Source organism: Wenzhouxiangella sp. YN1 (assembly GCF_056324145.1).
The window spans coordinates 1-49,995 of record NZ_JBJNIO010000075.1; the positions used below are offsets into that span (position 1 = coordinate 1).

A 49,995-nucleotide genomic window follows, 5' to 3' on the forward strand; every position below is an offset into this window, starting at 1 on the left:
GATGGAGATCGCCGGCGACAGGCCCTCGATATGGTCGATATCGGGCTTTTCCATCATCGACAGGAACTGCCGTGCGTAGGCCGAAAGCGACTCGACATAGCGCCGCTGGCCTTCCGCATAGATGGTGTCGAAGGCCAGCGATGACTTGCCCGAACCCGACAGCCCCGTGAACACGATCAGCTTGTCACGGGGCAGCTCGACGTCGACGTTGGCCAGGTTGTGCGTGCGTGCGCCGCGGACGCTGATCGATTTCATTTTCGAGTGCCGCATGAATTCGGGACAAGCCCGTTAATATAGCCCGCCGGCCGTGATTGTGGCAAAGGCCCCGGCGATGAGAGTATGTGAAGACAGCAGGGGGCGCGAACCGTTCGTTCCGATCGGCTTGCACACGACCATTTGCGCCGGGCCGCGCGCTGCGCCCCGGACGCGTTCACACGCATCTGCGAAGGGAGAACAAGCATGCAATCCAGTCTGTTTCGGCGGTGGAAGGGCCGGCTTTTCACGGGCATCGTGCCGGCCGCGGCGCTCGCGGCCTGCGGCGCGGCCTGGGCGGTGGCCGTGCCCCCGATTCCCATTCAGCTCGCCGGCGGGTCCGGCGCCGAGATCGAAATTGTCTCCAGCGCGCCCGACCAGATCACCGGCGGTGACGTGCGCATCGCGCTCGATCCACCCGCCGGCCACCTCAGCAGCCTGTTCATGGCCAACGGCAAGCTGGTCGCATCCACCGCATTTCGTGACCAGGGGGGGCTCGAGTATCTTCTCGACGGGCTACCGGAAGGGGAGAGCACCCTCAAGGCCTGGCACTTTCGTTTCCACGAAGGTCTTTTCTTCCTGCAGCCCGGCGGTCAGGTTGAAGTGGTCAACCACCCGATCACCGGCCCGCTGTTGTCCGGTCCGCAGCAGCACCCCTTCGTATGCTCCGTGGCTGACCAGTTCGGCATCCAGCCGAAGGTCGACAGCGGCAGTCCGCCCGGATTCCGCGTTTACGGCGATGACGGATCGGTCATAGGCTACAGCCGCAACTGCTCCATCGATTCGTTCATCACCTGGCACTACCGCACCACCGGTGACAAGTGGGCGGACTGGCCGGCTGACGGCAGTCGTCCCGACGACCTGGCCACCACTGTGACCATTGACGGCGAAGAAGTGGATTTCGTCATTCGCGTCGAACGCGGCACCATCAACCGCTTCATCTACAGCTACGCGATGCTGGCCGACCCGGATCTCATCGGCACCGGCGCGGCCGACCACGACACCAGCCGCTGGAACGGGCGCCTGCTCTATCACTTCCAGGGCGGCGTCGGCATCGGGCACACCCAGGGCCGCTGGTCATCCAGTCGCGCCATGAAGGCCAAGGTGCTCGGCCTGGGCCACGCCATTGCCTACTCGACCGGCACGCGCACCGGCGAGCACTACAATTTGCAGGTCGGCGGTGAAACCGCGCTGATGACCAAGGAAGGCTTCATCAAGCGCTACGGCGTGCCGACCTATACCGTCGGCCTGGGCGCCTCCGGCGGCGCCATCCAGCAGTATGTCTACGGCCAGAATCACCCCGACCTGATCGATGCGGCCATCCCCGAGCGTTCCTACCCCGACATGGTCACTCAGACCATCCACGTCGGTGACTGCGAGCTGCTCGAGCACTACATGGACGCCACCGATGGCGACAACCCCTTCTGGCAAACCACGAAGAATCGCAGTCTGCTGGTCGGCTTCAACGCCGTTGACTGGATGGGCAACCCGTTCGAGGAGGCCCAGCTGGCCATGGGCTTCAGCGCCGCGCCCGGCATGACCGAATGCGTGCCGGCCTGGCGCGGGCTCTCGCCGCTGGCTCTGAACCCGCATTACGGCGCCGTCGACAACGCTGAGCACTACGAGCCGCTGTCGGCCATCATGGACATCGAATGGACGCACATGGACGACCTGCGCAACATCTACGGCGTCGACGAGAATGGCTACGCCCGCCGCGCCGTCGATAACGTCGGCGTGCAGTACGGCCTGCGCGCCTTCGTCGCGGGTGACATCGACGCCGAGCAGTTCCTGCACCTCAATGCCCGCATCGGCGGCTGGAAGCCCGCCGAAGACATGGTGCAGGAGGGCTTTCCCTTCCTCGGTGATGCCACCCCGGAAAACTTCGACCCCTGGAGCCGCCGCAACATCATGCTCGGCGACGGCAGCGCGCCAGCGCCGCGCCACAGCGGTGACCGGGAGGCGATTGCGGCGCTGTACGAGTCCGGCGAGGTCTTCCATGGCCAGATCGACATTCCCGTGCTCGACATCCGCGACTGGCTCGAGCCGGTGCTGGACATGCACAACTCCAACCAGAGCTTCGCCACCCGCCAGCGCATCATCAACCACATGGGCAACGCCAACCACCAGGTCATCTGGTTTGCCGGCATCGGCGACGAGCCGCCCTATCAGATCGGGCAGTTCGATCTCGAGCGCACCGCGCTGGAAGTGATGGATGACTGGATGGCCAACATCCGCGCCAACCCGGGCAGCTCCGTTGTCGACAATCGCCCCGAAGAGGCCGTCGACGCCTGTTTCCGCTACGACGGTGAGGTGATCGCCGCCGGGGAAGATGTGTGGAATGGCATCCTCGACAGCGGCGCCAGGGGCGCCTGCGCGCAGGCGTTTCCGACCTACACGACCTCGCGCATCGAGGCCGGCGCCCCGATCACCGGCGCGGTATTCAAATGCCAGCTAAAGCCCGTCAGCCGGGCGCTCAACGACGGCACCTACGGCGAGCGGCAGTTTGATTCTGACCAGATCGCCCGCCTCGAGCAGATCCATCCGCAGGGCGTGTGCGACTACAGTCTGCCCGACGCAGGCCGCCCGGCAGATCTGTAGCTGTAGAAGCGCCACCAGCCGGCGGGCGGTCATCGCCCGCCGGCATTGACTCGCACGGCGTCGTTGGGTAGAATTCCCGCTCTTTACTGGCGAGCTTTTGCGGAGATTCATCCATGTACGCGGTATTTTCAACCGGCGGCAAGCAGTACCGGGCCACTGAAGGCGACGTGCTGCGCGTCGAAAAACTGGACGCCGAGCAGGGCGCCAGCGTCGAGATCGACCAGGTTCTGATGGTTGGCGAAGGCGACGATGTGCGCATCGGCAGCCCCACTGTCGAGGGCGGCAAGGTCACCGCCGAGGTGGTGAACCACGGCCGCGGCGACAAGGTTCGCATCATCAAGTTCAAGCGCCGCAAGCATCACATGAAGCAGATGGGTCACCGTCAGCACTACACCGAAATCAAGATCACAGGAATCGAGGGCTAAGCAATGGCTCATAAAAAGGCAGGCGGCTCGACACGCAACGGCCGCGATTCAAATCCGCAATATCTGGGCGTCAAGCGTTACGGCGGCGAAGCCGTTCTGGCCGGCAACATTCTGGTCCGCCAGCGCGGTACCGCTTTTCATGCCGGCGCCAACGTCGGCGTGGGCCGCGACCACACCCTTTTCGCCCTGACCGACGGCAAGGTCAAGTTCGAACGCCGCGGCAAGCCCGTGCGCCGGCACGTCTCGATCGAACCGATCGAGTAGGCGCCACAGGCAACGACAATACCCGCATTCTGCCCCAGCCGGATGCCGAAAAAGCCCTGCCTTCGAGCGGGGCTTTTTCGTATTCGGGGGCGCTATTCAAAATTCCTGGAACGCAAAGACGCGAAACAGCTCAAGAGACAAAACCTGGTCACCACGGAAAGCATGGAAGACACGGAAAGTGAAACAAGGCGAGGCGGAGGAATGCGTGCCGGGCTGATGATTCTGGTTTGATGCTTTCCGTGGTTCCATTGTTTTCTCTTACTCCGCGTCTTTGCGTCGTAAAGGTTTCATTCTCCCCGCGGCTGTTCCCGGCAAGCCGGCACCAAGCGGGTAAAATGCAGTCATGAAATTTGTTGATGAAGCTACGATTCGCGTCGCCGCCGGTAACGGCGGCAATGGTTGTGTCAGTTTTCGGCGCGAGAAATTCATTCCCAGAGGCGGGCCCGACGGCGGCGATGGCGGCGATGGTGGCCAGGTCTGGCTGGCCGGCGATTCCGGGCTCAACACTCTGGCCGACTTCCGTCACGCCCGCCAGTTCAAGGCAGACAACGGCCGACCCGGCGCCGGTCGCCAGCGTACCGGCAAGTCGGCTGACGACATCGTTGTGCACGTGCCGCTGGGCACCATTGTCACCGCTACCGAGACCGGCGAGCTGATCGGCGAGATACTCGAGCACGGTCAGCGCATGCTCGTTGCACGCGGCGGCAGCGGCGGTCGCGGCAACATCAACTTCAAGTCTTCCACCAATCGCGCGCCGCGGCAGTCGACGCCCGGCACGCCGGGCGAAACGCGCGAGCTGCATCTGGAGCTCAAGGTGCTCGCCGACGTCGGTCTGCTCGGTTTTCCCAATGCCGGCAAGTCAACGCTGGTCAGCGCGGTGTCCGCGGCTCGGCCCAGGGTAGCCGACTATCCCTTCACCACGCTGCACCCCAATCTGGGCGTGGTCCGCCTCGAAGCGGGGCGCTCGTTTGTCATCGCCGACATCCCCGGCCTGATCGAAGGTGCCGCCGAAGGCGCTGGCCTGGGGATTCAATTCCTGAAGCATCTGCAGCGCACCGGCCTGTTGCTGCATCTGGTCGAGATTGTCCCGGCCGATGGCAGTAACCCCGCCGATCAGGTACGCGCGCTCGAACGCGAGCTCGAGCAGTTCAATCAACACCTGGCCGGGCGCGAGCGCTGGCTGGTATTGACCAAGATCGATCAGCTCGACGACGAGCTGGCACGCGATGCCGCTGCTGAGATCATCGAGCAGCTCGATTGGCGCGCACCCTGGTATGCGATCTCGGCGGTGGCTCACAAGGGGCTGGACAAACTGACCGGCGACGTGATGAACTACCTTGAGCAAGGCGGCGGGACCACCCAGGCTGCTGCAGAAAACCCGGCCGACTGAGCCCACAATCCTGTTGGCGCCGCTGGGCTCGCTCCGCTCGGCCGCGGTCTTTCCGCCTGCAGCGTCTTAATCAACCGGAGAAGCGTAATGCTAAGGATTCCAACGGCAGTTCTCACCCTTTTCTGGCTCTTCCCGGCGGGCGCCGCGGTCGAATCGGTCACCGTCTTTCCCGACCGCGCGACGGTCACGCGTGTCTTCGAAGTCGAGGTCAGGGCCGGCAGCGGCGAGCTGACCCGCTCCGACCTGCCCACCGGCCTGTCGCGCGACAGCCTGCGAATATCCGCCACGGGGCCGGAAGGCCTGCGCCTGGGTGCCTACCAGCTCGAGACGGTGCGCGGCAGCGAGCGCGTCAGCGAGCGCGCCCGCGAGCTCGAGCAGCGCCTCGAGAAGCTGCGCGAGGAAATGCACGCGGTCGACGACGACATCCAGGCGCGCGAAATGCAGCTCAGCCTGCTGCGCTCGCTGGCCAACGGGGCGGGGCAGAGCGACGGCAAGCTCTCGCTCGACGGCTGGAGCAAGGCGCTGGAGACGGTGGGCAGCGGCGCCGAGGCCGTGCTTTCGGCGCGCCGCAAGCTGCAGCACCAGCGACGTGATCTGAATGCACAAATCAAGCGTCTGGAACAGGAGCTCGCCGATCTCGGCCAGCGCCAGCGCGATACCCTCGCACTCAGCCTGGCCTGGGAGGCTACTGCATCCGGCACGGCCGAATTCACCGTCGAGTACACCGTCGGCGGTGCCTATTGGCGGCCGGTTTACGAGTGGCGCCTGGACACTGAAGGCCACAAGCTGCAGATCATCCAGCTTGCCGAGGTGCGCCAGCGCACCGGCGAAGACTGGTCCGACGCCGAGCTTCGGCTGTCGCTGTCGCGCCCGTCGGCCGGCGGGCGCCTGCCCGAGGTCTCGCCGTGGTGGGTGGATGTGGAACAGCCGCTCGAAGAGCAGGCCCGTGATTCAGCGGGGTTTGCCGGCGATACCCTGCAGCGCAGCGCGATGGTGGCAGCAGAAGCCGCGCCGGCAAAGTCCGCGGCCGGCTGGGATACCGCCGCGCTGGTCGGCAACGAATACACCCAGGCCTATCGCGTGCCCGGCCGCGCCAGCGTGGCCTCCGACAACCAGCCGCATCGCTTCCGCCTGGACGAGCACGCCGTTGACGTGGCCCTGAGCGCGCGCACGGTGCCGCGCTACCAGCCCACCGCCTGGCTCTACGCCGAAGGTGACTGGGAAGGCGAGCTCGCGCTGCCGCCCGGCTCGGTCACGCTCTACCAGGACGACACCCTGGTCGGTCAGACACGCTTCGAGGGCGTGGCGCCCGGCGGAGAGCTGGCCTCGAGCTTCGGCGTCGACGACCGCATCACGGTCGAATACGAACTGGTGCGCGACGATCGTTCAACCGAGGGCATGCTGCGCAAGTCGACCGTGCTCACCCGCGCACACGAGATTTCAGTGAGCAACGGCCATTCACGCCCGATCGAGCTGACCGTCTTCGACGCCATGCCGGTCTCGCGCGACGATCGCATCGAAGTTTCCCTTACCGACTCGAGCACACAACCCGACCGCCGCAAGGTCGACGACCGCCCCGGCGTACTCGCCTGGGACCGCGAACTGGCGGGCGGAGAGGAATTGAAGCTCACCGTCGGCTATCGTCTCAGCTTCCCGGAAGACCTGCCGGGTATACAAGGGTGGTGATAGCCGGGTGACGCGAGTCCGGAGTGATATCATGTGCTATCAGTGGTGATGAATGGATGGTGCCCAAATGGGCAGCTTGAGCGTCAGACGATTGGATCGGGAAACACTGGAGCTGCTCCGGATGCGAGCAGCTCGCAATGGTGTTTCGATGGAGGAGGAGGTTCGGCGGATCATTCGCCATGCCGTGGCTCCGCCCCGGCGTCTGGGCGATCTGGCGCTCGAGTTCTTTGGCGAGTCGCACGGCGCGACGATCGAGTTGCCCGATCGCGCTCCCCATGAGCCGATCGATCTGGATTCGTGATTCTGCTCGACACCAACGTCCTGTCAGAGCTCATGAAGCCCCGGCCGAATGTCGGTGTGGTCGCTTGGCTCAATGAGTCGGAATCCACACGACTGTGGCTGAGCACCATCACGATAGCCGAGATCGAGTATGGGATTTGTGCCTTGCCGAAGGGCGCTCGTGGTCGGATGCTGAGATACCGATTCGAGAGGTTCGTAAAGGCTGTATTCACCGGGTGAGTGCTGAAGTTCGACTATTCTGCGGCAACGATTTACGGCGAAATAATGGCCCATCGGAGAGCGAGCGGTCGGCCAATGAGCACGGCGGACGGCCAGATTGCGTCAATTGCGCTGAGCCGAAACCTTGAGTTGGCAACCCGCAATATACGGGATTTCGAGGGGTGCGGGCTGGATCTGGCCAATCCCTTCAAGTGATCACCCCAGTGTGGGCAAAGAGCAATTGCGGGGAAAAAAGCAAGTGCAGGCAAAGAAAAAGCCGCGCTGTCAGGCGCGGCTTTTTCGTGTTCGGCTTGTGCCCGAAAGGCTCAGGCCATGTCGCGAACGTGCTGATTGAGCCGCGACTTGTGGCGGGCGGCCTTGTTGGCGTGCATGACGCCTTTCGAAACGGAGCGGTCGATGGCCGGCACGGCGGCCTTGTAGGCCTGCTCGGCCGCGGCCTTGTCGCCCGACTCGATGGCGCGCAGCACCTTCTTGATCTGGGTGCGCACGTGCGATTTCTGCGAGGCATTGAGCTGGCGATGCTTCTCGGCCTGGCGGGCGCGCTTGCGGGCAGATACGCTATTGGCCACGTTGGAGTCTCCTGAAAAAAATCGGTCATTGGAAAACAAGCAGGCAATTATCGGATGAATGGGGTCAGGAGTCAAGAAGCCATGTGCGATGCATATGCAGGCTGCCGCGTCGGGCCATGCGACGCGCTGGCAGCAGTGGGTGACTGAGCGCGATGAGCCTTCTCAAGAGCATCTTCTCGTTCAGCTCGATGACGCTGATCTCGCGGATTCTGGGCTTTGCCCGTGACGTCGTGTTCGCGCGCTGGTTCGGGGCCGGGCCGGCGATGGACGCTTTCGTCTTTGCCTTCAAGATTCCCAACTTCCTGCGCCGGCTGTTTGCCGAGGGCTCGTTTTCGCTGGCCTTCGTGCCGGTGCTCAACGAATACCGCGAAAAACACGACCACGCCCGCCTCAAGTCGCTGATCGACGCCACGGCCGGCAGCCTGATGGCGGTACTGCTGGTAGTCACCGCGCTGGGCGTGTTCGCGGCCGGCGGGGTGGTCACGCTGTTCGCGCCCGGCTTTCTCGACGACCCCGAAAAGTTCCGGTTGGCCACCGACCTGCTGCGGGTGACCTTCCCCTATCTGCTGTTCATCGCGCTCACGGCGCTGGCCGGCGGCATTCTCAACACCCTGGGTCGTTTTGCGCTGCCGGCGCTCACGCCGGCGCTGCTCAATGTGGCGCTGATTACCGCGGCGGTGGCCTTCAGCCCGCTGTTCGAGCAGCCCATCAAGGCGCTCGCCTGGGGCGTGCTCGCCGCCGGCGTACTCCAGCTGGCCGTGCAGCTTCCGCTGCTGGCCCGTCACGATGTGCTGCCGCTGCCAAGGCCCGACTTTCGCCATCCGGGAGTCAGGCGCATCATGAAGCTGATGGTGCCGACCCTGTTCGGCTCTTCCGTGGCGCAGGTCAGCCTGCTGTTCGACGTGTTCTTCGCCTCGCTGCTGGCCTCGGGCTCGCTGGCCTGGCTGTACTACGGCGATCGGCTGATGGAGTTTCCGCTGGGCATGTTCGGCGTGGCGCTGTCGGTGGTGATCCTGCCCACGCTCTCGTCGCTGCACGCGCGCAACGGGCGCGCGGAATATCGCGCCGTGCTCGACTGGGCCGTCACTCTGGGGCTGATCATCGCGCTGCCGGCGGCGGTGGGCCTGGCGATGGTGGCCGAGCCCCTGATCATCACGCTCTTTCACCACGGCGCCTTCACCGATCAGGACGCGTTGATGGCGGCGCGCGCGCTGCTGGCCTACAGCCTGGGCCTGCCGGCCTTCATCGGCGTCAAGGTTCTGGCGCCGGCCTACTTTTCGCGTCAGGACACCAGAACGCCGGTCAAGATCGCCGTCATTGCCCTGATCGCCAACATGGGGCTGAACGTGTTGTTCGTGATCGCGATTGCCTGGTGGCTGGCCGGTGGCAGCGATGCGGGCGGCTTCTGGGTCATGCTGGCCAATCATCCCGGGGCGCACGCCGGGCTGGCGCTGGCTTCCAGCGCGTCGGGCTGGATCAACGCCACGCTGCTGTGGCGTGGTCTGCGCCACCAGTCGCTCACGCCGCGGCTGCCATGGCGCCGGGTAGGGCAGGCGGTTGCCGGCTGCCTGGTCATGGCGGCGGTGCTGCTGGCCCTCCAGCCCGACGTCGGGCGCTGGCTTGCGGCCACAACGGCGTGGCGCGCCGGCATGATCGCGCTGGTGATTGGCGCGGGCGCGGCAGCCTATGCACTGGTGCTTATCGCCACCGGCCTGCGCCCGCGCCACCTTGCCCGCCCGGCTCATGGCAAAAGCACCCCGAGCTGATCGCCTGCGCACCGCCGGCCGGACACGCTGCGGCACTTGCAGAGCGACAGGCTCAAAACGGGTACAATCCATGGCTTGCCATGCGACTCGTCAGACACTTCAATCCCGACCGCGACAGATGGCCCGCCACCTCGGTGGCCGTGGGCAATTTCGACGGTCTCCACCGCGGCCATCAGGCGCTGATCGAGGCTGCCCGCAGCGGCGCCGGCAAACTGACGCCGGCGCTGATGTGTTTCGAGCCGCTGCCGGCCACCTTCTTCAAGCCGGACTCGCCGCAGCCGCGCCTGCTCAACGTGCGCGACAAGATTCGTCTCACGCGCGATTACGGGCTGGATCTGATGTTCATGCTGCGCTTCAACGCGGGCTTTGCCCGTCAGAGCCCGGAGCGTTTCGTGCGCGATGTGCTGGTGCGCGGTGCGCGTGCCGAACGTGTCGTTGTCGGCGCGGACTTCAATTTTGGCTCGCGGGCGGCCGGTGACGTTGCCATGCTCAGAAAGCTGGGTCGGCGCTACGGCTTCGAGGTCGAACAGGTCGAGGCGGTTGTCGACGGCCAAGAGCGTATTTCATCGACGCGCATCCGCACCGCGTTGTTCGAGGGCAAGCTCGGCGAGGCCGAGCGCCTGCTGGGCCGGCCCTGTCGCATATCCGGCCGGGTGCTGCGCGGCCGCCGTCTGGGCCGTAGCCTGGGGTTCCCAACGGTCAATATCCGGCCGCCGAACCCGCCGGCGCTATCGGGCATCCTGGCCGCCCGCGTTTCGGGCGCCGGCCTGGTTGCGCATCCCGGTGTCGCCAGCCTGGGCCGCCGCCCGGTGCTCGGCGGCACTGACTGGGTGCTCGAAGTGCACCTGTTCGATTACGATGGCGATCTGTACGGCAAGCACCTTGAAGTCGAGTTCGTCGAGTTCATTCGCACCGAAGAGCATTTTGACGACCTCGAGGCGCTGACCAAGCAGATGGAGAAGGATGCTGACAAAGCGCGAGAAGTGCTGCTGCATGAATGAACAAGCACCAAACGCCAATTTTCAAACAAGGACCTGATGACCGAGCTTCCAATGATCAAGACAACCCCGGCCAAGCTGAGGGGTTTCGATCATTGGGAGTTGAGCATTGAGGTTTGTTGGTAAATTGGAATTTGGTAATCGAAAATTTCCTGAAACTGAACCCAGAGCCCTTGAAAACGCCCGTGGACTACAAAAAAACCATCAACCTCCCCAAGACCGCCTTTCCGATGAAGGCTTCGCTTGCCCAGCGCGAGCCCGGCATGCTCGAGCAGTGGTATGCCGACGAGCTCTACGCGCGTCTGCAGGAGGCCACCGCAGACCGTGAGACCTTCGTGCTGCACGACGGCCCGCCGTATGCCAACGGCGACATTCACATCGGGCATGCGGTCAACAAGATTCTCAAGGATTTCGTGGTGCGCTCGGCGCTGCTTGCCGGCTACCGCGCGCCCTACGTGCCGGGCTGGGACTGCCACGGCCTGCCGATCGAGGTGCAGGTCGAAAAGAAGGTCGGCAAGGTCGGTCAGAAGGTCGATGCTGCCACCTTTCGCCAGAAGTGCCGCGAATATGCCGATAAGCAGATCGCCAACCAGCGCGAGGACTTCAAGCGCCTGGGTGGGCTGGGTGACTGGGCCAACCCCTACGCCAGCCGCGACTTCAGCTACGAAGCCGACATGCTGCGCGCGCTGGCGAAGATCGTCGAGCGCGGCCATCTCAAGCGCGGCGTCAAGCCGGTGCACTGGTGCTTCGACTGCGGCTCGGCCCTGGCCGAGGCCGAGATCGAATACCAGGACAAGACCTCGATTGCCATCGACGTGCTGTTTCCTGCGGTTGATCCGGAAAAGCTCGCCAGCCTGTTCGGTGTCACCGGCCTGGCCGACGATGCCGGTATCGCCATCTGGACGACCACGCCCTGGACCATTCCCGCCAACCAGGCGGTCTGTCTGAACGCCGAGCTCGACTACGACCTGGTGCGCGGCATGCGCGACGGCGTCAAACGCGATCTGGTGGTCGCCAGCGAGCTGCGCGAGGCGGTGTGCGAGCGCATCGGCCTGGACAAGGTCGAGGTGCTGGGCACCATTCGCGGCGACCAGCTCGAGCATTTGCGCCTGCGCCACCCCTTCAACGACTACGAGGTGCCGGCCATCCTCGGCGAGCACGTCACTACCGAAACCGGTACCGGCGCGGTTCACACCGCCCCCGGCCACGGTCAGGAAGACTTCGACGTCGGCCAGGAATACGATCTGCCGGTGGTCAACCCCATCGACGGGCGCGGCGTGTTCGTCGACGAGACCCCGGTGGTTGGCGGCCAGCACGTGTGGAAGGCCAACGCCATGCTGGTCGAGCACATGCGCACCAACGGCACGCTGCTCTCGGCCGAGGACTTCGACCACAGCTACCCGCACTGCTGGCGCCACAAAACGCCCACGGCCTTTCGCACCACGCCGCAGTGGTTCATCGCCATGGATCAGGCCGGCCTGCGCGAACAGGCCCTGCGCGAAGTCGACAAGGTGCGCTGGGTGCCCGACTGGGGGCAGGCGCGCATCCGCGGCATGATCGAGACCCGGCCGGACTGGTGCATTTCGCGCCAGCGCACCTGGGGCGTGCCGCTGGGCTTTTTCATCGACCGCGACAGCCAGCAGCCGCACCCTGATACCCCCGAGCTGCTGCACAAATTTGCCGACATCGTCGAATCCGACGGCGTCGACGCCTGGTACGCCGACGACATTGCCGAGCGCCTGGGCGTCGACGGCGAGCAGTACGAGCCGGTGCCCGACATCCTCGACGTGTGGTTCGACTCGGGCGTGACCCATCACTGCGTGCTCGACAAGCGCGCCGAGCTTACGCGCCCGGCCGACATCTACCTGGAAGGCTCCGATCAGCATCGCGGCTGGTTCCAGTCCTCGCTTTTGACCTCGGTGGCCATGCACGGTGTCGCGCCATACAAACAGGTGCTCACCCACGGCTTCACCGTCGACGCCGAAGGCCGGAAGATGTCGAAGTCGCAGGGCAACGTCGTCGCCCCGCAGCAGGTCATGAAAACGCTCGGCGCCGACATCCTGCGCCTGTGGGTGGCCGCGGCCGATTACCGCCAGGAAATGAGCGTCTCCGACGAGATCCTCAAGCGCGTGGCCGACGCCTACCGGCGCATCCGCAACACTGCCCGCTTTTTGCTGGGCAACCTGCACGATTTTGACCCGACCACCGACGCCCGGGCACTCGACGAGCTGCTGCCGCTCGATCGCCATGCCGTCGACATGGCCGCGCGGCTGCAGGACGAGGTCACCGACGCCTATCGCAACTACCGCTATCTCAACATCTACCAGGGCGTGCATCACTTCTGCTCGGTCGACATGGGCGCCTTCTATCTCGACATCATCAAGGATCGCCTCTACACCCTGCCCGAAGACCACCCGGCGCGGCGCTCGGCGCAGACGGCCATGCACCATATCCTCGAAGCCCTGGTGCGCTGGCTCGCCCCGATCTGCTGCTTCACCGCGGAGGAGATCTGGAAGGAGATGTCCGGCAAAAATACAGAGTCGGTCATGCTGGCCACCTGGTACGACGGCCTGACGAGCGGCGAAGACAGTGTTCGTGACACCATTGAGCGCCTGCGCAAGGTGCGCGAGGTGGTCGGCCCCTGGCTCGAGCAGCTTCGGCGCGACAAGACCATCGGCGCCTCACTGGCGGCAGAAATCACGCTGGAAGCCTCCGGAAAGCTGGCTGAATCGCTCGCCTCCGTCGGCGACGAGCTGCGCTTTTTCTTCATCTCGTCCGACGTGCATCTCGCGCCGGTGGCCGAGCCGATGGAAACCGCCGACATCGACGGCGACACCCTCAAGCTCAGCGTCAAGCCGACTGAGCACGCCAAATGCGTGCGCTGCTGGCACCATCGCGACAGCGTTGGTAGCAATCCCGACCATCCGGAAATCTGCGCGCGCTGCGTGGTAAACGTTGAAGGGCCGGGCGAGACTCGGCACTGGGGTTAGCGCATGTTGCCGATGCGTCCCTGGCGCTACGGCCTGTGGCTGGGCATGGCCGCATTGATCGTGCTGCTTGATCTCTACACCAAGCAGCTCGCCATGCAGCATCTCGAGCTCTACCGCCCCAATGCGGTGTTCTCGTGGCTCAACCTCACCCTGGCTCACAACACCGGCGCGGCGTTTTCTTTCCTGGCCGGCGGCAGCGGCTGGCAGCGCTGGTTTTTGTCCGGCGTGGCCGTCGTGATCGTTGGTGTGCTGCTGGTCTGGCTATGGCGCCTGCCGCATCGCGCCCGCCTGCTGCCTGCGGCGCTGGCTTTGATCATCGGTGGGGCCATCGGCAACCTGATCGACCGCATCCGCTTTGGCTACGTCGTCGACTTCATCGACGTCTACTACGCCGACTGGCACTGGCCCGCCTTCAACCTCGCCGACTCCGCCATCGTCGTCGGCGTCATCCTGCTGCTGCTGGACAGCCTTCTTCCAAGTCGCGTTCAACACCACCACGCTTGAGCCTGGCTTGTGCCGGAGGTTGCAATGGCTTCGCAGGATGCGTGCAGCGAAGCCCAACGCATCAGCGCCGGCTCGGGCGCCCACACCCCCCGCGACGGCACGCCCGCACATTCCGTGATGACACGCCCGCAGCCCCGAACCAGAAAGCCGGTAGCCCCCGACTCGATCCGGGGCCTCTTTGAACGCAGGCGCTCTCGGCAGGAAGATCCCGGCTCAGGGCCGGGAGTACGGCGGCCAACCAGGCAGCTCAGAGCCCGTCGCCTCGGCAAACCCCGAACCCCCGGACCAGCAAATCCCAAACCCCCGGACCAGCAAACCCCGAACCCCCGGACTCGATCCGGGGCCTCTCTGAGCGCAGGCACCCTCGGCAGGAAGATCCCGGCTCGGAGGCCGGGAATGCGATGCTGTGGGCGATGCAACATGCGCCGGGGTTGCGCGCGCGTCCACGATAAAAAAACCCCGGCACGGCGGCCGGGGTTTCGAAGGGGTGGGGACTGTCTCCAGCGCCTTACTCTTCGCCGAAGAAAAAGCCGAACAGCTGCAGCAGGCTCAGAAACAGGTTGTAGAGCGACACGAACAGCGTGACCGTCGCCATGATGTAGTTGGTCTCGCCGCCTCTGACGATCTGCTGGGTCTGGTAGAGAATCAGGCCGCACATCAGGAGCGCAAACATGCCGCTCACGGCCAGGCTCAGCGCCGGCATATTGAAGAACACGGCAATCAGGCTGGCCACGAAGGCCACCAGAATGCCGGCAAACAGCATCGGCCCGATGAACCCGAAGTCCTTCTTGGTCACCATCGCAAAGCCCGACAGGCCGACAAAGGCCACGCCGGTGGCGCCCATGGCGGCAATGACCAGCTGGTCGCCGTTGCTGAACATGGTCGTGTAGGCGCTGATGATCGGGCCGATGGTCAGGCCCATGAAGCCGGTCAGCGCAAAAGTGGTCAGAATGCCCCAGGCCGAGTTGCGCAGCGCCTGGGTGGCGAACAGCAGGCCGAAATAGCCCACCAGCGTGATCACCAGCCCCGGGTGCGGCCAGTTATTGGCCATCGAAAGCCAGGCCACGCCGGCACTGAACAGCAGCGTCAGTGACAGCAGGTTCCAGGTGTTGCGCAGCACGCGGCGCGCATTGTCGTCCATCGCGGTCGAGCGACCGCGGCTGATGGTATGTGCACGAAGGTTCTCGCTCATTGTGGGCGTTGATCCTTGAGGTTGAATGATGAGTTGCGAATAGTCAGACCGCAATTCTAGCAGGAAGGTTTCAGGCCCGCCTTGATTCTATTCAGTCGCGGTATCATGCCGGGAGACCAATCACCGGGCCTTTTGCATGACCTCCACTCGCTGCCGCTGGGTCGCTGATGCGATCCGGGCCATTGATGCCGACTTCAACCGCTCTGCCGACACCCACCTGATCCGTGCAGACATGCCGGCGGCCTGGCAGGGCTGGCAGATCTATCTGAAAGACGAGTCGATTCACCCGACAGGCAGTCTCAAGCACCGCCTGGCGCGCTCGCTGTTTCTCTACGGCCTGTCCAACGGCTGGATCGGGCCCGACACGCCCATCGTCGAAGCCAGCAGTGGCTCCACGGCGGTGTCAGAGGCTTACTTTGCGCGCCTGCTCGGCCTGCGCTTCATTGCCGTGATGCCGCGGGATACCTCGTGCAAGAAAATTTCAAAGATTGCCTTCTATGGCGGCGAGTCGCATCTGGTTGAACCGGGAGAAATCTATTCGGAATCCGAGCGCCTGGCGCGTGAGCTGGGAGGCCACTACATGGACCAGTTCACATACGCCGAGCGCGCCACCGACTGGCGTGGCAACAACAACATTGCCGAATCGCTGTTTGCGCAGATGGCGCTGGAGCCGCAGCCTCATCCGCGCTGGGTGGTGGTTTCGGCCGGCACCGGCGGCACGGCGGCCACTATCGGCCGCTACATGCGCTATCGCTGCTTTGCCGGCTGCCCCACCCAGATGTGTGTGGTCGATCCGGAGAACTCGGTCTTCGCCGACTATTTTGAGAGCCGCGACGCGAGCCTGACCACTGACCAGGCCTCGCGCATCGAGGGCATCGGCCGGCCACGGGTCGAGCCGAGCTTCATACCGTCGCTGGTCGATCGTATGGAGCGTATTCCCGATGCGGCCTCGATGGCCGCAGTTCGCTTTCTGGAGCACTGGCTGGGCCGGCGCTGCGGTGGTTCGACCGGAACCAGCCTGATCGGCGTCGTACGCCTGCTCGCCGAAATGCGCCAGCGCGACGAAAAGGGCAGCGTGGTCACCCTGCTGTGCGACGGCGGTAACCGCTACGCTGACACGTACTTTGACGACGACTGGCTCGCCGCCGAGGGGCTCGATATCGATCCCTGGATGGCGGCGCTGGAGCGCTGGGCCGAAAGCGGGCAGTGGGAGGAGCCGTGAAAGTCGTCCGTCGCGGATGTAACCGCAACCTACGCAGGCCGCCGACGAGCCCCGCACACACCGGGCAACGTAGGTCGGCGTTACATCGCCGACGGACAACGCGGCGGGCCTGACCACGCGTGGCTGACGTCGGGGCGCTCCGGTACCTCGTCCGTCGCGGATGTAACCGCAACCTACGCAGGCCGACGACGAACCGCCCACGCACCGGGCAACGTAGGTCGGCGTTACATCGCCGACGGACAACGCGGCGGGCCTGGCCACGCGTGGCTGACGTCGGGGCGCTCCGGTACCTCGTCCGTTGCGGGTGTAACCGCAACCTACGCAGGCCGCCGACGAGCCCCGCCCACGCACCGGGCAACGTAGGTCGGCGTTACATCGCCGACGGGCGACGTGGCGTGCCTGGCCACGCGTGGCGGCTCTAACCGGGCCCCACAACCCGCACAACGCGACAGCGGGCTTTTGCGCGGGCTCGAAGGGCGCTATAATGGCGGGCTTGTTCCGACTGCCTGGTCGCGGGCGGTCGGTCATTCAACCCTTGGAAAGAGACGAATCGTCATGGCGAAACAATACAAGATTCCGGCAGAAATGCGTACGGACGTGGGGAAAGGTGCGAGCCGCCGCCTGCGCCGCGCGGGTCGGGTGCCGGCCGTGGTTTACGGCGGTGATCGCGACGCGGTCAGCATCACCATCGACCACAACTACCTGATGCATGAATCCGATGAGCAGGCCTTTCATTCCTCCGTGCTCGAGCTGCGAGTGGGCGAGAAAAGGCAAAAGGTCGTTCTTCGTGATCTGCAGCGTCATCCGTTCAAGCCCGTACTGATCCACGCCGATTTCCTGCGCATCTCTGACGATCAGGAAATTCGCATGCAGGTGCCGCTGCACTTCATCAACGAGGAAATTTCGCCGGCCGAAAAGGAGGCCGGTGTGGTCATTTCCTATCAGGTCATGGATGTGGAAGTCGAATCGCTGCCTGGCGACCTGCCGGAGTATCTGGAGGTTGATCTGGCCAAGCTCGAGCCCGGCGAGAGCATCATGCTCAGCGACATCGAGCTGCCTGAAGGCGTGATACTGCCGATGCTCCACTATGAAGGTGAGGAGCACGACTACTCCATCGTTACCGCGCTCTACATCCGCGCCAGCCAGGGCACGGGCGAAATGGCTGCTGAAGCCGATGCCGCCCTTGACGAAGGCGCTGAAGTCGAAACCGTGGGCGAAGAAGCCGCCGCTGCCGAAGACGCCGAAGGCGAAGACGAAGGCGACGACGACAAGCAGGACTGAGCGCGCCGTTGACCGACCGCTGGCTGATTGTCGGCCTGGGTAACCCGGGCAGCAGATACGAGAGAACCCGGCACAACGCCGGGTTCTGGCTCATTGACGAGCTCGATCGACGAGAGTCGCTGGGCCTCAAACCCAACCGTAAGCTGCACGGCGACGCCGCCAAGGCGCCCTTTGCCGGTGCAGACTGCGTGTTTCTTCGCCCCGGTACCTTCATGAACGAATCGGGCCAGGCGATTCGCGCCGCAACCGACTACTTCAACGTGGCACCCGAGCAGGTGGTGGTGGCATATGACGACCTCGACCTGCCGCCGGGCACCGTCAAGCTCAAGCTTGGCGGCGGACACGGCGGGCACAACGGGTTAAGAAGCACCTTCAGCCACCTGGGCAGCCAGAATTTCTGGCGCGTGCGCATCGGCATCGGCCACCCCGGCTTCAAGGAGGCGGTGACGCCGTGGGTGCTCAGCCGGGCCGGGGCCGAAGATGAAAAGGCCATCCTCGACGCCGTTCAACGCGCCGTGGACGCTTTGCCGCACCTGCTCGAAGGTGATTCCGGCGAGGCGATGAAGAGGCTGCACACCAAGCCATAAGCACCCTGCAGCACCGGATTTGATCGGGAGCCTCTCTGGCGCCGGCACCATAGCCAGGAGGATCCCGGCTCCGAGGCCGGGAATACCATAGCCAACAAGCTCGGGCAATCGAGGAAAACACCCGTAGCATGCGTGAAGGCGAAGCCGTAACGTATCAACAAACCAACCAACCGAGAGAAGCGAGAACAACCCATGGGTTTCAAATGCGGCATCGTCGGCCTGCCCAACGTGGGCAAGTCGACGCTTTTCAACTGCCTGACCAAGGCCGGCATCCAGGCCGAGAACTACCCGTTCTGCACCATCGAGCCCAACGTCGGCATGGTGCCCGTGCCCGATCCACGCCTGGATGAACTGGCGGCGGCGGCCCGGCCCGAGCGCACGCTGCCGACGATGATGCAATTTGTCGACATTGCCGGCCTGGTCTCCGGGGCCTCGCGTGGAGAAGGTCTGGGCAACAAGTTCCTGGCCCACATCCGCGAAACCGACGCCATCGCTCACATCGTGCGCTGCTTCGAAGACGACGACGTCACCCACGTCTCGGGCCGCGTTGACCCGGTCTCCGACATCGAAACCATCGATACCGAGCTGTGCCTGGCCGACCTGGAAGTGGCCGAACGCGCGCTCGACAAGATCAGCCGCCAGGCCAAATCCGGCGACAAGGAAGCCATCCGCCAGGCTGCGTTGCTCGAGCGCGTCGTTGCCCACCTGGGCGAGGGCCAGCCGTTGCGCACCCTCGAAATGGACGACGAAGAGCGCGTCGCCCTCAGAACCTGGCAGTTCATCACCCGCAAGCCGGTGCTCTACGTAGCCAACGTTGACGACAGCGGCGCGCACGACAATGCCCACGTGCGTGCCGTGCGTGACTACGCGGCCGGCGAACAGGCCGAAGTCGTGGTGCTGTGCGCCGCCATGGAGGCCGAGCTGGCCGAGCTCGACGACGAAGAACAGGCCGAGTTCCTCGCCGACCTGGGCGAAGACGAACCCGGCCTGCACCGCCTCATCCGCGCCGGCTATGCACTGCTGGATCTGCTTACCTTCTTCACCGTCGGGCCGAAGGAAGTGCGTGCCTGGACCGTGCGCAAGGGCTCCACCGCCCCGCAAGCAGCCGGACGCATCCACACCGACTTCGAAAAGGGCTTTATCCGCGCTGAGGTCACCGCCTACGACGATTTCATTGCCTGCAAGGGTGAAGCCGGCGCCAAGGCCGCCGGCAAATTGCGGCTCGAAGGCAAGGACTACATCGTCAATGAAGGCGACGTCATGCACTTCCGCTTCAACGTCTGATTGCCACCTCGACCGTCGGCGATGTAACGCCGACCTACTCATGTCGCTGCCCGGACGGCGCCGGATAGGCGCCGCGTAGGTCGCGGTTACATCCGCGACGGACGAGGCTCCGGATCGGTACCGGGGTCAGCGACGTGTGTCCAGTCCCGCCACGTCGTCCGTCGGGGACGTAGCCCCGACCTACCCATGTCGTTGCCCGGACGGCGCCGGATAGGCGCCGCGTAGGTCGCGGTTACATCCGCGACGGACGAGGCTCCGGATCGGTGCCGGGGTCAGCGACGTGTGTCCAGTCCCGCCACGTCGTCCGTCGGGGACGTAGCCCCGACCTACTCATGTCGTTGCCCGGACGGCGCCGGATAGGCGCCGCGTAGGTCGCGGTTACATCCGCGACGGACGACATTCGTCGTTTCCGCGCACACGTGAGCCATGTGTGTCGCGATCGTCCGGGTTGTCCGTCGGCGATGTAACGCCGACCTACGGCATTGCGCGATGCGTGGGGGGGGTCGGCAGCCTGCGCAGGTCGCGGTTACATCCGCGACGGACGAGGTTTCAGCCAGGCACGGCCAACCCGCCAACTGGTCACAGATACAACCAGTAATCCACCATCCGCTCCCCCCAGATCAGCGCAATCCACCCGGCGGCGGCGAGATACGGGCCGAAGGCGATTGGCACTTCCTTGCCGCGGCGGGTGGCGATCATGATGGCAATGCCCGAGACCGCGCCCACCAAAGAGGCCAGCAGAATCACCACCGGCAGCACCTGCCAGCCCATCCACGCGCCCAGCGCGGCGAGCAGCTTGAAGTCGCCGTAGCCCATGCCCTCCTTGCCGGTGACGAGCTTGAACAGGTGGAACACCGACCACAGCGCCAGGTAGCCGGCAATGGCGCCGATCAGCGCACCCTCGACGCTGGCAAACAGCCCCAGCCACAGGTTCAGCGCCAGGCCCAGCCACAGCAGGGGCAGGGTGATCTGGTCGGGCAGCAGCTGGTGGTCGAAATCGATTCCCGTGGCCGCGATCAGCGCCCAGGTCAACACCAGCGCGGCCGCGCCCTCGGGCGTGGCGCCAAAATGAATGATTACGGCCGCCGACAGAGCCGCTGTGACCAGCTCGACCAAGGGGTAACGAAAAGAAATCGGCTCGCGGCAGCTTCGGCACTTTCGCCCCAGCACCAGCCAGCTCACCATCGGAATATTGTCGTACCAGGCAATCGTTGCCTTGCAACGCGGGCAGTGCGAGCGCCTGGCTACCAGCCCCGGCGGCGCCGCTTCCGGTTCGTCGATCTCCAGCAGTTCCCGGCACTGACAGCGCCAGTCGTGAAACAAACGCGCCGGCAGCCGCAGAATCACCACGTTGAGAAAACTGCCCACCAGCAGCCCGAGAACAAAAACGGCGGTCCCGAGAACCGCCGGCGGCAGTGCGTTCAAAGTGTCGAAAAATTCCAAGCCAGATTCCCTTGTGTCAAAAATGATGCCTCCGTCCCCCCGGACCACGATCCGGGGCCTCCTTTACGCAGGCGCCTTCAGCCAGAGAGATCCCGGCTCAAGGCCGGGAATACGGCAACTAGCCAGCCAATCCAGTACCCCGTATCCCCGGACCACGATCCGGGGCCTTCCTGAACGCAGGCGCTGCCGGTCAGAAGATCCCGACTAAAGGCCGGGAATACCGTAGTTGGCGCAAAGCCGCCGCATCCCCGGACCCGATCCGGGGCCTTCTCTAACCACGGCGCCTTTGGATGGAAGATCTCGGCTCAAGGCCGGGAGTACGGCGGCGAACCAGCCAACACCCAGCTTCACACTTCACACTTCACACTCCCCACTTCCCACTTCCCACTTCACACTTCCCACTTCCCACTTCCCACTTCCCACTTCCCACTTCCCACTTCCCACTTCCCACTTCCCACTTCACACATCCCAATACCCGTCACATCACCGCTGCCATCTGGAAGATCGGCAGGTACATGGCCACGACCATGCCGCCAACGACCACGCCGATGAACACGATGATGATCGGCTCGAGCAGGCTTGAGAGCGCGTCGACGGTGTTGTTGACCTCTTCTTCGTAGAAGCTCGATACCTTGTCGAGCATGTCATCCAGCGAGCCGGCCTCTTCACCGATTGCGGTCATTTGAACCATCATCGGGGGAAACAGCTTGGTCTGCTGCATCGCCAGCTGAAGTGAGTGGCCGGTGGCGACATCGTCCCGGATCTGAAGCGTGGCGTCTTCGTATACGATATTGCCGGTTGCGCCGGCCACCGTTTTCAGTGCCTCGACAAGGGGCACCCCAGCGGCAAAGGTTGTCGACAGCGTGCTGGCGAAACGCGAAAGCGCTGATTTCTCCAGCACCGGCCCAACAATCGGAAGCCTGAGGGACAGTCGGTCGATGAAGTGGCCAAATTTTGCGCTGCGCTTCCGCAGCTGTATCAGTCCAACGATGGCCGCAACGCCCAGAATCAGCAGGAGCCAGCCCTTTGATTGCATGAACTCGGACATGTTCACGACCATCCGCGTGAATGCGGGCAGGTCGGCGCCAAAGTTTTGAAACATTTCCTCGAACTGGGGAATGACAACGATCAAAAGCAGGGCGGTAACGGCTATGGCTACCGCAATAACGGCCGCCGGATAAAACATCGCTTTCTTGATCTTGCCCTTGATCGACTCGATACGCTCCTTGTAGCTGGCAATCGAGTCCAGAACCTGGTCCAGAACACCAGCGGCCTCTCCAGAGGTCACCAGGTTGACGTAGAGGTCGTCAAAATAATTTCTATGCTTGCCCAGGGCTTCGGCCAGGGTGTCACCTGATTCGACATCTGTTCGGATTGTATTGATCAGCGTCTTCATGCGCGGGTTCTCAGACGCCTGGGAGATGATGCCGAACGCTTGAACCAGCGGAATGCCGGAATACAGCATCGTGGCCAATTGCCGGGTGAATACGGCAATATCCTTGGGCTTGATTCTTTTGCCCGTCGTGCCAAACAGTGGCTTGGGCTTTTTCTTGACCCGGCCGGGTACAATTCCTTGCTGGCGCAGTTCAGCCTTGACGATCAGCTCGTTCCGGCCAATTCGCTCGCCCTTCAACCGCTTGCCGCGCCGGTCCATCCCTTCCCAAAGGAAGGTCTGCATCTGCTCCTGGGTGGTCGACATCTATTCCCGCTCCTGCATGCTGACTGGTGTTGGCCAGCGCTCGTGTCCGGCCTGCACAGTTGTCCCTAATGTGGTGATTTTGCGCAGAAACCGGGATAAATGCAAGGTGGGACTTCAGGCGGGGGGTGCTGCCCAAGGGGTGGGCACCGGTAGCGCCGAAGTTGGCTGGTTTGCTGGTTGGCTAGTTAGCTGGTTCGGCAGCTTCGGGGATTGGCGATTAATTGACTGCTGCTGCTAAACTGATGGGCAAGTTGGCTCTAAGCGTTTGGTATGGGGACAATTTCTCGGTTTGAGGACATCGAGGCTTGGAAGGGGGCCCGGATTTTGGTGCAGCAGGTCTACCGGTGCTGCCGTAACACTGCCCTGAGCCGGGATTTCGGCCTTCGGAATCAACTGCAGCGCTCGGCAGTTTCGGTGATGGCTAATATCGCCGAGGGGTTCGAGCGAAAGAATCCGAATGAATTCAGGCATTTTCTGCGCATCGCTCGCGGCTCGTGCGCCGAAGTGCAATCCCACCTGTACGCTGCGCTGGACACGGGCCAGATCAGGCACGATCAATTCCAATTCCTGCAAAGACAAGCAATTGGCACGGCCCGCAGGATCAGCGCCTTCCAACGCTACCTCAACAGCAACACGGCCTGACGCGCCGAACCGGCTGACCACCTAATCGGCTCACCCACCGCTCGCGGCGCAGCCGCCCACCGATCCTTGCGGATGCCGAACCAGCCAACCAGCCAACCAGCCAACCAGCCAACCAGCCAACCCCAACCTCAATCCTTCGTCACCCGGTTCATTTCTGCCAGGCTGATTCGGCCATCTTTTACCTTGTTCAAGGCCGCGCGGCGCAGGTCGATCACGCCGTCCCTGGCCGACTGCCTTTCCAGCTCCAGCGCGCCGCCGCCCTCGAGAATGATCTTTTCCATTTCTTCCGACACCGGCATTACCTGGAACACGCCCGAGCGGCCCTTGTAACCGCCTGTGCACTGGTCGCATCCGCCGCCCTGGAACACCTTGATGCCCTCGGCCACCTCTTCTTCGCTGAAACCGACTTTCAGCAGCGCGTCGTCGGGCACGTCTTCGCGCTTCTTGCATGAGTGCAGCGTGCGCGCCAGGCGCTGTGCCACCACCAGGTGCACGGTGGATACGATGTTGTAGCTGGGCACGCCCATGTTCATCAGGCGCGCCACCGAGGCCGGGGCGTCGTTGGTATGCAGGGTCGAGAGCACCAGGTGACCGGTCTGGGCGGCCTTGATGGCAATCTCGGCTGTTTCCAGGTCGCGGATCTCGCCGACCATGATGATGTCGGGGTCCTGGCGCAGAAACGATCGCAGCGCGGCGGCAAAGGTCAGGCCCTGCTTGGCATTCTGCTGCACCTGGTTGACGCCCTTCATGCGGATTTCCACCGGGTCTTCGACGGTGGAAATATTGCGCCCCTCGTCGTTGAGAATGCCCAGCGCCGTGTAGAGCGTGACCGTCTTACCGGAGCCGGTCGGCCCCGTGACCAGCACCATGCCGTAGGGCTTGGAAATGGCCGAGAGGTAGTTTTCCTGCTGCTCGGGCTCGAAGCCCAGTTTTTCCGGCCCCAGGTAGGCGCCGGAGGAATCGAGGATACGTAGCACGATCTTCTCGCCCCACAGCGTCGGGCAGGTGGAAACACGAAAGTCGTAGGCCGTGCTCTTGGTCACATTCAACTTGATGCGCCCGTCTTGCGGAATGCGTCGCTCGGCGATATCCAGATTGGCCATCACCTTCAGCCGTGCCGACAGCCGCGGCGCCATGCGTCGTGGCGGGCGCACCTGGGTAACCAGCACGCCGTCGATACGAAAACGAACGCGGTATTCGTCTTCATAAGGCTCGAAATGAATGTCGGACGCCCCGCGACGGATGGCGTCGACCAGCACCTTGTTGACAAAGCGCACCACCGGCGCGTCGTCGGCACCGTCGGTGTCGCTGGCCTCTTCCTGGGCTTCCTCGCCGGCGTCGAATTGCAGGCTGTCGAGATCGTCTTCTTCTTCGGTCAGCTCGCTGAATGCCTGCGACGAGCCGGCCAGTGCGCGATCCAGCGCCGGCTCGATGGCCGAATAGGGCGCCAGAATAGCCTCCACCGACAGCCCGGTGGAAAATGCCAGCTCGTCGATTCCCGCCTTGTTGCCCGGGTCGGCGGCAACAACGTACAAGCGCTTGCCGCGTTTGAGAATGGGCAGAATGAGGTGCTTGCGAATCAGCTCTTCGCTGACCGAGTCCATCGGTGCGTGCTTGAGATCCACCGCGGCCAGATCCACCAGCGGCATGCCGAAATCCGCGGCCGCCACGTGCGCGAATCCGATGGCGTCCACTGCTTTTTCCCGGACAATGTGACTGGTAAAGGTGCGTCCCTTCTTGGTGGCTTCGCTGGCAATCTGAAGCGCCTTGTCCTCGGTCACCAAGCCGGCATCGACCAGCTTGCGGCCAAGCGAGGGCAGGCGCATCACGGCGGCGGGTTGGGCAGGCATGGGTCAAATCCGTTGAAAGCTGATCAAATCCTAGCGCTCGGGCGCTGATTTTGCAAAGAATTTCCCGGCCACGCCCTGCCTACCTCCGGAATTCCCGGCCAAGCTCACAACCCCGAATTCCCGGCCAAGCGCAGCGCAGAGCCGGGATCTCCCATCCGCAGGCACCAAACGCAGAAAAGACCCCGGATCAAGTCCGGGGATACGCGTGCTGATGGAGCGGCGCCCATCCACCCGAATTCCCGGCCAAACCCACTTAAATTCCCGAATTCCCGGCCAAGCGCAGCGCAGAGCCGGGATCTCCTATCCGCAGGCACCAATAGCAGCAAGACCCCGGATCAAGTCCGGGGATGCGCGTGCTGATGGCGCGGCGCCCATCCACCCGAACTCCCGGCCAGGCTCACTTAACACCCGAATTCCCGGCCAAGCTCACAACCCCGAATTCCCGGCCAAGCGCAGCGCAGAGCCGGGATCTCCCATCCGCAGGCACCAAACGCAGAAAAGACCCCGGATCAAGTCCGGGGATACGCGGGCGTGAAGAAGACCCTGGATCAAGTCCGGGGATACGCGGGCGTGAAGAAGACCCCGGATCAGGGCCGGGGATGCGTGTAAGGAGCCCCGGGGATGCGCGAAGCGCAACGCATCACCCCTCGCGCGACTCCCGAACCGCCTCGAGAATGTCTGTAGTGCTGACCGCGCTATCGATACCCGGCACATCAAAGGGCGAGGCGGGCTCTGTACGCTTTGCGCGCAGAGAAAACCGGCTGCCGTCTTTTCTGCGAATTTCCACCTCCTGGTCCTGGGCCAGGACCAGGAGTTTCGAGAGATTCTGACGAGCTTCAGAGTAGGTAAATACCTTCATGGGATTACTCCAGCACTTCAATTCCAAGGCGAGTGGCCACCCGTTTCATGCCGCGATCGAGTGTGAGCAAGGGGCATGAGAGTGCCTGCGCACAACGCAGAAAATAGGCGTCATAGGCATAAATATCGTGTTCGGCAGCAAGTTGCAGTGCCTCGGCTATATTCGTTGAAACCAGCCGAACCGGGATTTGGCGGACTGCCTTTTCAGCTTTCAGGGCCTGCGATCCGGTGAGCCTCCGACGCTTGACCATAGCCGACAAAGCGTTGCCGATCTCATACGGCAAGAACTCGGGCGCCAGCACCGCTGCGTTGGCCGTAAGCTCGACGACGCGCGCCCTCTCCGCCTCCTGCAGGGCAACGGCTAGAAAAATGTTGGTGTCGACGACAATATCCATTTGACAATTGTACAAGTGAGGTTGGGCGGCGTCCAGAGAGCTTCGCCGGTACCTGCGCCGCCGAGGTTCATCACGCGTTCCCGGCCAAGCTCACTCAACACCCGAATTCCCGGCCAAAGTCCTTTAACCTCCCAAATTCCCCGCCAAGCGTAGCGCAGAGCCGGGATCTCCCTTCCGCAGGCACCAATAGCAGCAAGACCCCGGATCAAGTCCGGGGATGCGCGTGCTGATGGCGCGGCGCCCATTCACCCGAATTCCCGGCCGAACTCGCAACCCCGAATTCCCGGCCAAGCTTACACACTCAGAATTCCCGGCCAAGCGCAGCGCAGAGCCGGGATCTCCCGTCCGCAGGCACCAAACGCAGGAAAAGCCCGGATCAAGTCCGGGGATACGCGTGCTGATGGCGCGGCGCCCATTCACCCGAATTCCCGGCCGCAGAGCCGGGATCTCTCATCCGCAGGCACCAAATGCAGCAAAGCCCCCGGATCAAGTGCGGGATGCGTGTAGGGCGTCCCGGAGATGCGTGAACCCCAACGCATCAGCTCTCGCGCGATTCCCGAACCGCCTCGAGAATGTCTGTAGTGGTGACCGCGCTATCGATACCCGGCACATCAAAGGGCGGGGCGCGCAATGTACGCTTTGTGCGCAGAGAGAAACGGCTGCCGTCTGTTCAGCGAATTTCTACCTCCTGGTCCTGAGCCAGGATCAGGAGATTTGAGAGATTGTGACGAGAGCTTTCGACGATTGACCATGGCCGATTAAGCGTTGCCCCGAATTTCTGGTCAAGCGCAGGCGGGCGCATCACGGTGGCAGGTTGGGCAGGCATGGGTCAATCCGGTTGCAAACCGGCCAAATCCTGGCGCTCGGGCGTTGACTGTGCAAACTAAAAAGCGTATCAGGCGGAAGTATCACGGCAAAAAACTGCCCCGCGGTGCGGGGCATTTCTCAGTATCGTATTAGAGAGTTGAGTAACGGTCGATCAGCGGCAGCGGGCCGGGCGATACTTGGGGTCAACGTCGCCGCCATCGCAGGACCACTTCACGCTGCCGCCTGCAGTGCTGGGTGAAAGAATCAGCGTTTTATTAGAGATTTCGGTGTTGGCGTTGTTGCCATAAGTTGCGGTTACTTTGCCGCTACCCACCTCTACCTTAGTTACATACTCACCATTGATCGAAGCAGCTGGCGCCAGGCCGGCCGAAGTGTTGTTCGACGGCCAGGTTCCGCGATTGGTCCAGAATTCGGCTACCGCGGTGCGGGCGCCGCCGGCCAGGTTCATCCCTTCAGAAACCTGCGAGCGGATGGTGTAGTCCTGGTAGGCCGGAATGGCAATGGCCATCAGAATGGCGAGAATGGCCACCACGATCATCAGTTCGATCAGGGTAAAGCCGGATTGCTTGCGCATGGTGTTCATGAGTTGCTCCTTGTTTGATTTGCTTCAACTTGCCCTCGAGGGCATGACGTCATTTCCCCTTGCGTAGAAGTTAATGCAGTAATCATGCCATTGATGGCCCCTGGAGCGAATGCCTCGCTTTTGCAGTGCGGCAGGCCGCTGATCATGCTTTGTTCTTCCAGTGCAGGTTTGCCTGAAATCGGCGTGGGTGACAATTTTTGTCAGTTTTGACAAGTTTTGTCACGCTCTGTCAGTTGCGGCAGCGTGCCGGTCTGTACCTATGCGGCACATCGCCCTGATCACAACCCCATGTCATGGAGGCGTCTTCTGCCGCTCCCAGGGCCTTCAGAACGAGGGTTTTGCCGGCAATGGCGCTGTTTGCGCCGGCAGCGCCAAAGGTAACCGTAATTTCGCCGTTGCTGTCTATTGCCACCGCGCTGACGTATTCGCCGCCGATGCTGGCCGGGTCGGCCAGCCCGGCGTCCTCATTATTGTTGGGGAAGGCACCATGGCTCGACCAATAGTCCCAGATCGCCGCCTTGGCGCCCCCGGCCAGGCTCATGCCTTCGGTCACCTGGGATCGGATGGTGTAGTCCTGATAAGCGGGAATGGCTATGGCCATGATAATGGCCAGAATGGCCACCACGATCATCAGTTCGATAAGCGTAAAGCCGCGCTGGCCGGCGGCTGCACTCCGCTGGAAGCTGGAGTCTGGTATCGGCGAAAGCATGTAGGGCCTCCCTTGATGCGAATTTGCGTTTTGGTGCGCTGAGTTTGCTCGCGCCCTAAAGCCTTTCAGATATCGTGCCAGAGGCCAGCCAGTGAGGCGTGCTTCACGGTGCGTTTGTGGCTCAGTTCGCCAGATTGTCAAGATATTCGCGCAGCTTCTGGTTCCAGGCCAGGCGTTCAAGTCGGCTCATTTCCGGCGGTGAGGCTAGCTGGCGGCGCAGGTATTCCCGGGCGGCACCCAGATCACCCTGCAGTGTCCACGACCAGGCAATCAAGATTGCCGTTTGTGGGTCGGGCTCGAGCTTCAAGGCCTGCTCCAAGTGATTGCGCATGGCTGGCCATGCGCCACGGTCTTGCGCCAGATGAGCCAGCGAGTAGTGAATGTATTCGGTTGTCCTTGTGCTCTGGTGGCGACTCGTGTCCGCCAGGGCAATCCGGGCCAGTTCAGAAAGCTGTTTGCGCGTCAGCAGTGGGCAGGGCAGGTCGTCGGCAGCGAGTACAAAGCGGTGCAGGCCGATGGCGCTGCCCAGCCTGAAGGTGTTGGGCGCGGCCAAGGCAGCCTTGGCCTGCACCAGCCGACGTTGGAGGTCAATCTCACCTGTCGGGCAGTACTGCAGCCGCTGAAGCCGGATGATTTGATTTTCCGGGTGATGTTTGATCCCGCGGGCAAGAATCCTGTCGGCAAGGGCATTGCTGCCGCGGCTTGCGTAAACCGAAGACAGGGTGAGGCTGGCGCGCACGGACGTCGGGCTGCGCTCATGCCAGCTCTGCGCGGCGATCTCGGGCCGGCCCCAGATCCACGTTGCGTAAACCAGCACCGCGGCAGAAGCGGCAACAAAGGCGGCAGCAACAATCGGGCCGATCCAGGCGGCGTTTCGCAGCGGCCGGGCAAAAAACAGTGGCCAGGCCAGCGCAAAAAACAGCCCGAAGGCCGGCGCGTAATTTCGATGGGCAAAATACAGCTCCAGCGCAACGGTGGTTGATTCGATCAGGTGTGCGCCAAAAAACCAGGCCAGGCCAAAAACAACCGTCGGCCAGCGGCGCTTGAGAATCAGCGCCAGTACCAACAGCGCGACCAGGCCGGCGACCGAGAGCAGAGTGGTTGCCGGATCCAGCAGCGAATGCGATAGCGGATAAGCATCGCTGTAGGGGGTGACCGAGCCGGCCTGTGGAAATGCCAGATTGAACATGTAATCCCACAGCGCCCGTGCCTGGGTCAGCAGGCGCTCGAACAGATCAAAACTGCGGCCGCCGTAGCCCGCACCCATGGCCCCTTTGATGCCGCGCCAGGCCAGATAACCAATCACCAGGCCGCTCGGCAGGCTCAGCGCCAGGTGAAACCAGGCCCTGGGCAGGCGGCGCGGCGGCGTGATTGCGCGACGGATGATCAACACCTCGCACAGCAGCGCCAGCAGCGGCAAGAGCAAGCCGTTTTCCTTGGCCAGCGCTGCCAGCAGGGTGCCGGCACCCAGGCTGAAAAGCGCAAGCAGCAGGCCAGCATCACGACGCGTGAGCATCCAACGGCGCCCGGCCAGGTAGCCGATCAGGCCGACAAACATGAAACAAGCGGCAAGCGTGGTCATGCGCTGCACGGCCATCAGGCTGGCGCTGGCGAGAAACGGCGAAAAGACCCAGGCCGATGCAACCGACAGCGCAAACCAGTGACGCCTGCTGAAACCGGACTTGCCTGAGCCAGGTTCGGGGGCAAGAAAACCGGCCAGGCTGAGCGCCAGCCAATAAACGAGCGCGCCGTTCAGCACGTGAATACAGGTGTTGGCCTTGAGAAAAGCGGGAGGGTTGTCCGGCCAGTCTTCCGCCTGAAGCGCAAAGGTGGCCAGCGCCACCGGTCGCTTGAGCGGCCCGGCAATTCCGCTGGTGGAAAAGACCAGCCCGGTCGTCAGGTTGTCTACCTGCTCCAGCCCGTTGAGGCTGGCGTAGTCATCAAAGTGCCAGCCTCCGGAAAAGCCCGGGCTGTAGGCCCACCAAGCCAGGGCCAGCACCATGGCCAGTGCCGCCACGTGCGCCAGACCGGCCTGCCACGCAAACCGTGGTTTTTCAGTCCTGGCATGCATTCGGCGGGTTTGGCTGGCATTTATTCATTGGCCGCTTCCTGAAAAGGCTTGTCTTCATCACGGAAAGGGCCAGTCGGCGTGCTGCCGTCAACAATCTGCTGGCGATAGCGCCACAGCTTGTCCTGGTAACCCAGCCGCAGCTCCAGCTTTTCCGGCGGGTTGGCCAGAGCCTTGTCCAGCCGCTCCAGCGCGGCCTCGCGATCGCCTTTTTCAAGCTGCTGCCAAGCGATCATGATGGCATTTTCTGCGCTGGGGTTGATGGCAAAGGCCTCTTCCAGCCGGTTGATGGCGTATTCATGCCGGCCAAGCGCGTGGGCGAGTTCGGCCAGGGTGTAGGCCAGATGGTGGCGGACGTAGTCGTTGAGCAAGCGATCACGCTGGTGGTAAAGCTGGTCGAGAAATTCCAACAGCTCTTCCTGGCGGGCAAATCGGCAATCGCCTCTGATGTTGGCGCTTGCCAATTCGCCCAGAATGTTCGCTGTGGAAAAGTCCAGCAACGGCTCGGCCATCACCTTTGTGCGCGCTCGTTGCCAGCGTGCGGCCAATTGTTCGGGACTGCCCATGCAAACCTGCAAACTCTGAAGCTCCAGCCAGGACGAGTCGGGGTTGAGCTCGAGCGCCTGGTCGAAGACCTTGGCCGCGCCGGGGCGGTCCCCTTCCGAGAGATACTGCGCGCCGATGAACTGCGCGGCACGGGCCGAGCCGGGATGGTCGCGATACCACAGTTCAGCCGCCAGATGCGGCCGGCCCCATACGCTTGTCGTGTCTGCAAGAATTACCGCTGCAAGCAGAACCCAACCGCCCAGCGCGGTGCCGGCCAGCTTGCGGGTGCCACCGCTGGCCGGGCCCAGGACCAGAAGACCCACTGCGGCAAAAAACAGCCCGAAGGCCGGTACGTAATTGCGATGGGCAAAGTAGAGTTCGAGCGGAATCACGGTGGATTCCAGCAAATGCCCGGCCAGAAAGAAAACCCAGCCAAACAGCAGCGCCGGCCAGCGGTTTCTCGCCAGCCAGGCAAGAGCCGTGACCGCAACCAGCCCGAGCAAACCCAGCGCGGTGCTCAGTGGTGAGAACAACCCGCGCGAAGCGGCATAGTCATCGGCAAACGGAGAAACTGCTGACTGGCGCGGGGCGAACAGATTGGAAATATAGTCCCAAAGAATTCGACACTGGGTCAGAAGCCGTTCGCCCATGGTGAAATCGCGGCTCAGGAATCCGGCTGGATTCAGTGCACGCAAGCCCAGATAGGCCACGATGGCCAGCGTGGGCAGGCCCAGCATCAGCCAAACCCAGCGGCGCGCGCGGCGATTCTCTATCGGGGCATATCTGGCCAGCAGGGTCAGTTCAGTCACCAGCAGTAAAATCGGGAGCAGGGCGCCATTTTCCTTGGCAAGCGTGGCCAGCACGGTGCCGAGACCCGCACCGAGCGTCATGACTGCTGCACCTTTGCCCGGATACCGATTGACTTGCCCGCGGCCAAAAAGATAAACGGCCATGCCGCCGAAAAGAAAGGTGGCCGACAGCGAGGTCATGCGCTGAACGACCATCAGGTTGGTGCTGGCCAGGAAAGGGCTGATAACCCACGCGGAAGCAACCGCCACAGAAAACCACAGATTGCGGCTGCCGCCGTGGCCGAGCATTTTACCAAGCTGGTGGGCAACGACAAAAACCAGAATGCCGTTGAGCAGGTGAATCAGCGTATTGACCAGAAGGAATGCCTCGATGTCGCCCGGCCAGCTGGCTGCCTGGGGCAGAAAGGTCAGCAGGGCCAGCGGACGACCGCTGGGGCCGGCACGACCACCGAGAATGAATTGCAGCCCGGATTGCAGATCCCCGACATTGGCGAGTCCGCCGAGATTCCATTGATCATCAAAGTACCAAGTGCCTGAAAAAGCCAGGCTGTAGGCCCAGAACGTGAAAAGGAGCACGATCAGGAAATTGCTAATCGGTGCCGCCGGGTAGCCCAATAGACCTGCCGCGCGACGCGATTGAACTGAAATGGTCATTTGCTGGCCGATGTTAAGTTCAAAGGACGGGATTGTCCTTCAATGACATTAGCCTGACAAGCGCGGGCTTGTGGCCGCCATTACAACTTGAGGCTGCACATGCGGCAATGAAGCCTCAGGAAGATGTGAGCGTATGGCTGCACAATTGCGCTAGACTGCCATTCGTTGTGGCGGGTTTCTGAGCTGGACGCTGTCGACAGCGCGGCAGAAACAAGCCTTGACCGGTAGTCAGTCAGCGCGGAGATCAAGACGATTTGAACAGGGAAAAGCGACTGCTCGTGCTGTCGTCCACCTACCCCCGCTGGGCCGACGACGCCGAGCCTGGCTTCGTGCATGAGCTCAGCCGGCGCCTTGCCGGGGATTTCGAGGTGACGGTGGTCTGTCCCGCCGCACGCCGGCCGGGCGGGTAGGCGTCACACAGATGAATCGGCGTGGGCCAATGGGCGACTGCGGCTGTAAGGTGTCGGGCACTGGTAGAGCAGCCAGGCTTCAAGGCGTACGCCAAATTGCGCGACAGTTCAAGCTTTACCGCCAACCATGGAACGGCTCACCGGAAGGGAACATGCCAACTCGAGGATACGATCTTTCCCATCAACAAGACGCTGCGATAGTCCTTGTAACCAGCTCTTTCCCGACCTCGGGAGACGGCAGCGAGGCTGCCGGCTCTTTTGTGCTCGATCTGGCACACGAGTTGGCTCGGCATGGCCCCTGCCGTGTTGTTGCGCCGGGTGCCGCCAGTGGAGTGGAGGAGTGGAGCGAGAATCTAAACATCTTCAGGTACAAGGCCCCAAGGCAAGCGCTATCCACGCTCAGGCTGCGGTCGCCACGTGACCTGATTCAGGTCGCCAAAGTCATGCGCGCCGGGCACGCGGCAACTCTGGCTGCCGTCGAGGCAGGCCCCACCCGACTGATCTTGGCCCTCTGGGCTCTGCCCGGTGGCTATTGGGCCCGTCGAGCGGCAAGACTCAAGCGATTGCCCTACGCTGTCTGGACCCTGGGCAGCGATATCTGGTCGCTGGGTCGAATCCCGCTGGTGCGGGGTACGATAAGGCGCATTCTCCAGGACGCAGAAACCGTTTACTCTGACGGCATCCAGCTTGCTGAAGACACCAGGGCGATCTGTGGCCGGAAAGTGGAGTTTTTGCCGAGCACCCGCAGCATAGACGCCGACTATGCAAGTAAGCTACGAGGCAAGCCGCCATACCGAATGACATTCATCGGGCGCTGGCATCCCAACAAGGGCATTGACCTGCTGATGGCCGCACTGGAGCTTTTGGCCGAAAACGACTGGGCGCGGATCGAAAGCGTCTCGATATACGGTGGGGGCGCGATGGAGCACGAGGTCACTGCCAAGGCTCGGCGCCTCGCAGACTCAGGCCGACCGGTTATGGTCGGCGGTTACCTCAACAAGCGTCAGGCTGAACGAGTCATTGGCGAAACGGATTGGCTGCTGATCCCCTCCAGAGTCGAGAGTATTCCGCTGATCTACTCGGATGCACTCAAGCTTTCAGTGCCGGTACTCGCCACGCCGGTCGGTGATCTGGGATCCTTGGTCCGGGAGGAAGCTACCGGCAAACTTGCCGAAACCGCATCTGCGGATGCCATTGCCGCCTTGATTCGTGACGCGCTGTCACACTCTCCGTGTGACTATCAGAATGCGCTTTCCAATGCCGCCAAGCAATTTGATCTCAGCCGCATCGCGGCGCGGTTGACGAGTAGGCCGGAGGATGCTGATGGCCGGTGACTGGCTAGTCTCGCGCGCCCGACAGTCCCGAGTCGTCCTCCGCACCGGAATGGAGCCCGGTTCTGAGAACCCTGGGCGCTCCTACAGGGTTTGCCGGACCGCCTTTGCGTTGCTTCTACACTGAAGTTGACGACCAGGCAAGCCGATCTTGATCCAACTCCTTTGTTTGCGAGAATAGAAGCGAATTGGCAGCATTTACAGCAGAGAGAGGTTGAGGATGACGACTTCTAGTAATGAGTTCCTGGTCTTTGGAAGCCCATTTATCGGTGAGGAAGAGATTGCGGAAGTCGAATCCTGCCTTAGGTCAGGATGGTTAGGGACGGGGCCAAGGGTTGCGCAATTCGAGCAGGATTTTGCTCACTACAAAAGTGCGGAAGCTGCCAGGGTTGCTGCGGTCAACTCCTGTACGGCGGCGCTTCAAGTCAGCATGATCGCGGCCAATATTGAGAAAGGCGCCGAGGTTATCACTACACCGCTGACCTTCTGCGCCACCGTGAATGCCATCATCCACGCAGGCCTGAAGCCAGTTCTAGCCGATGTGGATCCGCTGACGCAGTGCATTTCGCCGGAGGCCATAGAGGATGCTGTCACATCACGGACCCGCGCAATCCTCCCTGTTCACTTCGCAGGGCGACCCTGCGACATGGATCGAATCATGGCAATAGCGGAAAAACACGACCTGCTGGTGATCGAGGATTGCGCACACGCGATCGAAACAGAGTACCAGGGCAGGCCTGTCGGCACGTTCGGGGATTTTGGTTGCTTCAGCTTTTACGTCACGAAAAACGTTGCCACCGGGGAAGGGGGAATGATTCTTGGCCGGAGCCCTGACCTCATTGCCAGGGCAAAGACGCTTGCCCTGCATGGCATGAGCAAGGATGCGTGGCACCGTTTTGGCGACAAGGGATACAAGCACTACCAAGTGGTCGAATGCGGCTTCAAGTTCAACATGATGGACATCCAGGCCGCATTGGGCATCCATCAGTTGGCGCGGGTGGAGGCAAATTGGAAGCGGCGCCAGCAGATCTGGAATCATTATCAGCAAGAACTTGCCCCCCTGTCGATCGGGCTTCCCGTTGAGCCGAGCGAAGGAGACCGACACGCCTACCACTTATATACCGTGATGATTGACGAAACGTCTAGCGGCGTCACCAGAGATGGGTTTCTGCAGAAAATGAATGAAGCAGCCATCGGTACCGGTGTGCACTACCTGTCTATCCCCGAGCATCCCTATTATCAGGAGGAATTCGGCTGGCGGCCGCATCAGTACCCTAACGCGATGAAAATCGGGAGGCAGACGGTGAGCTTGCCACTGTCGGCCAGTCTCTCAGACAATGACATATCCCGGGTAATCGATGCGCTTTCAGTGTTCGCCTTAACCACATGAGTCATGACAAGTAATCACAGCTCTAACCCTGAGAGGAAGGTCGCAACTATCTTGATGAAGGTTGGCGAAGACAAGCTCTCATTGACTTCGAACTAGAGTCGTGTTTCGCGCGCATCGTTGGGAACGGCCCTGGGATAGAAATGGAAAACGTTTGACTGAAGGCGGTTTTTGCCAAAGGATTGGCGTTTGTCGGTTTTAGACCGCCCCAAACTTGATTCTCTTCTTCATGGTTTGAACGGAAGCATGCTAACCAAGGCTCTTGCGGAGAATAAGATCACCAACATTGACATGCGTAACATGATTAGTCATACGGATCCCCATTGCCTGAGCAACCCGGGTAAAGCCGTGTGGTGAATCGGTCACATGGAAGTGCACGTCGGGCGTTCCATAGCGGACACTCGATGGCAACATGCGCGCGATCCGTTGCGCAACTCTGAAGCCGGGGTCCTCCACTCGAACGGATGTCGGAACAACGCTTTCAAGCGTTTCGTGAACAATAGGAAAGTGAGTGCATCCGAGCACGATGCAGTCGTAATCAAAATCTTGGCACTCATCCAGATAGGCCTTGGCGATTAGTGCTGCAACTGTCGTTCCCGCCCAACCCTCTTCGATAATCGGCACCAGGAGGGGGCACGCTAATCCACGGACTGCCAAATCGGCACGGCGTTCAGCTATCTTGGTTTGGTAGATGCCTGAAAGAATTGTGGCCCTTGTGCCTAGTATAAGAACCCCCTGCTTGGCCATATCTACGGCGGTCTCGACCCCGTCGTCAACAACTCCAAGAACAGGAACGCGAAACTCCCCAAGCAGACGAGGCAGTGCGATAGTTGAAGATGTGTTGCACGCCACAACCAGCAAATCGCAGCCAAGGTCCGCAAGGTATTGCAGCCCAGCCCTAGAATACTCCTCGATTGTCTCGGGTGACCTGATTCCGTAAGGAACCCTGGCTGTGTCGCCAAAATAGCGATAATCGGCGTTCGGCAATCTCTCTATCAATCGCCTGAGGACGGTCAATCCCCCGACGCCAGAGTCGAACACCCCGATTAGAGGCCTCCTATTCACCGTAGAAACCTGTTCGCTAGAAATAGCAACCCCCTGCAGAGCATCCGCTTTATCCAACGCAAACGCACCCCTGGAAAAGTCGACGAATAGACCGCGAGCACCGGTTTTCTGGAGAGCGCCGAAGCCAGCGCTCTGACAGCGGGGGTGCGTGGACCCGCGCTGCCGCGTGCAGCGGCTACCACTGCGCGTTCTACGTTGATCCACACAGAAGGGGAGAAATCAACGTTCTCGCGCATGCCGCTGGTTGATAGTGCATGAAACGTGTTTGCAACCACCTGCAATCCGCTACGCTCAGCGAGCCCCACCTGCAACCAGGCGCGTGCATTTACTTCGAGCGCTCTACCCGAACCATCCTTCTGCTTAAGAAACGGAATTTCGGCGAGTCCCACGTAGTCAATAACCTCCATGATTTTGGATGCCGCAGGTACTAGTTCCCGCGTTTCGATGGTTTCGACTAGACATCCCGTACCTCCTTGGGCAGGGTGTTTCCATCGCTCGACAAACTCGACCGATTGAAATTCAGCGCCGCTGCGGACCGCCCACACTCCCTTTTCGCCAGCCTCGTAGGGGCGGAGCCTTTCTTGCGCAACCCAGCGGTCTGAGAGCGTCCATGCCTTTTTGAGCCGCTTGGTCAAGCTCGCTCGCGACTCATCATGGCTCTGAGCTGTTATAAGTTTCGCTCCCATACTCTGTAAATCCATGTCCCACGGTTTGAGTGCCGGCTTGAAAATGGCATCCCAGCCCAGACGATCTAGCACGTCGTCGATCTCAGCCAGATCCCGCACGACGTTCGTGTTGGGGATGTGCGCTGCCGCCCCACTATTTGCGAGGAATGTAAAAAGCTCAGCCTTGTCGAGGCCACCGTATCTTAGCGCGCGCGCACGCGGAAACGCAGCGAACTTGGCAACATCGCCAGCAAACTCGTTCAAGCATCTTAGCCCAGCATCTTCGGTCGCAAAGACCACAAGTCTAGTCCCCGTAGTGTCCCTCCAGTCAGCAAAGCAATTCAAAAGCGCTTCTCTTAGCCGGTCTGGATTACGGTATGCTGTTGAAAGATTGGCAAAACCAATGCAGCCAGGTGCGCCCCGAAGTAGGCTTTTTCTGACCAGAGATGCAACGCGATAGCGAATGCCAGCCTTAGCCAATGCTTCGGCAATAGCCAGACTGACGATCTCCTGCCCGCCACTCAGGATGACAGCCGATGATGTATTTGTGTGGCTGGTCAACGATATTTCTCAAAAATGAAGAGGACGTTGTGGTATTGAGTACGCGGTGCGCGTGCTTTTGAATCCATACGGTTTAGCTCGTAAGAAGCCAAGCGATCAAGAGCATTAAGCGGAATCATGCCGTAGCGTACAAGGTAAATTCCCCACCACTTTGCTGCGCGAATCGCAACGCGCTCGAGTAGACGAAAACCGCGTCTAGAAAAGTTCCGGACTATCCATTGCTCTGACACGTAATCTTGATGGCCATCACGCATGTTGTCGACGATCACTAAGCGCCCGCCTTCCTTGACTACGCGCGGGATACCCTCAGCGACGGGTAGCGCCCCGTTCAAATGAAGCACACGCAATAGGTTCTGCGCTAGAACAAGGTCAAACGTTGCATCAGGGAACGGAAGTTCCGGTAACTCCCCGATGCACCACTTTCCCTCGGGCGCCAGCGCTGCGGCAGTCGATATGACACGAAGTGAAGGATCCAAACCAACAACGTCCCACCCCAGTTTGCGCAAGGCTCCACTCATGCGCCCATAGCCACATCCAAGATCCAGTGCCCGCCCGAACCCCTGCCCGACGTACCTTTCGATCGCCATGGATTGGAGCAATGTTATGTAAGCTGTCTTACGCCCCAGGCGATCGGCGGGATCGACAAGATTCCTGCCTTGATCATCATACGCAGGTAGTTGCAAGTGTTTATCGTCTAGCTTCATTCTGATAAGGCCAAAATGCAATCCCGAGCACAAAGTCAGTGGCCAATAGCCCAGTCCGGCCGATCAACATCCCGTAAAGGATGATATCCGGAGGATGTCCGGCTGCTAAGCCTGCAAAAGCCAACTCCCGTACACCAATGCCTGATGGAGTAATGAAAGTGATATATCCAACGAACCATGCCAATGTATAGCTCGCCGACAGGTAAACACCCTCCGACGCGCCCAAGCCGGGATATGCCTGGCCGTACAGCGCCCAGGCGAGAAAATAGATTAGCCATCCAAGCAAAAAAAGCGTCGCAACGCTCAGCTTCGTTCGGGGTGGCAAGGAAGAAAAGGGATCAACGACACTGGCAAGTGAGTCGCGGATTGATTTTGAAAAATAGCCCAGAAGCGCTAGCGAAACCCTACCTGCTGATGGACGCCATGCAATGGTCAGCAGTATCACTCCACCGGTCAGACAGCCCAGTGCCAAGATAAAACTTTCCCGGAAGGCGAGTGCTGCTGCTGCCACCAACACTGCGAAATATATTGAAAGCAGCATATGCCCAAGATTAATAGCAACCCAGTCAGTTAACGAAATTCTATCTCGGGTCATCAGGCCTTGGTACGCCACCCCCCAAACCCGACCTGGTAGGTGCTTCATCATCTGAGCAGTAAAGAATAGATGCCCAAGTGATGAACGGGGAAGAGTCTCCTTATAAATCCCTTTGAAGACCTCCACAAATGCAAGAAACGCAATCAGGGTCGAAAAAGTTGCAATAACCCATCCCGAGAGAACCAAAGGAATTGATGCATTGGCCAATCCCTCCTTTATATCTTCCCAGGTGGTCGCGATCAGATAGGCAATGACGAGCGCTGTGACCGCTACGACGAACACTGGAAGCAGCCCTAGAAAGCGGTGGCTCCTCGTTCCGCGTTTGGTCGTCAAATGTTTGCCGGCTGATGAGCTCACGTGCTTCCTCGTGTATTTGCGAGCGCTACCAGTTCTGGCGGGATAGTGTCGGCCATTGAAGGTGCTTCTTCCAACTCGGTCTGGCTCTCGCGAGAGCATATAGGAACCTGTTTCAGAGCTTTATAAATTGCTTGCTCAATGCAGGCTGTTGTCATGTTGCCTGCAGAAGCACCCACCAACCTGTCACGAAACAGTCTGATCAGCTCTCCGACTGAGCTTGAATTCACTGGAAACCCCAGTCGTATTGCATCGGGAACCATCACTGGGCGCTTTCAGTCCGTGGTGAGGCAGTAGATGGTCTGCCTGCAGGGTGAAGTCGAAGCGAGCCGCCATTGCAGGTAAAAAATCGTGCGTCTGACTATGTCGATTACCTTTTGCAGTCGGCGGCAATGCACGTCAAGTTCCCCGGCTGCTATACATCAACGACGTGATCTGCTCGGAAATCAACCCGATCAAGAACACGATGACGGCCGCACTGAAAAGCAGCAGACTCATATTGGTGAACTGCCCGCGGGTCGCGAAGGTGTAGACATACCACAACAGCCCGAGAGTGAAAAACCCGGCGCTGGTGGGAATGAACAGCTTCAACGGCGCATACAGCGTCGCAATCTTGAAGATGATGACGAAAAATCGCAGCCCGTCGCGGACGGGGCGGATGTGGCTCTTGCCGGTGCGTTTTGCGGCTTCGATGTCGATGAAATCGACCGGGAAGCCCGAGCGCATGAACGCCATGGTGATTGTCGTCGGGTAGGAAAAGCCGTTGGGAAGCAGGTAGAGAAACTGCCTGAATTTCTGTGCGCAAACGGCTCGAAAGCCCGAAGTGAGGTCGGGAATGCGGTGGCCGGTGACGATCGAGGCGATCAGGTTGTAGACGCCGTTGGCCATCAGCCGGCCGACGTTGGCGTGCGAGCCAGGCGCGGTGCGCGCGCCGATGACCATGTCGTGGCCTTGATCCAGGCGCTCGAGCAGGCGCGGAATGTCGGCCGGGTCGTGCTGGCCGTCGCCGTCGAGAAACACCAGGATGTCGCCGCCGGCCGCCCGTGCCCCGGCTTTTACCGCCGCGCCGTTGCCCAGGCTGTGCGGGTGGCTCACCACCTTCGCGCCAGCGCGCTCGGCGACCGCAGCGGTATCGTCGGTCGAGCCGTCGTCAACGACGATCATTTCGGCTTGCGGATAGCGCGAGACAATGCCGCTGACCACCTTGCCGATGGCACCTTCCTCGTTTTTGGCCGGGATGATGATCGAAAGACTGCGTTCGGTCATGAATTCAGCGGAGTGGGCATGGGTGTCAGCGAGATGATGGGGGAGTATGACAGAAACGGGCGCGGGTGATGTAGCCCCGAATGCGCGGTATGCGGCGCTGCGAGTGCACTCTGTAACCCCGGAGTTGATCCGGGGTCCTTTCGGCGGAGGTGCCTTCGGGTGGGAGATCCCGGCTCTGTGGTCGGGAATTCGGGGTGGGCGGCGTGCCTCGCCGCCAGCACCTGTATCCCCGGAGTTGATCCGTGGTCTTTTTGCTATTGGTGGCTTCGGACGGGAGATCCCGGCTCTGCGGCCGGGATTACGGGGTGGGATGGGGCTGCGCCATCAGTACATGTATCTCCGGACTTGATCCGGGGTCTTCTCGGCGGTGGCACCTGGCTATGGGAGATCCCGGCTCTGCGGCCGGGAATTCGGATGTGGTGGGCGTCTGGCCGGGAATTTGGAGGGTGATGGGCGCCAGGGGGACAGGCGGAAGAGCCGGCAGGTTGTGTTGAAGGCCGGATGGCGAAAGCGCTTGCGGTTCTTCAGCGGCGCGGTATAGGCTTCGCACGGTCGGCTTTTGCCATTCTCAGGGAGTGCTTTTGTGTCCGGTTTCTCGGTTCGCCGTAACTACCTTTATCTGCTGCTCGTTTTTGTTCTCTCCGGCTTCGCCGGCCTGGTCTATCAGTCCATCTGGTCGCACTACCTGGGCCTGTTTCTGGGCCATGCCGCGTATGCCCAGTCTCTGGTGCTGGCGCTGTTCATGGGTGGGATGGCGGCCGGCGCTGCGCTTGTCGCGCGATTTGGCGAGCGGTGGCGAAACCTGATTCGAGCCTATGCGCTCGTCGAGATCGTCATCGGTCTTTTCGGGATCTTCTTTCACATCATTTTCGTGTCCGTACTCGGCTGGAGTTACGACGTGATCATGCCCGCGCTTGGCGAGCCGTGGCTGATCAGCGCCTGGAAGTGGCTGCTGGCTGCGGGCTTGATACTGCCCCAGACCATACTGCTGGGCATGACCTTTCCGCTGATGAGCGGAGGGCTGATTCGTCGCTGGCCCGATCGCGAAGGTGATGCCCTGGGTGGGCTGTATTTCACCAACAGCATTGGCGCCGCCATCGGCGTGCTGGTGGCGGTTTTCGTGCTGCTTCCCGGTTTTGGCATGCCCGGTGCGATGCTGGTCGCCGGGATTGTCAACCTGGTGGTGGCGGCTCTGGCCTGGCTGCTCGGGCGCGGCGGCGAAACGCCGCGCCCCGGCGAGGTGATGGCGAAAGCCGACAAGACCTCCGCGGGGCGGGCGCTGCTGTATCTGGTTCTGGCCGCCACGTTCCTGTCGAGCGCGGCCTCCTTTGCCTACGAGATCATCTTCATTCGCATGCTCAGCCTCTCGGTGGGCAGCAGCCTGCATGCGTTCGAGCTGATGCTTGCCGCATTCGTGGCGGGGATTGCGCTGGGTGCGCTATGGATTCGAAAGCGAGCCGACTCGTCGCCTGCGCCTCTCAGGCTCGCTGCCGTGATGCAGGTGTTGATGGGATTGGCGGCGCTGCTTGCCCTGGCGCTGTACCTGAGCTCCTTTGCCTGGGTCGGATTTCTCATGGACTCCCTGGCGCGCAGTGATGGCGGCTACCTGCTGTTCAACTTCGGCACCGCCGCCATTGCGATTCTGATCATGATTCCGACCGCGTTCTTTGCAGGTACGACGCTGCCGTTGTTTACCGTGGCCTTGCTGCGGGATGGCCAGGGCGAGGCCTCGATTGGGCGCGTCTATGCGCTCAATACTCTCGGTGCGATTGTCGGCGTTTTTGCCGCAATGCACTTCTTGATTCCGGCGCTCGGCTTGAAGATGGCTTTGATTGTGGCTGCCACCGTGGATATCGGTATCGGCGTATGGATCTTGCGCCGCCTGGTTGACAGGCGGCGAGACTTTGCCGCTCCGGCTTTTGCGACGACGATTATGATTGGCGCTGTTTTGCTTGCTGTGTATGCCGTTCCTTTCGATCCTCTCAAGCTGGGATCCGGCGTGTTCCGCACGGGAGCCCAGAGCCTTCCGGAGTCAGACGAGCTGCTCTATTACCGAGATGGCAAAACGGCGAGTATTTCAGTGTTTGTAAGCGCTGCTGGCACGGTGCGGATTGCCACAAACGGAAAGCCTGATGCATCGCTGCAGATTCGCGATGAGGGCCGGCCAGCGGCCGATGAACCGACGATGATCATTGCGGGTGCGTTGCCGTTCGCCTATCTCGAATCGGTCCAAAGAGCGGCGGTAATTGGTTTCGGTTCCGGCATGACCACTCACACGATGCTGGCAAGTCCGGATATCGGCGTGGTTGACACGATCGAGATCGAGGAAAGCATGGTTGAGGGTGCAGCCTGGTTCGGCGAGCGGGTCAAGCGCGCTTTTATGGACAGTCGATCGCACGTCATTATCGATGATGCCAAAAGCTACTTTGCCGGGAGACAGGAGAAATATGACGCCATTGTTTCCGAGCCCTCCAACCCATGGGTGGCTGGGGTCGGCGCTCTGTTTTCCAAGGAATTCTATAGATTCGTGCCGAACTATCTCAACGACGGCGGGGTTTTTGTCCAATGGCTGCAGTTGTATGAAATTGATGAAAACCTGGTCGGTTCGATTCTCAACGCAATGCTGCCAGAGTTCGGGGATGTCCACGCCTATCTTTCGAACACCTCGGATCTGCTTCTGGTAGCCAGTGATGAGCCGTTGGCAAAGGCCCCGGACTTTGCGGCCCTGACCGAGGGGGGCTTTGCCAAGGATCTTGGGTACATCAACATTGAAAGAGGTTCGAACCTGGATTTTCGCAAGGTCGCTGACAAGCGCTTGCTTGAAGCGTTGGCCCGGCTTTATCAGCATCGCCCGAACAGCGACTACTTTCCGGTGCTGAGCCTGGAAGCACCACGAACGCGGTTTCGAGGGATGAGCGCGCGGATGATTTCCAGCCTTCCTTTTATGGATGTCCCCGTGCTCGAATGGCTGGGTGTTCGAGAACCGCCGCCTGCCGAATTCCCGCTGCCCACTGCGAGTCACTTTCCGGCGGACAAGGCAGCCAATAATGCGCGCGCAATCGCCCGGACGCTTGCCGGGGGCGAAACGGATGCGCTGGAGAGTGTCGGTGAAGACTTGAGAGCTTGGATTGCCGGCCTTTCGGGCGTTGGCGCCGTGCGCGGGCAACAGTCGGAAGCGACCGCTGGCGCCTGGCTGGCCGAACGCCTGCTGGTGCTGACGGAACTGACCGTGCCCTATCTGGACGCAGATGGACTGCAAGGGGTTCTAGTCGAACCGACCTGGCTGGAGTGCGAGGACTTGCCGGCGGGAATCGAAAAAGCGCTTGCCCTACTCGAAGCCTACGCCGCCCGCGACGTTGAAGCCATGGAGCGCACCGGCCGTCGGTGGCTCGAGGCGATTGACGATAGCCGGCCGGACTATCTGTCGCGTTTTGACCCGGTGGCATTCGCCGCGCTGCAGTTTTCCCTGATCGAACAGCAGCGCTTTGCCGCGGCCGGCGCCCTGGAGGAGGAGTTCGGCTCCGACGTCAAGCCTGAAGGTGATTATGGTTTCGCGCGTTCACTGGTACTCGCGTGGCTCGACGGGGTTGACTGAGGGGGGAGGAGATTCGAGGGGAAACGGCGCCCGCGCCTGAAGCCCGCGCTGCAGCGGAGGCTTTGGATGGGCGATCTTGGCTCTTCTCAGCGGTGGCGCCTTCGGATGGGAGATCCCGGCTCTGCGGCCGGGATTACGAGGTGGGCTGAGTGCGTCGCCATCAGCACCTGTATCCCGGGACTCGATCCGGGGTCTTCTTGGCGGTGGTGCCTTTGGGTGGGAGATCCCGGCTCTGCGGCCGGGATTTCGGGGGTGGCTTGGCGCTGTGCTGCCAGCACCCGTATCCCCGGACTCGATCCGGGGTCTTCTTGGCGGTGGTGCCTTTGGGTGGGAGATCCCGGCTCTGCGGCCGGGAATTCGGGGTGACTTGGCGCTGCGCTGCCAGCACCCGTATCCCCGGACTTGATCCGGGGTTTTTCTGCTATTGGCGCCTTCGGCCGGACCGGGCGGAAAACGCGTCAATTTCCTACATGCGCGCGCTGGCAATTGCGATTTCTTCGGTCTTGCCGCGATGGGATCTTGTGCGGCATGCATTATGTGTATGTTCTTGCCAACAAGCCACGCGGCACGCTTTACGTCGGCCTGACCAACAACCTTGTGCGGCGTGTCTGGGAGCATCGGGGTCGATTCGTGCCGGGTTTTACACGGAAGTACCATCTTTCCAGGCTGGTGCATTACGAGGCGTTTGACGAGCTGGCCGAAGCGGTTCAGCGCGAGGGGCGGGTGAAACGCTGGCGCAGGGCCTGGAAGCTGGAGTTGATCGAGCGCGAGAATCCGGAATGGCGCGACCTGTATCCGCTGATTGCCGATGGGAGCGTGGAGGTCAGCAGTGGTTATTGATGCCCGGGTGCGCTACTCGTAGGCCGGCACACGCTACTACGTAGCCCCGCACGCACTACCCGTATCCTCACACGCACTACCCGTACCCCCGGACTCGATCCGGGGTCTTCTTGGCGGTGGCGCCTTCGGACGGGCGATCCCGGCTCTGCGGCCGGGATTACGAGTTGGGCTGAATGCGTCGCCGCCAGCACCTGTATCCCCGGACTTGATCCGGGGTCTTCTTGGCGGTGGCGCCTTCGGCTGGGAGATCCCGGCTCTGCGGCCGGGATTACGGGGTGGGTTGAGCGCCTGTCCGCCAGCGCCCGTATCCCCGGACCTGATCCGGGGTCTTCTTGCTTTTGGCGCCTTCGGACGGGAGATCCCGGCTCTGCGCTTCGCTTGGCCGGGAATTCGGGGTGGTGTGAGCGCTTCGCTGCCAGCACCCGTACCCCCGGACTTGATCCGGGGTCTTTTCGGCGGTGGCGCCTTCGGGTGGGAGATCCCGGCTCCATTCAGACAATAAAATACTTGAAACTTTCATTAAGTGAAAGTATCGTGCATTTGTGCAGACGTTGACCAGGTTGATTGCGGACTCTGATTTACGGTGCCGGATCTTTTCGGATCGGCAGCTCGACGGGGTTGTTGAGGGGTCTGCACAGCGGCGTTACAACCTGGTCAATCGGGCGCTCAAGGCCGGCGAATTGGAGCGATTGAGCCGTGGTGTGTATATGCTTGCGCCGTCTGTATCCGGCGTGCAGCCGCATTCGTTCGTGCTGGCTCAGGCCTTGCGCTCGGGCTCGTACATTTCGTTCGAATCCGCGCTGGCGTGGCACGGCTGCATTCCGGAGGCCGTTCGTCAGGTGCGCAGCGTGGTGCCGGGGCGGCGCAAGGCCGAATTCAATGTGCCGGGCTACGGCCAGTTCCGGTTTTTTCCGCTCGCGGTCAATCCAGGTTATCTGCTGGCCGGCGTCGAGCGGCACGAGCTGGCCGCGGGTATCGGGTTGGTCGCCACGCCGCTGCGGGCCTTGCTTGATCTGTGCTGCCACCTGAAGGTCGATATCGAGGGACTGACCGGCTTCCTCGAAGGCCTGCGTCTGGAGCAGGAGTGGTGGGCGAGCGTGACCGCCCGCGATGTTGATCGCTTCAAGGAGGTTTACCGGTTTCAAAAGATGCGGGATGTTGTCGAGAAGCTGGCTGAAGAGGTGGGTGGATGATTGAGTTGTTGCAGCAAAGACTGGCGGCTTACCAGGCCGGGGACGCGCTGGCCGAAGAGCAGGCGCTCAAGGAGATTCTGCAGGAGCTTGTGCTCTACGCGCTGTGGCGCAATGATTTTTTTGAAAGGGCGGCATTCCAGGGCGGCACCAGTTTGAGGATTCTCTATGGGCTGCCGCGCTTTTCCGAGGAAATGGATTTTATTCTCATGGAACCCGATGAGCGCTTTTCCTGGCGCGCAGTGACCGCCGGGATCGAGCAAGTGCTTCTGGAATTCGGGGTCGTGATCGAGCGCTGGCCGATTCCCGGCAGACGCAGGAGGCGGTTCGCCGAACCATGGTCAAGGATGACTCTCTTGCCGGATTGCTGCAGCTGGGGTTTCGGGATGGCGCGCCGCGCCGCAAGCTGAGAGTCAAGCTCGAGATCGATACAAATCCACCGGCAGGTTCAGGGTGGGAGCGGCATTTTCCGGATTTTCCGACCGATTTCATGGTTGTCAGCCAGGACTTGCCGAGTAATTTTGCCTTGAAGCTTCATGCGCTTCTTTGCCGCCCCTACCTGAAGGGTCGCGACTGGTTCGATTTTCTCTGGTACGTACGTCGCGGCGTCGCGCCGAATCTGGCGCATCTGGGCCACGCGCTGGATCAGTACGGCCCTTGGGCGGGTTGCGGTGTGGACGCGGACGAAGGCCGGCTCACGACGGCGTTGAACCGTCATATCGAGAATGTCGATTGGGGCGCCGCTGCCGCAGACGTTGAGCCGTTTCTTTCGGTTCAGCAAAGGCAAAGCCTGCCATTGTGGGGCCGCGAGATGTTTCTTGATCGAGTGGAGCGGCTGTTTTCCGAGTAGCTGTCGGCATCGGCACACGCACTCCTCGACGCGCCACAAATATCTCCGAAAGCGGCATAAGTATTCCCGAAGGCGCCAGAGGTATTCCCGAGAGCGCCAGAGGTATCCCCGAGAGCGCCAGAGGTATCCCCGGACTCGATCCGGGGCCTTCTCGCTGCTGGCGCCTTCGGCTGGGAGATCCCGGCTCTGCGGCCGGGATTACGGGGTGGGTTGAGCGCCTGTCCGCCAGCGCCCGTATCCCCGGACCTGATCCGGGGCCGGGAATTCGGGGGCGCGGCGCTGACAACATACGTGCGGCTGTGCAGTTGTCGTCATGTTTCGTGTTCACAGAGCTCGGATAGCCGCAACAATTGGCTACTGTGGCGTACCGTCAGAATATCGATCTGATTCGAGAGGCCGTAAATGACCCGGTACGCTCCGGATATCAGCTCTCTGATGCGAGGTGAACCGACCTCGGGAACGATACGCCCGCTTTCAGGAAATTCGGCCAGCCGCTCTACCGCGGCGAACAAGTTGTCAACCCACCGCAGCGCGGCATCCGGATTGTCATCTGCGATATACCGGGCTGTTTCCTGGACGCGCTCGAGCGCAAGCGGGGACCAGACAATCCTCATCGAATCAGTCTGCTCAGAACCCGAGCCTTCGCGTCTTCATGCGCAATCCCGTGGCCAGAGGCGATCTGCTCTTCGGCCCTGTAAACCTCTTCGAGCACCTCCAGGCGCTCTTGCATTCTGTCGTACTCGCTGGCATCCATCAATACGGCGACACCCCGACCTCGCTGCGTGAGCACCATTGGCCGACGGGTTTCCTGAAGCTGTTTTATGAAAGTGGCTACTCCGGCCCGGAATTCGGACAGGGGGCGGATGTCTTCATCTACACGAACCCTTGACATGGCGAGATTTCAGTACGTTGGGGTGTACATAAAAGAGTACAGATTTATCCGGGGCCAAGCAAGGTGTTCGAACTCTGCGTTCCGGGGCTGATGCGGACAGGGGTTCCCGGCTCTGCGCTTCGCTTGGCCGGGAGTTCGGAGGTTGTGTGAGCGCCTTGCCACCAGCACCCGCATCCCCGGACCCGCTACACGCATCCCCGGACTTGATCCGGGGCCTTCTTGGCGATGGCGCCTTCGGATGGGAGGTCCCGGCTCTGCGCTTCGCTTGGCCGGGAATTCAGAGTGTGTAAGCTTGGCCGGGATTACGAGTTGGCGCTGCGGGGAACTTGTTCTGCAGCCAGGCTGCCTGTACATTAGCTATACACACCAGCCACATACACCGGTCGCCCCCGGCGCCAGACACATGATTCGCACGCAGATCTATCTGACAAAATCCGAGCAGCAGGCGTTACGTGCGCTGTCGCGACGAACGGGCCGATCCGAAAGCGAGCTGCTTAGGGAGGCGGTCGACCGGTTCGTTTCGCAGGCGGGGCAGATCGACCGGCTGTCCCTGCTCAAGCAGGCTCGGGGAATATGGCAAGGCCGCACGGATTTGCCTGATCTGGTTGCGCTTCGCAGCGAGTTTGACCGGTTGGCGCCCGATCGCGAGTAATGGCCAATCGCCTGTTGATTGATACAGATGTATTGATCGATTATCTGCGCGGTGTGCCGCAAGCAATAAGCTACCTGGAGACACAAGCAGAGTCACTGGTGCTGTCGGCAGTCAGCGTTGCGGAGTTGTATGCCGGAGTTCGCGAAGGGACGGAGCGGGAAGCCCTTGCTGCTTTTGTTGCTGCCTTTGAAGTGGTGCCCGTGGATCAGGCAATCGCCAAGCGGGGAGGCTTGCTCCGACGTGATTATGGCAAAAGCCACGGCACCAGACTGGCCGACGCACTGATCGCGGCTACCGCCGAGCTTCACAGGGCCACTGTAGTTACACAGAACCGCAAGCACTTCCCTATGTTGGATGAGGTGCGTGTGCCTTACGAAAAACAAGCGTCCCGTAAGCGCAGGGATTGAGCTTCGAACGGTGGCGAGACGTCGAATCTTCAGCAAGCTTATCCCCGGGCGCCTACACGCATCGGCGGAACTTCTTGGGCTGAATGCGTCGCCACCAGCGCACGTATCCCCGGACTTGATCCGGGGTCTTCCTGGCGGTGGCGCCTTCGGATGGGAGATCCCGGCTCTGCGCTTCGCTTGGCCGGGATTTCGGAGGGTGTGTGAGGGCCTTGCCGCCAGCAGCCGCATCCCCGGACTCGATCCGGGGTCTTCCTGTCGTTGGCACCGTCGCCAGTAAGATCTCGGCGCGGTCTCTTGCCCTTTGCTAGGTTCGACGTTTCCAGTGATGGGGGTCACGGCTGCCGTGCATGACTGCCACTACAACAATACAATCTGGTTCGATACGGTAGAACACGCCGAAGGGAAAGCGTCGAACTAGTGCGCGGCGCGTTTTGCGGTGCACGATTGGATACCGTTTTGGCTGCTCGGCGATGCTCTGAACCCCCCTTATTCTTCAATGCGGGCTAGAAAGAGGTATGGCGTGTCAATTTCTGTCGTATAATCAGAGTGTTAAGGCACTAATCCCACGACAGAAAGAGAACACGCCATGGGTGAAACACTACCCCTTTTCAAAGCCTCGT

At 61.6% G+C, this 49,995-nt stretch carries 45 protein-coding genes; 25 read left to right on the plus strand and 20 right to left on the minus strand.

Features of this window, described 5'->3' with window-relative positions:
- A partial coding sequence (locus tag ACEWQZ_RS00360; RefSeq protein ID WP_476481085.1) for a hypothetical protein occupies nucleotides 1–255 on the minus strand: 255 nt, incomplete at its 3' end.
- A gap of 204 nt (nucleotides 256–459) precedes the next feature.
- On the opposite strand from ACEWQZ_RS00360, the gene ACEWQZ_RS00365 reads away from it, so the two are divergent.
- From ACEWQZ_RS00365 to ACEWQZ_RS00395, 7 genes are all read left to right on the plus strand, one after another.
- Nucleotides 460–2,850, plus strand: a complete 2,391-nt coding sequence (locus ACEWQZ_RS00365; RefSeq protein WP_476481086.1) for a DUF6351 family protein — start codon at nucleotides 460–462, stop codon at nucleotides 2,848–2,850.
- Between the two features lie 113 nt (nucleotides 2,851–2,963).
- Nucleotides 2,964–3,275, plus strand: a complete 312-nt coding sequence (gene rplU, locus ACEWQZ_RS00370) for a 50S ribosomal protein L21 (RefSeq protein ID WP_476481087.1) — start codon at nucleotides 2,964–2,966, stop codon at nucleotides 3,273–3,275.
- Between the two features lie 3 nt (nucleotides 3,276–3,278).
- A complete protein-coding gene (rpmA, locus tag ACEWQZ_RS00375; protein WP_476481088.1) occupies nucleotides 3,279–3,539 on the plus strand; it encodes a 50S ribosomal protein L27 in 261 nt (86 codons plus the stop codon).
- Between the two features lie 343 nt (nucleotides 3,540–3,882).
- Nucleotides 3,883–4,929, plus strand: coding sequence for an Obg family GTPase CgtA (gene cgtA, locus ACEWQZ_RS00380; protein WP_476481089.1), 1,047 nt, complete (start codon nucleotides 3,883–3,885; stop codon nucleotides 4,927–4,929).
- Nucleotides 4,930–5,016: 87 nt separating this feature from the next.
- Entirely contained in the window at nucleotides 5,017–6,615 is a 1,599-nt protein-coding gene (locus ACEWQZ_RS00385; RefSeq protein ID WP_476481090.1) for a mucoidy inhibitor MuiA family protein, read from the plus strand.
- 67 nt (nucleotides 6,616–6,682) lie between these two features.
- Nucleotides 6,683–6,916 carry a FitA-like ribbon-helix-helix domain-containing protein gene (locus ACEWQZ_RS00390; protein ID WP_476481124.1) on the plus strand — a complete coding sequence of 78 codons (234 nt, stop codon included), beginning with the start codon at nucleotides 6,683–6,685 and terminating at the stop codon, nucleotides 6,914–6,916.
- Complete coding sequence (locus ACEWQZ_RS00395) at nucleotides 6,913–7,134, plus strand: PIN domain-containing protein (protein WP_476481091.1); 222 nt, start codon at nucleotides 6,913–6,915, stop codon at nucleotides 7,132–7,134. Before ACEWQZ_RS00390 ends, ACEWQZ_RS00395 begins: the two co-directional genes overlap by 4 nt.
- A 305-nt stretch (nucleotides 7,135–7,439) precedes the next feature.
- On the opposite strand, the gene rpsT is transcribed toward ACEWQZ_RS00395, so the two are convergent.
- Nucleotides 7,440–7,703 carry a 30S ribosomal protein S20 gene (gene rpsT, locus ACEWQZ_RS00400; RefSeq protein WP_476481092.1) on the minus strand — a complete coding sequence of 88 codons (264 nt, stop codon included), beginning with the start codon at nucleotides 7,701–7,703 and terminating at the stop codon, nucleotides 7,440–7,442.
- Between the two features lie 152 nt (nucleotides 7,704–7,855).
- Here rpsT and murJ point away from each other — a divergent pair, with 152 nt between their 5' ends.
- The 4 genes from murJ to lspA all read left to right on the plus strand — a co-directional run bounded on the left by murJ (nucleotide 7,856) and on the right by lspA (nucleotide 13,961).
- The gene (murJ, locus tag ACEWQZ_RS00405; RefSeq protein ID WP_476481093.1) at nucleotides 7,856–9,469 is read left to right on the plus strand and encodes a murein biosynthesis integral membrane protein MurJ; all 1,614 of its coding nucleotides are present in this window, start codon (nucleotides 7,856–7,858) and stop codon (nucleotides 9,467–9,469) included.
- Between the two features lie 80 nt (nucleotides 9,470–9,549).
- Nucleotides 9,550–10,470: a bifunctional riboflavin kinase/FAD synthetase gene (locus ACEWQZ_RS00410; RefSeq protein ID WP_476481094.1), complete on the plus strand. Its 921-nt coding sequence runs from the start codon at nucleotides 9,550–9,552 to the stop codon at nucleotides 10,468–10,470.
- A gap of 227 nt (nucleotides 10,471–10,697) precedes the next feature.
- Nucleotides 10,698–13,457 carry an isoleucine--tRNA ligase gene (gene ileS / locus ACEWQZ_RS00415; protein WP_476481125.1) on the plus strand — a complete coding sequence of 920 codons (2,760 nt, stop codon included), beginning with the start codon at nucleotides 10,698–10,700 and terminating at the stop codon, nucleotides 13,455–13,457.
- A 12-nt stretch (nucleotides 13,458–13,469) separates the two neighbouring features.
- Nucleotides 13,470–13,961 carry a signal peptidase II gene (lspA, locus tag ACEWQZ_RS00420; protein ID WP_476481126.1) on the plus strand — a complete coding sequence of 164 codons (492 nt, stop codon included), beginning with the start codon at nucleotides 13,470–13,472 and terminating at the stop codon, nucleotides 13,959–13,961.
- 508 nt (nucleotides 13,962–14,469) lie between these two features.
- Here the strand turns inward: lspA and ACEWQZ_RS00425 are convergent.
- Nucleotides 14,470–15,153 (minus strand): Bax inhibitor-1/YccA family protein, encoded by a 684-nt coding sequence (locus ACEWQZ_RS00425; RefSeq protein WP_476481095.1) that lies wholly within the window; start codon nucleotides 15,151–15,153, stop codon nucleotides 14,470–14,472.
- A gap of 136 nt (nucleotides 15,154–15,289) precedes the next feature.
- Here ACEWQZ_RS00425 and ACEWQZ_RS00430 point away from each other — a divergent pair, with 136 nt between their 5' ends.
- The 4 genes from ACEWQZ_RS00430 to ychF all read left to right on the plus strand — a co-directional run bounded on the left by ACEWQZ_RS00430 (nucleotide 15,290) and on the right by ychF (nucleotide 19,527).
- Entirely contained in the window at nucleotides 15,290–16,375 is a 1,086-nt protein-coding gene (locus tag ACEWQZ_RS00430; RefSeq protein ID WP_476481096.1) for a PLP-dependent cysteine synthase family protein, read from the plus strand.
- 555 nt (nucleotides 16,376–16,930) lie between these two features.
- Nucleotides 16,931–17,656 (plus strand): 50S ribosomal protein L25/general stress protein Ctc, encoded by a 726-nt coding sequence (locus ACEWQZ_RS00435; RefSeq protein ID WP_476481097.1) that lies wholly within the window; start codon nucleotides 16,931–16,933, stop codon nucleotides 17,654–17,656.
- Between the two features lie 8 nt (nucleotides 17,657–17,664).
- Nucleotides 17,665–18,243, plus strand: a complete 579-nt coding sequence (gene pth, locus ACEWQZ_RS00440; RefSeq protein ID WP_476481098.1) for an aminoacyl-tRNA hydrolase — start codon at nucleotides 17,665–17,667, stop codon at nucleotides 18,241–18,243.
- Nucleotides 18,244–18,435: 192 nt separating this feature from the next.
- A complete protein-coding gene (ychF, locus tag ACEWQZ_RS00445) occupies nucleotides 18,436–19,527 on the plus strand; it encodes a redox-regulated ATPase YchF (protein WP_476481099.1) in 1,092 nt (363 codons plus the stop codon).
- A 579-nt stretch (nucleotides 19,528–20,106) separates the two neighbouring features.
- On the opposite strand, the gene ACEWQZ_RS00450 is transcribed toward ychF, so the two are convergent.
- Together ACEWQZ_RS00450 and ACEWQZ_RS00455 are read right to left on the minus strand one after the other, a co-directional pair.
- Nucleotides 20,107–20,970 (minus strand): prepilin peptidase, encoded by an 864-nt coding sequence (locus ACEWQZ_RS00450; protein ID WP_476481100.1) that lies wholly within the window; start codon nucleotides 20,968–20,970, stop codon nucleotides 20,107–20,109.
- A gap of 478 nt (nucleotides 20,971–21,448) precedes the next feature.
- Nucleotides 21,449–22,669, minus strand: coding sequence for a type II secretion system F family protein (locus ACEWQZ_RS00455; RefSeq protein ID WP_476481101.1), 1,221 nt, complete (start codon nucleotides 22,667–22,669; stop codon nucleotides 21,449–21,451).
- A gap of 270 nt (nucleotides 22,670–22,939) precedes the next feature.
- Here ACEWQZ_RS00455 and ACEWQZ_RS00460 point away from each other — a divergent pair, with 270 nt between their 5' ends.
- Entirely contained in the window at nucleotides 22,940–23,311 is a 372-nt protein-coding gene (locus tag ACEWQZ_RS00460; RefSeq protein WP_476481102.1) for a four helix bundle protein, read from the plus strand.
- Nucleotides 23,312–23,439: 128 nt separating this feature from the next.
- Here the strand turns inward: ACEWQZ_RS00460 and pilB are convergent, their stop codons facing one another.
- The 7 genes from pilB to ACEWQZ_RS00495 form a co-directional block, all read right to left on the minus strand.
- Complete coding sequence (pilB, locus tag ACEWQZ_RS00465; protein WP_476481103.1) at nucleotides 23,440–25,161, minus strand: type IV-A pilus assembly ATPase PilB; 1,722 nt, start codon at nucleotides 25,159–25,161, stop codon at nucleotides 23,440–23,442.
- Nucleotides 25,162–25,801: 640 nt separating this feature from the next.
- Complete coding sequence (locus tag ACEWQZ_RS00470; protein ID WP_476481104.1) at nucleotides 25,802–26,020, minus strand: prevent-host-death protein; 219 nt, start codon at nucleotides 26,018–26,020, stop codon at nucleotides 25,802–25,804.
- A gap of 4 nt (nucleotides 26,021–26,024) precedes the next feature.
- Nucleotides 26,025–26,414, minus strand: a complete 390-nt coding sequence (locus ACEWQZ_RS00475) for a type II toxin-antitoxin system VapC family toxin (RefSeq protein WP_476481105.1) — start codon at nucleotides 26,412–26,414, stop codon at nucleotides 26,025–26,027.
- A gap of 979 nt (nucleotides 26,415–27,393) precedes the next feature.
- On the minus strand, nucleotides 27,394–27,816 hold the full coding sequence (locus tag ACEWQZ_RS00480; protein WP_476481127.1) for a pilin: 423 nt from the start codon (nucleotides 27,814–27,816) through the stop codon (nucleotides 27,394–27,396).
- Nucleotides 27,817–28,054: 238 nt separating this feature from the next.
- Nucleotides 28,055–28,534, minus strand: a complete 480-nt coding sequence (locus tag ACEWQZ_RS00485; RefSeq protein WP_476481106.1) for a pilin — start codon at nucleotides 28,532–28,534, stop codon at nucleotides 28,055–28,057.
- Between the two features lie 121 nt (nucleotides 28,535–28,655).
- A complete protein-coding gene (locus ACEWQZ_RS00490; protein WP_476481107.1) occupies nucleotides 28,656–30,605 on the minus strand; it encodes a tetratricopeptide repeat protein in 1,950 nt (649 codons plus the stop codon).
- A 20-nt stretch (nucleotides 30,606–30,625) separates the two neighbouring features.
- Nucleotides 30,626–32,533, minus strand: a complete 1,908-nt coding sequence (locus ACEWQZ_RS00495; protein ID WP_476481108.1) for a tetratricopeptide repeat protein — start codon at nucleotides 32,531–32,533, stop codon at nucleotides 30,626–30,628.
- Nucleotides 32,534–33,173: 640 nt separating this feature from the next.
- Between ACEWQZ_RS00495 and ACEWQZ_RS00500 the strand changes: the two genes are divergently transcribed.
- Together ACEWQZ_RS00500 and ACEWQZ_RS00505 are read left to right on the plus strand one after the other, a co-directional pair.
- Nucleotides 33,174–34,355 carry a glycosyltransferase gene (locus tag ACEWQZ_RS00500; RefSeq protein ID WP_476481109.1) on the plus strand — a complete coding sequence of 394 codons (1,182 nt, stop codon included), beginning with the start codon at nucleotides 33,174–33,176 and terminating at the stop codon, nucleotides 34,353–34,355.
- Nucleotides 34,356–34,572: 217 nt separating this feature from the next.
- Nucleotides 34,573–35,742 carry a DegT/DnrJ/EryC1/StrS family aminotransferase gene (locus tag ACEWQZ_RS00505; RefSeq protein WP_476481110.1) on the plus strand — a complete coding sequence of 390 codons (1,170 nt, stop codon included), beginning with the start codon at nucleotides 34,573–34,575 and terminating at the stop codon, nucleotides 35,740–35,742.
- A gap of 246 nt (nucleotides 35,743–35,988) precedes the next feature.
- Here the strand turns inward: ACEWQZ_RS00505 and murI are convergent, their stop codons facing one another.
- From murI to ACEWQZ_RS00530, 5 genes are all read right to left on the minus strand, one after another.
- Nucleotides 35,989–36,804: a glutamate racemase gene (gene murI / locus ACEWQZ_RS00510; RefSeq protein WP_476481128.1), complete on the minus strand. Its 816-nt coding sequence runs from the start codon at nucleotides 36,802–36,804 to the stop codon at nucleotides 35,989–35,991.
- Nucleotides 36,801–38,030 carry a hypothetical protein gene (locus ACEWQZ_RS00515; protein ID WP_476481111.1) on the minus strand — a complete coding sequence of 410 codons (1,230 nt, stop codon included), beginning with the start codon at nucleotides 38,028–38,030 and terminating at the stop codon, nucleotides 36,801–36,803. Before ACEWQZ_RS00515 ends, murI begins: the two co-directional genes overlap by 4 nt.
- A complete protein-coding gene (locus ACEWQZ_RS00520) occupies nucleotides 38,027–38,734 on the minus strand; it encodes a class I SAM-dependent DNA methyltransferase (RefSeq protein ID WP_476481112.1) in 708 nt (235 codons plus the stop codon). The genes ACEWQZ_RS00515 and ACEWQZ_RS00520 overlap by 4 nt, the downstream gene beginning before the upstream one ends.
- Nucleotides 38,718–39,686, minus strand: a complete 969-nt coding sequence (locus ACEWQZ_RS00525) for a hypothetical protein (protein ID WP_476481113.1) — start codon at nucleotides 39,684–39,686, stop codon at nucleotides 38,718–38,720. The genes ACEWQZ_RS00520 and ACEWQZ_RS00525 overlap by 17 nt, the downstream gene beginning before the upstream one ends.
- 396 nt (nucleotides 39,687–40,082) lie before the next feature.
- Complete coding sequence (locus ACEWQZ_RS00530) at nucleotides 40,083–40,949, minus strand: glycosyltransferase family 2 protein (RefSeq protein ID WP_476481114.1); 867 nt, start codon at nucleotides 40,947–40,949, stop codon at nucleotides 40,083–40,085.
- Nucleotides 40,950–41,676: 727 nt separating this feature from the next.
- Here ACEWQZ_RS00530 and ACEWQZ_RS00535 point away from each other — a divergent pair.
- The 5 genes from ACEWQZ_RS00535 to ACEWQZ_RS00555 all read left to right on the plus strand — a co-directional run bounded on the left by ACEWQZ_RS00535 (nucleotide 41,677) and on the right by ACEWQZ_RS00555 (nucleotide 47,424).
- Nucleotides 41,677–44,544: a fused MFS/spermidine synthase gene (locus ACEWQZ_RS00535; RefSeq protein ID WP_476481115.1), complete on the plus strand. Its 2,868-nt coding sequence runs from the start codon at nucleotides 41,677–41,679 to the stop codon at nucleotides 44,542–44,544.
- A gap of 528 nt (nucleotides 44,545–45,072) precedes the next feature.
- A complete protein-coding gene (locus tag ACEWQZ_RS00540; protein ID WP_476481116.1) occupies nucleotides 45,073–45,384 on the plus strand; it encodes a GIY-YIG nuclease family protein in 312 nt (103 codons plus the stop codon).
- Nucleotides 45,385–45,926: 542 nt separating this feature from the next.
- Nucleotides 45,927–46,577, plus strand: coding sequence for a type IV toxin-antitoxin system AbiEi family antitoxin domain-containing protein (locus ACEWQZ_RS00545; RefSeq protein ID WP_476481117.1), 651 nt, complete (start codon nucleotides 45,927–45,929; stop codon nucleotides 46,575–46,577).
- Nucleotides 46,574–46,984, plus strand: a complete 411-nt coding sequence (locus ACEWQZ_RS00550; protein WP_476481118.1) for a nucleotidyl transferase AbiEii/AbiGii toxin family protein — start codon at nucleotides 46,574–46,576, stop codon at nucleotides 46,982–46,984. The genes ACEWQZ_RS00545 and ACEWQZ_RS00550 overlap by 4 nt, the downstream gene beginning before the upstream one ends.
- Complete coding sequence (locus ACEWQZ_RS00555) at nucleotides 46,912–47,424, plus strand: nucleotidyl transferase AbiEii/AbiGii toxin family protein (RefSeq protein WP_476481119.1); 513 nt, start codon at nucleotides 46,912–46,914, stop codon at nucleotides 47,422–47,424. The genes ACEWQZ_RS00550 and ACEWQZ_RS00555 overlap by 73 nt, the downstream gene beginning before the upstream one ends.
- Before the next feature lie 311 nt (nucleotides 47,425–47,735).
- On the opposite strand, the gene ACEWQZ_RS00560 is transcribed toward ACEWQZ_RS00555, so the two are convergent.
- Nucleotides 47,736–48,038, minus strand: a complete 303-nt coding sequence (locus tag ACEWQZ_RS00560; protein WP_476481120.1) for a type II toxin-antitoxin system RelE/ParE family toxin — start codon at nucleotides 48,036–48,038, stop codon at nucleotides 47,736–47,738.
- A complete protein-coding gene (locus ACEWQZ_RS00565; protein ID WP_476481121.1) occupies nucleotides 48,035–48,316 on the minus strand; it encodes a type II toxin-antitoxin system Phd/YefM family antitoxin in 282 nt (93 codons plus the stop codon). The genes ACEWQZ_RS00560 and ACEWQZ_RS00565 overlap by 4 nt, the downstream gene beginning before the upstream one ends.
- 403 nt (nucleotides 48,317–48,719) lie before the next feature.
- Here ACEWQZ_RS00565 and ACEWQZ_RS00570 point away from each other — a divergent pair, with 403 nt between their 5' ends.
- On the plus strand, nucleotides 48,720–48,968 hold the full coding sequence (locus ACEWQZ_RS00570; protein ID WP_476481122.1) for a ribbon-helix-helix domain-containing protein: 249 nt from the start codon (nucleotides 48,720–48,722) through the stop codon (nucleotides 48,966–48,968).
- Nucleotides 48,968–49,375, plus strand: coding sequence for a PIN domain-containing protein (locus ACEWQZ_RS00575; protein WP_476481123.1), 408 nt, complete (start codon nucleotides 48,968–48,970; stop codon nucleotides 49,373–49,375). The genes ACEWQZ_RS00570 and ACEWQZ_RS00575 overlap by 1 nt, the downstream gene beginning before the upstream one ends.
- 304 nt (nucleotides 49,376–49,679) lie before the next feature.
- Here ACEWQZ_RS00575 and ACEWQZ_RS00580 read toward each other — a convergent pair whose 3' ends face one another.
- On the minus strand, nucleotides 49,680–49,865 hold the full coding sequence (locus ACEWQZ_RS00580) for a type II toxin-antitoxin system RelE/ParE family toxin (protein ID WP_476481129.1): 186 nt from the start codon (nucleotides 49,863–49,865) through the stop codon (nucleotides 49,680–49,682).
- Nucleotides 49,866–49,995 lie beyond the last annotated feature (130 nt).

Bases quoted from the DNA above. Each gene is read 5' to 3' on its own strand.
- ACEWQZ_RS00550 (WP_476481118.1), top strand. From the start codon at position 46,574: ATGATTGAGTTGTTGCAGCAAAGACTGGCGGCTTACCAGGCCGGGGAC.
- lspA (WP_476481126.1), top strand. From the start codon at position 13,470: ATGCGTCCCTGGCGCTACGGCCTGTGGCTGGGCATGGCCGCATTGATC.
- murJ (WP_476481093.1), top strand. From the start codon at position 7,856: ATGAGCCTTCTCAAGAGCATCTTCTCGTTCAGCTCGATGACGCTGATC.
- ACEWQZ_RS00505 (WP_476481110.1), top strand. From the start codon at position 34,573: ATGACGACTTCTAGTAATGAGTTCCTGGTCTTTGGAAGCCCATTTATC.
- ACEWQZ_RS00570 (WP_476481122.1), top strand. From the start codon at position 48,720: ATGATTCGCACGCAGATCTATCTGACAAAATCCGAGCAGCAGGCGTTA.
- ACEWQZ_RS00575 (WP_476481123.1), top strand. From the start codon at position 48,968: ATGGCCAATCGCCTGTTGATTGATACAGATGTATTGATCGATTATCTG.
- ACEWQZ_RS00365 (WP_476481086.1), top strand. From the start codon at position 460: ATGCAATCCAGTCTGTTTCGGCGGTGGAAGGGCCGGCTTTTCACGGGC.
- ychF (WP_476481099.1), top strand. From the start codon at position 18,436: ATGGGTTTCAAATGCGGCATCGTCGGCCTGCCCAACGTGGGCAAGTCG.
- ACEWQZ_RS00490 (WP_476481107.1), bottom strand. From the start codon at position 30,605: ATGCATGCCAGGACTGAAAAACCACGGTTTGCGTGGCAGGCCGGTCTG.
- ileS (WP_476481125.1), top strand. From the start codon at position 10,698: ATGAAGGCTTCGCTTGCCCAGCGCGAGCCCGGCATGCTCGAGCAGTGG.
- ACEWQZ_RS00390 (WP_476481124.1), top strand. From the start codon at position 6,683: ATGGGCAGCTTGAGCGTCAGACGATTGGATCGGGAAACACTGGAGCTG.
- ACEWQZ_RS00455 (WP_476481101.1), bottom strand. From the start codon at position 22,669: ATGTCGACCACCCAGGAGCAGATGCAGACCTTCCTTTGGGAAGGGATG.
- ACEWQZ_RS00485 (WP_476481106.1), bottom strand. From the start codon at position 28,534: ATGCTTTCGCCGATACCAGACTCCAGCTTCCAGCGGAGTGCAGCCGCC.
- ACEWQZ_RS00560 (WP_476481120.1), bottom strand. From the start codon at position 48,038: ATGAGGATTGTCTGGTCCCCGCTTGCGCTCGAGCGCGTCCAGGAAACA.
- rpmA (WP_476481088.1), top strand. From the start codon at position 3,279: ATGGCTCATAAAAAGGCAGGCGGCTCGACACGCAACGGCCGCGATTCA.
- ACEWQZ_RS00555 (WP_476481119.1), top strand. From the start codon at position 46,912: ATGGTCAAGGATGACTCTCTTGCCGGATTGCTGCAGCTGGGGTTTCGG.
- ACEWQZ_RS00540 (WP_476481116.1), top strand. From the start codon at position 45,073: ATGCATTATGTGTATGTTCTTGCCAACAAGCCACGCGGCACGCTTTAC.
- ACEWQZ_RS00530 (WP_476481114.1), bottom strand. From the start codon at position 40,949: ATGACCGAACGCAGTCTTTCGATCATCATCCCGGCCAAAAACGAGGAA.
- pilB (WP_476481103.1), bottom strand. From the start codon at position 25,161: ATGCCTGCCCAACCCGCCGCCGTGATGCGCCTGCCCTCGCTTGGCCGC.
- ACEWQZ_RS00520 (WP_476481112.1), bottom strand. From the start codon at position 38,734: ATGAAGCTAGACGATAAACACTTGCAACTACCTGCGTATGATGATCAA.
- ACEWQZ_RS00430 (WP_476481096.1), top strand. From the start codon at position 15,290: ATGACCTCCACTCGCTGCCGCTGGGTCGCTGATGCGATCCGGGCCATT.
- ACEWQZ_RS00435 (WP_476481097.1), top strand. From the start codon at position 16,931: ATGGCGAAACAATACAAGATTCCGGCAGAAATGCGTACGGACGTGGGG.
- ACEWQZ_RS00475 (WP_476481105.1), bottom strand. From the start codon at position 26,414: ATGGATATTGTCGTCGACACCAACATTTTTCTAGCCGTTGCCCTGCAG.
- ACEWQZ_RS00425 (WP_476481095.1), bottom strand. From the start codon at position 15,153: ATGAGCGAGAACCTTCGTGCACATACCATCAGCCGCGGTCGCTCGACC.
- ACEWQZ_RS00480 (WP_476481127.1), bottom strand. From the start codon at position 27,816: ATGCGCAAGCAATCCGGCTTTACCCTGATCGAACTGATGATCGTGGTG.
- ACEWQZ_RS00385 (WP_476481090.1), top strand. From the start codon at position 5,017: ATGCTAAGGATTCCAACGGCAGTTCTCACCCTTTTCTGGCTCTTCCCG.
- cgtA (WP_476481089.1), top strand. From the start codon at position 3,883: ATGAAATTTGTTGATGAAGCTACGATTCGCGTCGCCGCCGGTAACGGC.
- ACEWQZ_RS00410 (WP_476481094.1), top strand. From the start codon at position 9,550: ATGCGACTCGTCAGACACTTCAATCCCGACCGCGACAGATGGCCCGCC.
- ACEWQZ_RS00470 (WP_476481104.1), bottom strand. From the start codon at position 26,020: ATGAAGGTATTTACCTACTCTGAAGCTCGTCAGAATCTCTCGAAACTC.
- ACEWQZ_RS00460 (WP_476481102.1), top strand. From the start codon at position 22,940: ATGGGGACAATTTCTCGGTTTGAGGACATCGAGGCTTGGAAGGGGGCC.
- rplU (WP_476481087.1), top strand. From the start codon at position 2,964: ATGTACGCGGTATTTTCAACCGGCGGCAAGCAGTACCGGGCCACTGAA.
- ACEWQZ_RS00565 (WP_476481121.1), bottom strand. From the start codon at position 48,316: ATGTCAAGGGTTCGTGTAGATGAAGACATCCGCCCCCTGTCCGAATTC.
- ACEWQZ_RS00500 (WP_476481109.1), top strand. From the start codon at position 33,174: ATGCCAACTCGAGGATACGATCTTTCCCATCAACAAGACGCTGCGATA.